Source organism: Microbacterium azadirachtae, from assembly GCF_000956545.1.
GTDB classification, from domain to species: Bacteria; Actinomycetota; Actinomycetes; order Actinomycetales; family Microbacteriaceae; genus Microbacterium; species Microbacterium azadirachtae.
This window is the reverse complement of sequence record NZ_JYIT01000082.1, coordinates 1-56,171: the sequence shown is the minus strand read 5'-3', so window position 1 is coordinate 56,171 and position 56,171 is coordinate 1. Positions and strand designations below refer to the sequence as shown.

Genomic DNA, 56,171 nt, shown 5'->3' with positions numbered 1-56,171 from the left:
CCCTTGCGCGCGAGGATCTTCACGAAGCCGTCGCGGATCCCCTGCATCTTGGCGCGCGGGTTGGCGGCGAGCGGCAGCTTGTAGGCGATGCCGTCGGCCACGCCGTCCTCGATGTCCTTCTCCGAGAAGCCGATCGTGGCGATCTCGGGGGCGGTGAAGATGTTCGCGGTGATCTTGAGCTTCTCGAGCGGGATCACGATGTCGCCGAGGGCGTGGAACACGGCCGTGCGGCCCTGCATCGAGGCGACGGAGGCGAGCGGGAAGAAGTTCGTGCAGTCGCCAACCGCGTAGATGTTCGAGACCGAGGTGCGCGCGACCCGGTTGACGCGCACGTGGCCGGAGTCGGTGAGCTCGACCCCCACGTCCTCCAGGCCGATGCCCGCGGTGTTGGGGATGGATCCGACCGCCATCAGGCAGTGGCTGCCCTCGACCGTGCGCCCGTCCGACAGCGTCACGGTGACGCCGTCCGCGGTGCGCTCGACCTTGTCGGCGCGGGACTTGGAGAGCACCGTCATGCCGCCGCGCTTGAAGACCTTCTCCAGCACGTGCGCGGCATCCTGGTCCTCGCCCGGGAGCACCTGGTCGCGGCTGGAGATCAGGGTGACCTTGGCGCCGAGGTTCATGTACGCGGAGGCGAACTCGGCACCGGTGACGCCCGAGCCGACCACGATGAGGTGCTCCGGCAGCGTCTTCATGTCGTAGAGCTGGGTCCAGGTGAGGATCCGCTCGCCGTCGGGCTTGGCGGAGTCGAGCTCGCGCGGGGACGCGCCCACGGCGACGATGAGGGTGTCGGCCTCGACGCGGTCGAAGTCGGTGCCGTCCTCCGAAGTCGACACGACGATCGCGTTGGGACCGTCCAGGCGGCCGTGACCGGAGAGGATCGTGACCCCGGCGTCGAGCAGCGTGGTGCGCATGTCCTCCGACTGCTGGCCGGCGAGGGCCATCAGCCGCTTGTTCACCGCGGCGAGGTTGATCGCGATCTGCGGCTTGAGCGGCTTGCCCTCTGCGCCCTTCGCGTAGAACTGCACGCCGAGGTCGGTGGCCTCGCTGATCGCCACCGCGGCGTCGGCCGTGGCGATGAGGCTCTTGGAGGGAACCACGTCGGTGAGCACGGCGGAGCCGCCGACCCCCACCCTCTCGACGAGCGTCACCTCCGCACCCAGCTGGGCTGCGGCGAGCGCCGCCTCGTATCCGCCGGGGCCGCCGCCGAGCACGGCGACACGCTGAGAGCGCTCGAACATCAAGGTCATGGGATCCATTCTTCCGCATCCGCGCGAGGTCGACGATCCGCGCCCTCGCTGCTCTTCCGAGCCCGCCTCCCCGGCGGCGAGCGCGGGGCCGTATCCTCGATCTCATGGCTGATCAGATCCACCCCCTCGACGACCCGGGCGCCGACCCCTTCGCGATCGCCGCGGAGGCGGCCGCCGACATCCACCGGCTGACCGGCGTCGACCACCACGACATCGCGGTCACCCTCGGCTCGGGCTGGAGCAAGGCCGCCGAGCTCATCGGCGAGACGATCGCGACCATCCCCGCCACGGAGGTCACCGGATTCTCGAAGCCCGCGCTCGAGGGCCACGTGGGCACGCTGCGCAGCATCGTCACCCCCGGCGGGAAGAACGTGCTCGTGATCGGCGCGCGCACGCACTACTACGAGGGCCACGGCGTGCGCCGGGTCGTGCACAGCGTGCGCACCGCGGCGGCGACGGGCGCCAGGACCATGGTGCTCACCAACGGCGCCGGCGGGATCCGCGAGACCTGGAAGCCGGGGCAGCCCGTGCTGATCAGCGACCACATCAACCTCACCGCGGACTCCCCGCTCGAGGGCGCGACCTTCATCGATCTCACCGACCTGTACAGCACGCGGCTGCGCGAGCTCGCCCGCACGATCGACCCGACGCTCGACGAGGGCGTCTACACGCAGTTCCGGGGGCCGCACTACGAGACCCCGGCCGAAGTGCAGATGGCGAAGGCCATCGGCGGCCACATCGTCGGCATGTCGACCGCGCTCGAGGCGATCGCGGCCCGGGAGGCCGGCATGGAGGTGCTCGGGTTCTCGCTCATCACGAACCTGGCCGCGGGGATCCAGAAGACCCCCCTCAGCCACGCCGAGGTCATCGAGGCGGGCAGGGAGGCCGAGCCGGTGATCTCGGGCCTGCTGGCCCGCGTGATCGGGGCGCTGTGAGCGGCCAGGAGGCGGCCCTGCTCACGCAGGCGCGCGCCTGGCTGCGGCAGGATCCGGATCCGGAGACCCGCGACGAGCTCGCCGGTCTCATCACGCGCGCCGGATCGGGCGACGAGGCGGCGCTCACCGACCTCGCCGACCGCTTCCGCACCCGCCTCGCGTTCGGCACCGCCGGCCTCCGCGGGGAGCTCGCCGCCGGATCGAACCGCATGAACCGGGTGCTCGTGGCTCAGGCCGCCGCCGGGTTCGCCGCATACCTCTCGGAGAAGGCCGCCCCCGGCACGGTGCCGACCGTGGTGATCGGCTACGACGGCCGCAAGAACTCGCGCGTCTTCGCGAAGGACTCCGCGGAGATCTTCGCCGGCGCGGGGCTCCGCGCGGTCCTCCTGCCGCGCCTGCTTCCGACGCCGGTGCTCGCCTTCGCCGTGCGGCACCTGGGCGCCGACGCGGGGGTCATGGTGACCGCGAGCCACAACCCGCCGAACGACAACGGCTACAAGGTGTACCTCGGCGGTGCCGATCAGGGCTCGCAGATCGTCTCCCCCGCCGACGCGGAGATCGCCGCGCACATCCAGCGCGTGGCCGACCGCGGCGACGCCGGGTCGATCCCGCGCTCCGACGCGTACGAGACGGCCGGCGAGGACGTCGTCGACGCCTACGTCGCCGCGACCGCGGCGGTCGCTCCGGCGCCGGTGGGCACCGCAGGCCTCCGCTGGGTCTACACGGCCATGCACGGGGTGGGCTGGGAGACCTTCTCCCGCATCATCGGCGAGGCCGGCTACCCCGCGCCGTGGACGGTCGGCGAGCAGCGCGACCCGGATCCCACGTTCCGCACCGTCTCCTTCCCCAACCCGGAGGAGCCGGGGGCGATGGATCTGGCCTTCGCGAAGGCGCGCACCCTGGGCGCCGAGCTCGTGATCGCGAACGACCCGGACGCCGACCGGCTCGCCGTCGGCATCCCCGACGAGAGCGTCGAGGGCGGCTGGCGCCGGCTGACCGGCAACGAGGTCGGACTGCTCCTGGGCTGGCGCGCGGCGCGCGCAGCCACCGCGGACGGCCCCGCAGCCCCGGGCACGTCGCTGGCGTGCTCGCTGGTCTCCTCCCCCGCGCTCGGCGCGGTGGCCCGGCACTACGGGCTGGACTTCCACGAGACCCTGACCGGGTTCAAGTGGATCTCCCGCGCCCCCGGCATCGCGTTCGGCTACGAGGAGGCGCTGGGCTACCTGGTGAATCCCGACACGGTGCGCGACAAGGACGGCATCTCCGCCGCGGTGGCGCTGCTCGGCCTGGCCGCGGAGGCCCGCAGCCGCGAGGCGACGCTCGCCGACCTGCTCGAGGAGGTCGCCGCCGAGGTGGGCCACTTCGCCAGCGGGCAGGTCTCGATCCGCGTCGAGGACGTCTCGGTGATCGGCCGCATCATGGCGGCGCTGCGCCAGGATCCGCCCGCCGCCTTCGGCGCGACGGCGATCTCGGCGACGGAGGACCTCCTCGTCGCCGGCGGCGACGCGCCCGCGGGCGACGTGCTGCGCTACCGCCTCGCCGACGGGTCCCGGGTGATCGTGCGCCCCAGCGGCACCGAGCCCAAGCTCAAGGTGTACATCGACGCCAGGGCGGACTCGGCCGATGCCGCCCGCGCCGCGGTCGCCGGCCTCGACGCCGCGATCCGCGAGCTGCTGGCGCGACGGGGCTGACCGTGCCGGCCCGATCCGTCGTCATCCGCGCCGAGGGCGGGGCGCACGCGCGCCCCGTCGCGGAGCTGGTGCGCCTGGCGCTGGCGCACGAGGGAGCCGTCGCGCTCACGACCGCCGAGGGGCGGACCGTCGATCTCGGCAGCGTCCTGGCGGTGATGGATCTCGCCCTCGCCCCCGGGGACGAGGTCGTGCTCAGCGCGGACGGGCCGGGCGCCGAACGGCTCCTGGCGGCGATGGCGCACGTGCTCGACGGCTGAGCGCCGGTTCAGCCGTCGATCACCGCGACGAGCTCGTCCAGGAAGCCCGCGAAGGCGGCCCCGCGTCGCACGATGCGCTGGACGCTCTCGCCCTCGCCGAACACCTCCACCAGCTGCTCGAACACGGTCTGGAACGCGTCCCGGTCCTGCTCGCTGAACGCGGCGAGCGCCACGACCTGCACGCGCCCGCTCCCCCACGCGACCGAGCCCGCGGCGACGCCCACCGCGATCGCGGTGCGCTGCGCCGTCATCTGCAGGGCGTGGGGCACGGCGAGGGCGTCGCTGAACGCGGTGGACGAGAGCCGCTCCCGCTGGATCGTGTTCTCGATGTAGTCCTCGCCGATGAGGCCCGCCTCGACGAGCCGACCGCCCAGCAGCCGGATGATCGCCTCCTCCCCGATGTCGGGCAGCGGGTGCACGTACGCGTCCTCCGAGAGGTAGCGGGACAGCTCCTCGCGCAGCCGGGCCAGTCGGCGCGCACGCCGCAGCCGGGCGGCGGCCTGCTGCACGCGCTCGACGTCGGCCTCGGTGAGGAACGGCTGGATCAGCACCACGCGCTCGGCCGCCGCCGGAAGCGGGACCGTGCTGAGCACCAGATCGCTGTCGATCTCGGATTCGCGCGGATCCATCGCGGTGATCACCCGCACCACCTCGATGCCCTGCCCGAGCGAGTGGTCGACGCGCGAGCGCAGGACCTCGTGCAGCTCGTAGTAGCCGGGGCAGACGATCGTCGCCGTCAGCAGGGACTCCGCCCGGCGGCTGCGCTCCAGCCGGCCGCCGATGTGCATCGCCACGTACGCGATCTCGTCGTCGTCGGCGCGCAGGCCGAGTCGCTCCTGCAGCCCGCTGACCACCGAGACGGCCACCTCGAAGATCATCGGGTAGGCCGCCTTCAGCGAGCGCGTCAGCGGGTTCCGCGCGCGCGACTCCTCCTGCGCGCGGCGGAGCAGGTTCTGCACGTGCAGGGCCAGGCGCAGGATGAAGGCCTCGTCGACGAGATCCACCTGATAGTCCGATGACGCCTGCACCACCTCCGCGCGCACCGCCGCCTCCACCTCGGCGTCGAGGCCCGCACGGGCGAGATCGGCCGGATCCGCGCCTCCGGGCGTCACGATCCGGGTGAGGACGAGGCGGGCGAGATGTGCGAGATCGCCGGCGCCCAGCTCGACGCCGAGCTGCTCGCGGGCCAGCCGGCCGATGGCCTCCGCCACCGGATCCGCCCCCGGGGCGGAGTCGTCGCCGGGGCGGTCGGCGCCCTCCAGCTCGCGTCCCGAGGCGACCCGGTCCGCGGCGATGGCGATGTGCAGAAGCACGTCGGCGATCGCGAGCTCGTTCACGTAGTAGCCGAGTCCGCCGAGGGCCGCCACCAGCGCGTCCTTGAACGGCGACACCGCCTCCGGGGGGATCGCGCCCCCGGCGAGCGCGAAGCGGAACGGGTCCACGGGGAAGTCCGCCGCGTCCATCTCGTCGTGCGCGAGCCGGCTGAGCAGCCGGCGCTGATCGCGCTCCGCACCGCGCAGCCGCACGACGTCCCTGTCACGCTCGAGCGTCAGGCGCGTCCCCTCCAGCAGCGAGCGGATCCGGACGAGGTCGGCCTCGAGGGTCGCCTCGCTGACGTGCAGCCGCTCTGCCGTGTCGAAGACGTCGATGCCCGCCTCGTCGTCGAGCAGCGCGCGGACCAGCCCGTGCAGCCGCGCGCGCGGCGTCGATCCGGCACCCGCCCTGGCGGCGAGCGCGGCCCGGGCCGCGGGGCCGGCGCGGTATCCCGCCGCGCCCGAGACGACGGCGTCGCCGTCGGGCACGCGCGCGTTGAGGGCGGTGACGTAGGCCCGGACGCTGCGGGGCGTGACGCCCAGGAGGTCGGCGAGGCGGGGACCGGTCATCCACGCGTCCTCGCGCAGCAGCACGCTCAGCAGCCGATCCTGCCGTCGAGTAGACACCCCGTCGTCCCTTCACCCGTCCCCGCGCACCGCACGGTCACCCTCATGATGCCAGCATCGGGGGCACCGGGCTCCGGAACGGGCGTTCCGCCCAGGCGGAAGCGTTCCTGGTGGCCGAGGCCGCGCCCTCCGTCGAACAATGACGGAAGGAGGAACGAATCGATGAGGATCCAGGTCATCTGCGGCGCGGGTGCTTCCAGCACCTTCGTCGCGGCACGACTCCGCCGCGCCGCACTCGCCGCGGGCTCCGACTGGGAGGTCGCCGCCGCGCCGGCCGACGACGTGGATCCGTTCGCCGACGTCATCCTGCTGGGTCCGCACATCGCCGCGCTCCGTGAGGAGATCGGCCGCCAGGCGCCCCGCGCCCGGGTCGCCGTGCTTCCCGAGGACGCCTTCACCGACCTGGACGGCAGGCGCATCCACGCGTTCGTGGTCGCCGCCGACTCCGCACCGAAAGGAACGCCATGACCGCCCTGACCCGCACCGTCCGCATCGGCTCGTCGCACGGACTCCACGCCCGTCCGGCGAAGATCTTCGCCCAGGCCGCGAAGGAGACCGGGATCCCCGTCACCATCGCCAAGGACTCCGGAAAGGCGGTGAACGCCGCGAGCATCCTCGGCGTCATCGCGCTCGGTCTCGAGCAGGGCGACTACGCGACCCTCACCGCCGACGGCGAGTCGGCCGAGTCCGCGCTCGATCGGCTCACCGAGCTGCTGGCCACCGACCACGACGAGGGCGTCGCCTGATGGCCGTGCTGCGAGGAGTGGGCATCGGCCAGGGGGTCGCGACGGGCCCCGTGCTGCACATGGCGGAGGCGGCCCCCGCCCCCGAGGACGTGCCGAGCACCGTCGGCGCCGACGCCGAGCGCACCCGCGTGCAGGAGGCGATCGCGGCAGTCACCGCCGAGCTGAACCGTCGCGCAGAAGCCGCGGGCGGCGCCGCCCGGGACGTGCTCGAGGCGCAGGCGATGATCGCAGAGGATCCGACCCTGGCCGACGAGGTCGAGGAGCGGATCTCCGCCGGATCGACCGCGGAGTGGGCGGTGCACGACGCGTTCGCCGGCTTCCGGGCCTCGCTCGAGGCGGTCGGCGGCTACCTCGGCGAGCGCGCGGCGGATCTGGACGACATCGCTCAGCGCGTGATCGCCCGGCTCCGCGGGGTCGCCGCGCCCGGGGTCCCCGATCCGGATCACCCGTTCGTGCTCGTCGCCCGCGACCTGGCTCCTGCCGACACGGCCCTGCTCGACCTGGACAAGGTCCTCGCACTGGTCACCACCGACGGCGGGCCGACCTCGCACACCGCGATCCTCGCCCGCGAGAAGGGCATCGTCGCCGTCGTCGGCGCCGCAGAGGCGGCCGGGGTGCCGGACGGCGGGACCGTGATCGTGGACGCGGCCTCCGGCACCGTCACCACCGAGCCCGCGCCGGAAGAGATCGCGCGCGCCGCCGCCCGCGCCGCGGATCGACGAGCGGCCGACACGGCGCCGCCGACACCGGGCGCCCTCGCCGACGGCACCCCGATCGCCCTGCTCGCGAACCTCGGCAAGCCCGGCGACGCCGTGGACGCCGTCGCGCGCGGCGCCGAGGGCGTCGGTCTGTTCCGCACGGAGTTCCTGTTCCTGTCCGCGAGCCAGGCGCCCACGGTGACCGCGCAGCGCGACGCCTATCGCGAGCTCCTCTCCGCGTTCCCCGGCCGCAAGGTGGTCGTGCGCGTGCTCGACGCCGGTGCCGACAAGCCGCTGCCGTTCCTCAACGACGCGCACGAGGAGAACCCGGCCCTCGGCCTGCGGGGCCTGCGCGCCCTCCGCGCCAGCGAGGACATCCTCCGCGAGCAGCTCACCGCGCTCGCCGAGGCGGACGCCGAGACCGAGGCCGACCTCTGGGTCATGGCGCCGATGGTCGCCACGGTCGAGGAGACCGCGTACTTCACGGCGCTCGCCCGGGAGTACGGCCTCCGCACAGCGGGGATCATGGTCGAGGTCCCGTCGTCCGCGCTCCTCGCCGACCGGCTGCTCGCCCACGCGGACTTCGCCTCGATCGGAACGAACGACCTCACCCAGTACACGATGGCCGCCGACCGGCTGCTCGGGTCGGTCGCCTCGTTCCAGGACCCCTGGCATCCCGCCGTGCTGCGGCTGGTCGCCGAGGTCGGCCGCGCCGGCGCCGCCCTCGGCAAGCCGGTGGGCGTCTGCGGCGAGGCCGCTGCCGATCCGCTGCTGGCCGTCGTGCTCGTCGGCCTCGGCGTCGGCTCGCTCTCCATGGCCCCCGCGGCGCTCTCGGACGTGCGCCGCACCCTCTCGCTGCACACGCTCGACCAGGCCCGGCGCATCGCCGAGGCCGCCCTGGCCGCCGATGACGCGGCCTCCGCCCGTGCAGCCGCTCAGGCGGCCGGCTGAATCCCGCTTCCCACCGCAATCCCCCACACACAGAAAGTCACATCATGACGACGACGTCAGCACCCATCTCCGGAGCGAACCGGGCCCGCGTCGGGGTCCAGCGCTTCGGCACGTTCCTCTCAGGCATGATCATGCCCAACATCGCCGCTTTCATCGCCTGGGGCTTCATCACGATGCTCTTCATCTCGGTGGGCTGGCTCGGCCACTGGTACCCGGTCGCGGATCTGCTCGGCGGCTTCGGCAACGCCGACGCGGTCGGCTGGAAGGGAGCGCTCACCGCGCTCGCCGCCGCGAAGGACGGCACCACCTTCCCGCAGTACGTGGGCCTGGTCGGCCCGATGGTCACGTACCTGCTCCCCCTGCTCATCGCCAACACCGGCGGCCGCATGGTCTACGGCGAGCGCGGCGGCGTGGTGGCGAGCATCGCGACGATGGGCGTCATCGTGGGCACGGACATCCCGATGTTCCTCGGCGCGATGATCATGGGCCCGCTGGCGGGTCTGATCACGAAGTGGATGGACCGGATCTGGGACGGCAAGATCCGCCCCGGCTTCGAGATGCTCGTGAACAACTTCTCCGCCGGCATCCTCGGCATGCTGCTCGCCATCGTCGGCTTCTTCGGGTTCGGCCCCGTGATGCTGGGCATCAGCGCCGTGCTCGGCACCGTGGTCGCCTGGCTGGTGTCGATCCACCTCCTGCCGATCGTGTCGATCATCGTCGAGCCCGCCAAGGTGCTCTTCCTGAACAACGCGATCAACCACGGCGTCTTCACCCCGCTCGGCATCGAGCAGGCCACCAACGCGGGCAAGTCGATCCTGTTCCTGATCGAGGCCAACCCCGGCCCCGGGCTCGGCCTGCTCCTCGCCTTCACCTTCTTCGGCCTGGGCCAGGCCAAGGCGTCGGCACCCGGCGCGATCATCATCCAGTTCTTCGGAGGCATCCACGAGATCTACTTCCCGTACGCGCTGAGCAAGCCGATGACGGTCCTCGCGCTGATCGCGGGCGGCGCCACGGGCGTCACGACCAACATGATCCTCGGCGGCGGTCTCGCGTTCCCGTCGGCGCCGGGCAGCATCATCGCGGTCACGGCCGCGGCGCTGAGCCCGGCCGCGGGAGGCGTCGGCAACCTGTTCATCGTGTACCTGTCGGTGCTGCTCGCGGCGACGGTCACGTTCCTGATCTCGGGCGTCATCCTGCGGGCCTCCCGCAAGCGCGACCTGGCCGCCGAGGACACGTTCGGCGCCGCGATCGCGCAGACCGAGGCGAACAAGGGCAAGTCCTCCGCCGCGATGGACGCTCTGCGCGCCTCGACGACCGCGGGCGCGGCTGCCGGAGCGGGAGCGACCACGAACGCCGAGGCGCCCGCCCCGACCGCGACCGAGCGGCGGATCTCCACCATCGTGTTCGCATGCGACGCCGGCATGGGCTCGTCGGCGATGGGCGCCAGCGTGCTGCGCAACAAGTTCAAGAAGGCCGGCATCGACGGCGTCGACGTCACCAACAAGGCCATCGCGAACCTGGACGGCACGGAGGACCTAATCGTCACCCAGCAGCAGCTGACCGACCGCGCCCGGGCGCGCAACGGCGAGGCGATGCACGTCTCCGTGGACAACTTCATGAACTCGCCCCGCTACGACGAGGTCGTCGAGATCGTCCGCAAGCAGCACGACGGCGACGCCTGATCGCGCCCGCGAGAACCGAAGGAAGGAACACGACATGAGCATCCTCACCCCCGACCGCGTCCGGATCCATCCGGGCTCCGCCACCCAGGAGGAGGCCCTGCAGGAAGCAGCGGCACTCCTGGTCGGCGCGGGCGCGGTGACCCCCGCCTACCTCGACGCCATGCGGCAGCGCGAGCAGACCGTCTCGACGTTCATGGGCAACGGACTCGCCATCCCGCACGGCACGAACGAGGCGAAGGACGAGATCCTCTCCTCCGCGCTGTGCGTGATCCGCTACGACGGCGGCGTGGACTGGGCAGGGGATCCGGTCACCTTCGTGATCGGCATCGCCGGCCGCGGCGACGAGCACCTGGAGATCCTGTCGCAGATCGCGATCCTGTTCTCCGAGGAGGACGACGTCGCCCGTCTCGCCGCCGCAGGATCCGAGGAGGACCTGTTCGCCATGCTGGCGGAGGTGAACGGCTGATGCCCGTCGCGGTGCACTTCGGCGCGGGCAACATCGGCCGCGGCTTCGTCGGCCTGCTGCTGCACGAGGGCGGCTACGAGCTGGTGTTCTCGGACGTGGCCGCCGATCTCGTGAACGCGATCAACGCCGCGCCGGAGTACACCGTGCACGAGGCGGGCCCCGGCGGCGTCGACCGCGTGGTCACCGGCTATCGCGCCGTGGACAGCCGCACCGACCCCGCCGCAGCGGCTGAGGCGGTCGCCACGGCCGACGTCGTCACGACCGCGGTCGGCCCGACCGTGCTGCGGTTCGTGGCGCCGACGATCGTCGCGGGCCTGCGGCTGCGCGGCGCGGATCGTCGGCCGCTGCAGATCATGGCGTGCGAGAACGCGATCGGCGCGACCGACCTGCTGCGCGCCGAGATCGCGGGCGCGGCGGGCGAGGACGCGCCCGCGCTCCTCGCCCTCGCGGTGTTCGCGAACACCGCCGTCGACCGGATCGTTCCGGCCCAGGCCCCCGGTCAGGGCGTGGACGTCACCGTCGAGCCCTACTTCGAATGGGCGATCGAGAGCGGGCCGTTCGGCGACGACCCGCCGCACATCCCCGGCGCGCACTTCGTCGCGGATCTCGCGCCCTACATCGAGCGCAAGCTGTTCACCGTCAACACGGGGCACGCCGCGACCGCCTACTTCGGCGAGCGCGCCGGCGCGATCACGATCGCAGAGGCGCTGCAGGATCCGGCGACCGCCGCGGCCGTCGAAGCCGCGCTCGAGGAGACCTCGAACGTCCTCTCCGCCGTGCACGGCCTGGATCCGGCGGAGCTCGCCGCGTACCGTGCGAAGATCCTGGACCGGTTCCGCAACCCCCTCCTCCCCGACACGGTGCGGCGGGTCGGGCGCCAGCCGCTGCGCAAGCTCTCGCGGCACGAGCGGTTCATCGGCCCGGCGGCGCAGGCGGCGGAGCGCGGCCTCGGCACGACGGCGCTCGTCGCCGCCGTCGGCGCCGCCCTCTCCTTCGACGCGCCGGAGGACGAGGAGGCCGTGCAGCTGCAGGAGCTGCTGCACACCCTGGACGCCGACGCCTTCACCGCCGAGGTGACCGGCCTCGACGCCGCGCATCCGCTGTTCGCCGCGGTGCGCGACGAGGTCGCCCGTCACCAGGACCGGTAGCAGCGCCTGCGCGGTCCGGGACGGAGCCCGCCGCCGGATACGCTCGGAGCATGGACTTCGCCGCACCCGTGACCCTCGAGAACGACTTCGTGCGGCTGGAGCCGCTCGCCGACACGCACGCCGCAGACCTCGCCGCGGCGACGGCGGGTCTCGAGGACCGGTGGTACACGTCGGTGCCCTCCGCGGCGGGTGTGCCGGCCGAGATCGAGCGGCGCCGAGGGATGAACGCGGAGGGTTCGATGAACCCGTTCGCGATCATCCGCACGGACACCGGGCGCGCCGTCGGGATGACCACGTACTGCGACATCGACCAGCCCAACCGCACGGTCGAGATCGGCTACACGTGGCTGTCGCCGGAGGTGCACGGCACGGCGGTGAACCCTTCGGCCAAGCGCCTGCTGCTCGCCCACGCCTTCGAGACGTGCGGCGCGAACCGCGTTCAGTTCTGCACCCACTTCCACAACCGCCAGTCGCGCGCGGCGATCGAGCGGCTCGGCGCGAAGCTCGACGGGATCCTGCGCAACCACCGGGTCGGCGCCGACGGAGCCCTGCGCGACACCGTGGTCTACTCGATCCTCCCGCACGAGTGGCCCGCGGTCCGCAACGGCCTGGACGCCCGGCTCGACCGGCGTCGCTGAGGACTTCTCCCGTCGTTCTCAGCACCCCGATAGGATCGGGGCACTGCGCGCGGCGACCCGGGTCCGCGCCGACGAGGAGAGCATGACGAGGTCATATGCCGTGATCGGCGCCGGGCCCTCCGGCCTCGCGGTCATGCGCGCCCTTCAGAAGGCGGGCATCGAGGCGACGGGCTTCGAGGCCTCGCACGACGTCGGCGGCCTGTGGGACATCACGAACCCGCGCAGCACGATGTACGCCTCCGCGCACCTCATCTCCTCCCGCACCACGACGGAGTTCGCCGAATTCCCGATGGACAGCGACGTGGACTATCCGGGCCACCGCGTGCTCAAGCGCTACTTCGACGACTACGCGGACGCGTTCGGGCTGCGCGACCGGTTCCGCTTCGACACCCGCGTGGACCGCCTGGAGCGGGACGGAGAGGGCTGGATCCTGCGCGCCACCGCCCGCGATGCGGAGGGAGTCGAGACGGCCGTCCAGGAGCGCTACGACGGCGTCGTCCTCGCGAACGGCACGCTCGCGGAGCCGAACGTCCCCGCCTTCGCGGGTGCGTTCTCGGGCGAGCTCATGCACACCAGCGCATACAAGGATCCGTCCCCGCTCACCGGGCGCCGCGTGCTGATCATCGGAGCCGGGAACTCGGGCTGCGACATCGCCGTCGACGCCGTGCACCACGCCGCGAGCGTGGAGATGAGCGTGCGCCGCGGCTACTACTTCGTGCCCCGCTACCTGTTCGGCCGCCCCAGCGACACCCTCAACCAGGGACGGCCGCTCCCGGCGCGTCTCAAGCAGGCGGTCGACTCCCGGGTGCTCCGGGCGTTCACCGGAGATCCGGTGCGGTTCGGATTCCCGAAGCCCGACTACCGGATCTACGAATCGCATCCGATCGTGAACACCCTGGTGCTGAACCATCTGGGGCAGGGCGATCTGCGCATCCGCGCCGACGTCGAGTGCTTCGACGGTTCGACCGTCCGCTTCCGCGACGGCACGAGCGGCGACTACGACCTCGTGCTGCTGGCCACCGGGTACACGCTGGACTATCCGTTCGTCGACCGCGAGCACCTGAACTGGACGGGCGCCTCGCCGCGGCTGTTCCTCAACGTGTTCCCGCCCTCGTTCAACGGCCTCTTCGTCTGCGGGATGATCGAGGCCAGCGGCATCGGCTGGCAAGGACGGTACGAGCAGGCCGAGCTGATCGCCGCCTATCTGGCCGCGGTGGAGCAGGATCCGGCGCGCGCCGCACGGTTCCGCGCGCGGGTCGGCGCCCGGGCCTGGCCGGACCTCACCGGCGGCTACCGCTACCTCGGCCTCGCCCGGATGTCCTACTACGTGAACAAGGACGCGTACCGGAACGCCGTGCGCCGCGAGAAGGCGGAGCTCGCCGCTCCCGTCCGGGAGGCGTCATGAACCTCGGTGCCGCGGGCCGCCGGGTGCTGGTCACCGGTGGCGCCGGATTCCTGGGCAGCAGGGTCACCGCCCTGCTCGCGGACCATCCCGACGTCGACGTCGTCCTGTGCGGCGATCTCCGCGAGTCCGACGTGCCGGGAGTGGTGTCGGTGCACGTCGACGTGACGGATCCGCTTGCGCTGCCCGATCTGCTGCGGCTGCACCGCATCGACTCGGTCGTGCACTTGGCCGCGATCGTCAACCCGGGGCGCGATGTGCAGGGCGAGTTCCGGGTCGACGTGCAGGGCTCGTCGAACGTGCTCGCCGCATGCGTCGACGCCGGTGTGCGCCGGCTCGTGGTGTCGAGCTCCGGAGCCGCCTACGGCTACCATCCGGACAACCCGCCGTGGATCGGCGAGGACGACGCCCTGCGCGGCAACGACCAGTTCCCCTACTCGCGGCACAAGCGCATGATCGAGGAGCTGCTCGCCGCGGCGCGGAGCACGCACCCCGCCCTCGAGCAGGTGATCTTCCGGATCGGCACCATCCTCGGTCCCACCGTGCGCAACCAGATCACGGCGCTCTGGGACGCGAAGCGCATCCTGCACATCGCCGGATCCGAATCCCCGTTCGTGTTCGTCTGGGTCGACGATGTCGCCGCCGCCATGGTGCGCGCCGCCGTGGGCGACGGTCCGGCGGGCATCTACAACGTCGCGGGGGACGGCGCGCTGACCGTGCCCGAGATCGCGCGACGGCTGCGCAAGCCGCTCCTCACGGTCCCGGCGCCGCTGCTCGCGATCGCCCTCGCGATCGGGAGCGCCCTGCGGCTGACGGAGCACGGGCCGGAGAAGATCCGCTTCCTGCGCTACCGCCCCGTGCTGCGCAACGACCGCCTCAAGGAGGAGTTCGGCTACGTGCCCCGGCTGACCTCGTCGGAGGCGTTCGAGGAGTACCTGCGGACGCATCCGGGCGTCGTGCGCGCCGACTGATCGGGCCGCGCTCGTCGGTCGGCCGGCGGGCGTCCCGGCGTCAGGGGAGACGCCGCAGCGGAAGGCGCCCGTGCCGCGCTCCCGCGCCGACGGTCAGTGCGATCCTGCTTCGACGAGGATCACGCCGCCGACGATGACGGCCAGGCCGATCGCGGTCATGACCGAGATCCGGTCGTGGAAGAGCACGCGCCCGAGCACCGCGGTGGCGGCGACGCCGAGCGCCGCCCAGACCGCGTACGCGATGCCCACGGGCATGCCGAGCGCGAGCGTCGCCCCCAGCAGGACGTACGACACGAGGTATCCGATGACGATCGCGGGGATGTGGCGCCGTCGCCGGAAGCCCTCCGACGCGCGCAGGCTCAGGGTCGCCGTGACCTCCGCGGCGATCGCGCCCAGGAGCAGCAGCACGGTCATCCGGCACTCCCCTGCTCGCCCCGGCCGTGCCGGGTGCCGAGCTCGGCCAGCAGCACGCCCGCGATGATCACGCCGAGGCCGGCGAGCGAGAGCGGGCTCAGCGCCTCGGCGAAGAGCGCCGCTGCGGCGAGGGCGGTGAGCGCCACTCCGATCGCCGACCAGATCCCGTACGCCACGCCCACCGGCATGCCGCGCGTGAGCACCACTCCGAGCAGCCAGAACGAGCCGCCGTAGCCGATCACGACCACGCAGAGCCACCACCAGGATCCGCCGGTCGACACCGCGCGCAGGCTCAGCGTCGCGCTGACCTCCAGCACGATCGCGAGCAGGAGCGGCGGCCAGGCGCTGGGACGGCGCGCACCCGCCCCCGCCGCATCGTCGACCGGGACGGGAGGCTCAGCGGAGGACATCGTCGAGCACCGGGTGCAGGTGTCGGGTGCGCAGCACGATCGCCGCCGTCGCGGCGCCTGCGGCGAGGGCGGCGTCGAGCGTGAGCCCCGACAGCGTCGCATCGAGCACCCCGGCGAAGAAGGCGTCCCCCGCGCCGTTCGTGTCGACGACGTCGACCGGCACGGCGGCCACGCGATGCAGCACGCCGTCGCGATCCACGGCGATCGCGCCTTCGGCGCCGAGCGTGCAGACCGCGAGCACGGCTCCCGCCGCGATGCAGCCGCGCAGGAAGTCCTCCGGATCGTCGAGACGATCCGCGCTGCAGAACACGGTGTCGGCGGCCTCGAGGAACGGCCTGTGGAACGCGGAGGATCCGTCGTAGTCGTGCAGGTCGACCCAGATCGGCGCACCGGTCGCACGCGACTCCTCGATGGCGGCGAGGCCCTCGGCGGAGAGATCCAGCACGATCGCCGCGGCGTCGGACAGGACGGACTCGCCTGCGGCGGGCCCGTCCGGCTCGTCGACGGCCTCGGGGGACGACAGGTACAGCGAGACGCGCTCCCCCGCCCCGGTCATGAGGTTCAGATGCCGCTCGGAGACGTCCGCCGCCCGGAGCCCCTCCAGCGGGAGACCCGCACGCCCGAGCGCATCGCGGATGCGGTGGCCTGCGGCATCGTCGCCGACGCGGGCGCGCAGCGAGACGGCGCGGCCGAGCCCGGCGAGGGCCAGGGCCTTCCCGGCACTTGTGCCCCCGACGGTCTGCCAGTCGGCCTCGGCGAACTGCATGTGCGGGGCTGGATCGGGAAGCCGATCCAGGAGCACGATCGTGTTCCAGGACACCGCCCCGACGACCGCGACCCGCCCCGCCCCGGGGGCTTCACTCATCGAACCCCTCGGCGATCAGCTCCACGAGCTCCTCGCGCTCCTCGACCGGGAGGAAGGCGCCGGCCGCGGCGTTGAACTGGAACGACTCCAGGTCCTCCAGGTCGTACCCGAAGGAATCGACCAGGAGAGCCATCTCGCGGGTCAGCGACGTCGCGCTCATCGTGCGGTTGTCGACGTTCACCGTGACCGCGAACCCGAGCTGGTACAGCAGGTCGAACGGGTGGTCGGCGAACTCGCTCCCCCACGCCGCGATCGCGCCGGTCTGCAGGTTCGAGGACGGCGACAGCTCGAGCGGGATCTCCCGGTCCCGCACCCAGCGGGCGAGATCGCCGAAGCGCACCTGCACCTCCTCCCCGTCGCGGTTCACGATCTCCAGGTCCTCGGCGATGCGCACGCCATGACCCAGCCGGAGAGCGCGCCCGTCGACGAGCGCGGAGCGGATGGAGTCCGGCCCCGCCGCCTCGCCCGCGTGGACGGTGATCGGGAACATCTGCTGCGCGAGGTACTCGAACGTCTCCCGGTAACGCGACGACGGATAGCCCGCCTCCGGACCGGCCGTGTCGAAGCCCACGACGCCCCGGTCGCGGTTCGCGACGGCGAGCTCGGCGATCTCCCGCACCCGGTCCGTCTGCCGCATCGCCGAGAGCAGCTGGCCGACGCGGATGCTCTTGCCGCGGCTCTCCGCCGCGTCCTCCGCCTCGTCGATGCCGTCCTGCACGGCGTCGACCGCCTGCTGCAGCGTGAGCCCGGACGTGAGGTGCAGCTCGGGCGCCCAGCGCACCTCGCCGTAGACGACGCCGTCGCGCACCAGGTCCTCGACGAACTCGCGGGAGATCCGGCGCAGGTTCTCCGCCGTCTGCATCACCGAGAGCGACACGTCGAAGGTCTTCAGATAGTCGACCAGCGATCCGGCCGAGGCCTGCGTGCGGAACCACATCCCGAGCGCCGTGGCGTCGGTGTGCGGCAGCTCGATCCCGGCCGCGTCGGCGAGCTCGATGATCGTGGCGGGACGCACGCCGCCGTCGAGATGATCGTGCAGCGAGACCTTGGGAAGGCTCCGGAGGGACAGGCCCTCGACCTCCAGGTCGCCGTTCGCGTCGATGGGCATGACAGATCCTTCCTCAGCGGTCGATCGATGGGAATCGTCAGGGATGTTCCGAGAGGAACCGGGCGCGGGCGCCGCGCGGACGCCGCGCCCGGAATCAGCCTAGGCGGTGATGCGCTCGCGCACGAGGGGCCCGCGCTCGATCGGCGCGGCGCCGATCTCCCACGCGCCCTCGACCGCCTCGAGCGCGCGTTCGAACCGCGCCGCGTCGTCGGCGGACAGCGTGAACACGGGATCCCCCGCGCGCACGGCGTCGCCGGGCTTCACGTGCAGGTCGATGCCGGCGGCGAACACCACCGCGTCCTCGGCGCGGGCGCGTCCGGCGCCCAGACGCCAGGCGCCGATGCCGAAGGGCAGCGCATCCATGCGCGTGATGAAGCCGTCCGCTCCGGCGGTGACGGTGTGCGTCTCCCGCGCGACGGGGAGCGCGGCATCGGGGTCGCCGTCCTGCGCACGGATCATGGCCTTCCAGGAGTCCATGGCACGACCGTCGTCGAGCGCCTTCTCGACGTCCGCGTCCGGCTGACCGCTGAGCGCGAGCATCTCCCGGGCGAGCGCGAGCGTGAGCTCCCGCACATCCGCAGGCCCGCCGCCGGCGAGCACCTCGACCGACTCGCGCACCTCGTTCGCGTTGCCGATCGCGAGACCCAGCGGCACGTTCATGTCGGTGAGCAGCGCCGTCGTGGACACGCCGGAGTCGGTGCCGAGCGCGACCATGGTGCGGGCGAGCTCACGCGCGCGGTCGATGTCCTGCATGAAGGCACCGGATCCGAACTTCACGTCCAGCACGAGGGCGTCGGTGCCCTCGGCGATCTTCTTGGACATGATGCTCGACGCGATCAGCGGGATCGCCTCGACCGTGCCGGTGACGTCGCGCAGGGCGTAGAGCTTCTTGTCGGCCGGGGCGAGACCGGATCCGGCCGCGCAGATCACTGCTCCGACATCGCCCTTCAGCTGGGCGAACATCTCCTCGTTGCTCAGGGCGGCGCGCCAGCCGGGGATCGACTCGAGCTTGTCGAGCGTGCCTCCGGTGTGGCCGAGGCCGCGACCGCTCAGCTGCGGAACCGCGACGCCGAAGCTCGCGACCAGCGGCGCCAGGGGCAGCGTGATCTTGTCTCCCACGCCGCCGGTGGAGTGCTTGTCGACGGTGCGCTTGCCGAGGGCGGCGAAGCTCATCCGCTCCCCCGACGAGATCATCGCATCGGTGAGGACGCGGATCTCGTCCCGCTCCATGCCGCGCTGGAACACGGCCATCGCGAACGACGCCATCTGCGGGTCGGTGACGTAGCCGCGCGTGTACGCGTCGACCATCCAGCGCAGCGCCGGCTCCGGCACCGCACCGCCGTCGCGCTTGGCGCGGATCACATCGACGGCGTCAAAGGGCTCAACACTCAACGGACGTTCTCCAGATCTCTCGGCCCGAACGCATCGGGCAGCACTTCGTCGATGGTCCTGATGCCGGAGACGGTCTCCAGCAGCATCCCGGGCGCGGAGTGCTCGTAGAGCAGCTGCCGGCACCGCCCGCACGGCATGATCGTCTCGCCCTCGCCGTTCACGCACAGGAAGGCGACCAGGCGCCCTCCGCCCGACATGAACAGGTCGCCCACCATCGCGCACTCGGCGCACAGGGTCACGCCGTACGAGGCGTTCTCGACATTGCAGCCGGCGACGATCCGCCCGTCGTCGACGAGCGCGGCGGCGCCCACCCGGTAGTGCGAGTACGGCGCGTAGGCCTTGCGCTGAGCCTCGTCTGCGACGCGGCGCAGCTCATCCCAGTCGATGTCCACGAGAACCTCCTAGGACTTGATGTACGGCTTGCCGTCGGCGGCGGGCGCCTTGATCTGGCCGACGAAGCCGACGACCGCGAGGATCGTCACCACATACGGCAGCATCAGCATGAACTCGCCGGGGATCGGCGTGCGCAGCACGGCGAGCAGGTTCTGCAGGTTGGTCGCGAAGCCGAACAGCAGCGCGGCGAGCGCGGCGCGCACCGGATCCCAGCGACCGAAGATCACGGCCGCGAGCGCGATGAAGCCGAGCCCCGCGGTCATGTCCTTCGTGAACTGCGGCACCGAGACGAGCGTGAAGTACGCGCCGCCGATGCCGGCGATCGCGCCCGCGAGCTGGAGGTTCCAGAACCGCGTCGGGTTCACCTTGATGCCCACGGTGTCGGCGGCGTGCGGGTGCTCGCCGACGGCGCGCACGCGCAGGCCCCAGCGGGTGCGGTACATGCCCCAGGCCACCAGCGCCACCACGACGTACATCAGGTAGACGAGGAACGTCTGATTGAACAGGGCAGGGCCGATCACCGGGATGTCGCCCAGGATCGGGATCTTGATCAGCGAGAACCGGGTGGGGCTGTTCAGGGCCTGCGCGTTCGGAGCGAGGACGCCCTGATACAGGAAGCCGGTCAGACCCGACGCGAAGACGTTCAGCACGACGCCGACGATGACCTGGTCGACGAGGTACTTGATCGCGAAGGCGCCGAGCACGAGCGAGATAAGGATGCCGCCGAACATCGCGCCGATGAGGCCGACGAACGGGTTGTGCGTGAGGGAGCCGAGGATCGTCGCGGTGAAGGCGCCGAGGAGGAACTGCCCCTCGATCGCCACGTTCACGACGCCCGCGCGCTCGCCGATCACTCCGGCCAGGGCGCCGAAGACGAGCGGCACGGCGAGGGAGATGGATCCGCCGAGCAGCCCGGCGAGCGTGATCGCGCCGGCGGCGCCCGCGCCCGCCCAGGTCAGGAACGCCGTCATCGCCAGCACCGCGTACACGATCGGCACCCACAGGGGGATCTTCCGGTACTGCAGCGCGGCGATCAGGGCCAGCACGCCGAGCGCGACCGCGATCGCCCAGGTGATCCAGAGCACCGGGCCCGCGGGCACCGCGATGTCGCCCAGGCGGATCACCGCGCTCGCCTCGGAAAGCCGGAACGTGGTGGTGCCGTAGCGCGGCACGAACAGGAACAGCAGGCCGAGCAGCGCCACGATCGCGAGCAGCGTGATCGGGACCTTCAGCGAGCGGACCTTGACGACGGTCGGCGCGTCGAGCACGGGTGCCGAGGAGAGGGAGGTGCTCATGCTGCCGCCGCCTTCGTGTCGGAGGAATCGGAGTTCTTGGCCGCCCTGCGCGCGATCCGCGCCTTGGAGCGCTGCGAGCGCTCCGAGTCGTCCTTGGGCAGGAAGAAGATGGTCCGGATCAGCGGGGGCGCCGCGATGAACAGCACGATGAGCGACTGCACCACGAGCACGATATCGACCGGGATCGACTGCAGCGCCTGCATCGGGAAGGAACCGGCCTTGAGCGCGCCGAACAGCAGACCCGCCCAGAACGTGCCCCATGCGCGGCTGCGTCCGAGCAGGGCGACGGTGATGGCCGTGAACCCGATGCCCGCATCGATGCCGCCGTCGAAGCCGCTCGTGATCGTGCTCTGGATCTGGAACATGCCGGCCAGGCCCGCCAGGCCGCCGGAGAACAGCATCGCGTAGATGTACACGCGCGGGACGCTGATGCCCGCGGCGCGGGCTGCGCTGGGGTTCTCGCCCACGGCGCGCATCCGGAAGCCGAGTCCGGAGCGCTCGACGAGCCACCACACGAACAGCGTCGCGAGGATCACGATCGGGAAGCCCCAGTCGATCAGGTCGAGGCCGGGCAGCTTCGGCAGCACCGCGCTCGGCGGCGTGGGCCGGGTGATCGGCTGGATCTGGCCGGGACGCTGCAGCAGCTGCGGCACCTGCACCATCCACGTCACGAAGTAGAACGCGACGTAGTTGAGCATGATCGTGAGGATGACCTCGTGAGCGCCGGTGCGGGCCTTGAGCAGGCCCACGAGCCCGCCCCAGAGCGCACCGGCCGCGATGCCGACGATGAGCGTGAGCGGGATCTGGATGAGCGCGGGCAGGTTCAGCTGGAACGTCACGAGAGCCGCGGCCGCGCAGGCGATCAGCATCTGGCCGCGGGCGCCGATGTTGAACAGGCCGACGCGGAACGCCACCGCGATGCCGAGACCGGCGGCGATGAGCGGCGCGGCGAACCCGATCGTGTTGCCCAGCGGCTTCACGGCCGACCAGAAGTCGGAGGCGCCGAAGTCGATGATCGATCCGTTGAACAGCGCGGAGTACGCGCCGATCACGGCGCTCCATGCGGCACCCAGCGTGTCGGTGGGCCGGGCGAAGAAGTAGCCCGCCGCGGTCTGCACATCGGGGTTGGTGACGGCGATCAGCACGCCGCCGACGATCAGCGCGAGGAGGATGGCCAGCACCGTGGTGACCGCGCTGCCGCGCAGGATCTCCCGGAGCACGCGGTTCGAGACCGGGATCTCCTGGATGTTGCGCGTCATCGGGGGCTGCGGTGCGGGCGCCGCGGGTCCGCCGTCCGCGCTGGGCGCGGGCTCGGGTGCGGGCGTGCCGGAGGTCGGCGCGGACTCGGTGCTCATGCGGGTGCCTCCGTGGGGTTCTCGCCGGCCATCATCAGGCCGAGCACGTCGCGCGGGGTGTCCCCCGGGACGATGCCGACGATGCGGCCGCGGTACATGACCGCGATGCGGTCGGCGAGGGCGGTGACCTCGTCCAGTTCGGTCGACACCACGATCACCGGGATCCCGGAGTCGCGGGTCTCGACGATGCGCTTGTGGATGAACTCGATGGATCCGACGTCCACGCCGCGGGTGGGCTGCGAGGCGAGCAGCAGCTTGAGGTCGCGGTTGAGCTCGCGCGCGATCACGACCTTCTGCTGGTTGCCGCCCGAGAGGGATCCCGCGGCCTGGCCCGGTCCCTGCGTGCGGATGTCGAACTCCGCGATGCGCTCCTTCGCGAACGTGTCGAGCACGCCGCGCATGATGGTCCCGAAACGGGTGAAGGCGGGGTCGTCCGAGCGGTCGAGGATGAGGTTCTCCGCGACGGAGAAGGCGCCCACGAGTCCGTCCTCGTTGCGGTCCTCCGGGACGAACCCGACACCGGCGTCGAGCACCTGGTGCACGTTGCGGCCGATCAGCTCGACGCCGTCCAGCGAGATGGACCCGGTCGAGCGCGCACCCAGGCCCATGATCGCCTCGGCCAGCTCGGTCTGCCCGTTGCCCTGCACGCCGGCGACCGCGAGCACCTCGCCCGGGCGCACCTCGAAGCTGATGTCGTCGACCACGACGACGCCGTCCGGCGCGATCACGCGCAGGTCCTTCACGCGCAGGCCGCCCTCGCCGATCCTGGGCGGGTCCTTGTGCACCGTCAGCTCGACCGCGCGTCCGACCATCATCGACGCGAGCTCGGTGTTCGAGGACTTCGGGTCGGCCTCGCCGACCACCCGGCCCAGGCGGATCACGGTGATCTTGTCCGCGATCGCGCGCACCTCGCGCAGCTTGTGCGTGATGAACACGATCGCCGTGCCCTCGTCGCGCAGCTGCTTCATGATCTCCATGAGCTCGTCGGTCTCCTGCGGCGTGAGCACCGCGGTCGGCTCGTCGAACACGAGCACCTTGGCGTCACGGCTCAGGGCCTTGATGATCTCCACGCGCTGCTGCACGCCGACCGGCAGATCCCCCACGATCGCGTCGGGGTCGACCTCGAAGCCGAACCGCGAGGCGACCTCGCGGACGTGCTCGCGCGCGGCGGCGATGTCGAGCACGCCGAAGGCCTTGGACTGCTCGTGCCCGAGCATCACGTTCTCGGCGACCGTGAACACCGGGATGAGCATGAAGTGCTGGTGCACCATGCCGATGCCGGCGGCCATCGCGTCGCCGGGGCCGCGGAAGTGCTGCGGAACGCCGTCGAGCAGGATCTCGCCCTCGTCGGCCTGGTAGAGGCCGTAGAGCACGTTCATCAGCGTCGACTTGCCGGCGCCGTTCTCGCCCAGGAGTGCGTGGATCTCGCCGGGTTCGACGACCACGTCGATGTGGTCGTTGGCGACCAGGGATCCGAAGCGCTTGGTGATGCCGCGGAGCTCGAGCTTCATAACTGTGACCCTATCCGGGAAGGGGGGACTCAAGAAGAGCGCGGGGCGCCGGATCCCGCCGTCGCGCCGGTCGGCGACGACGGCGGGATCGGAGCGCCCCGCGTCAGAGGGGGATTACTTCGGGGAGGCGGCCGATTCGACCTTGATGTCACCCTTGATGATCTTGTCCTGCAGAGCCTTCAGCTCGTCGGTCAGACCCTTGGGGAGCTTGCTCTCGAAGTCGTGGAACGAGGACAGACCCACGCCGTTGTTCTCCAGCGTGCCGACGTACGGGGTCGGGTCGAAGCTGCCCTTGGCGGCGTCGAGGACGGTGGTGTTGACCGCGTCGTCGATGCGCTTCATGACCGAGACCAGGATCTGGTCGGCGACGGAGGGGTCGGCCACGGCGAGGTCGGAGTCGACGCCGAGCATGACCGTCTTCTTGCCGCTGTCCTTGATCGCGGCGCTGGCCGACAGGTAGATCGGACCGCCGACGGGGAAGATCACGTCGACGCCCTGACCCAGGATCGAGTTCGCGGTCTGCTTGGCGGTGTCGTTCGCGGCGAAGGCGCCGGTGAACGAGCCGTCCTGCGCGGCCTTGTCCCAGCCGACCGAGGCCACGGAGGTGCCCTTGTCCTCGTCGTACTTCTTGACGCCGTCGACGAAGCCGTCCATGAAGATCGTCACCGGCGGGATCTTCATGCCGCCGAAGGTGCCGACCTTGTTGCCGCCCTCCTGAGCGGACCATGCCGCCGCGGCGTAGCCGCCGAGGTAGGCCGCCTGAGCGGTGTCGAAGAGGATCGGCTTGATGTTCGGCGCGTCGGGCTTGCCGTCGCCGTTCTTGTCGGCCAGCGAGTCGATGATGCCGAAGTTGACCTTCGGGTTCGCGATCGCGGCATCCGCGATCGCCGCATCGAGCTTGAAGCCGACGCCGACGATCATCGTGCACTTGCCGGCGATGAGCGAGTCGATGTTGCTCTTGTAGTCGTTGTCCGACTTCGACTCGACCTCGAGGGCCTTGACGCCGAGCGTCTTGGCCGCCTTGTCCATGCCGATCTTGGCCGACTCGTTGAAGGACTTGTCGTTGAAGCCTCCGCTGTCGGAGACGAGGCAGGGCTTGAAGTTCGCGTCGGCCGGCTTCGCGCCGCCGGTCGAGCTGGCCGGAGCAGGAGCGGAGCCGCAGCCTGCGAGGGCGACGATGACACCGGCAGCGACGGTCGCGCCGATCAGCTTCTTGGTGAGGGAGATGGTCACTCGGGCCTCCAGAAAACGAGCCCGCGGCCATCGCGGGTCACTTGAAAGTTACCGACTGTGACGAAGATCGGGCATCCTCGTCCGTGTCGCTGGAGTCAATGGTTACAAACATGAGATCACGTGCGCTCGTCTTTGCTCACATGAGCAGACGGGTAGGGCGTCCCCCGCTTTCGTGCACTGCCGTGCGCATCTGCAGGTGACCGTGGCGGCGTCAGAGCACGTCGCCACGTCCGTTGAGCTTGAGCGACTCGACCACGCCCTTCACCCGCTGCGCATGCTCGGTCGTGGTCACGAGAAGTGCGTCGGGGGTGTCCACGACGACGATGTCCTGCACGCCCACGAGGCTGATCACCCGGGACGTCTGGCTCACCAGGATCCCGCTGGCCGCATCCGAGAGCACGCGCGCGGACGGGCCCAGCACGGCGAGGTCGTTCTTGCGCCCGTTGAGGATGAGCTTGGTGAGCGAGGCGAAGTCGCCCACGTCGTCCCAGTCGAAGTGACCGGGCACCACGGCCAGGCGTCCGTGCTCCGCGGCCGGCTCGGCGACCGCGTAGTCGATCGCGATCTTCGGCAGCGCGGGCCACACCCGATCCACGACCGGGCCGCGGCGCTCCCGGTCGTCCCATGCCTCGGCCAGCTCGAGCAGGCCGGCGTGCAGGGCGGGCTGGTGCTGCGCGAGCTCCGCGAGGAGCACGTCGGCCCGGCTGATGAACATGCCGGCGTTCCAGAGGTAGTTCCGGTCCTCGTAGTAGGTCTTGGCGGTCGCCAGGTCCGGCTTCTCCACGAAGCGCTCCACGAGCGACGCCTCGCGCACCCCGTCGACCTCCAGCTCCTCCCCCTGCTGGATGTATCCGAAGCCCACCGCGGGCTCGGTCGGCGTGATGCCGATCGTCACGATGTAGCCCTGCCGCGCGACCTCGACCGCGTCGCGCACGGCGAACTCGAACTTGCGCGTGCTGCGGATGACGTGATCGGCGCTGAAGGAGCCGATGATCACGTCGGGATCGCGGCGGTGCAGGATCGCGGCGGCCAGCCCGATCGCCGCCGCGGACTCCCGCGGCTCCGATTCGAGGAACACGTTCTTGTCGGGGATGCCGGGCAGCTGCGCCTCGACCGCGGCGCGATGCGCGCGCCCGGTGACGACCGCGATGCGGTCGTGCCCGGCGAGCGGCTCGATCCGGTCCCACGTGTCGCGCAGCAGCGACTGCCCGGAGCCGGTCAGGTCGTGCAGGAACTTGGGCGCATCGGCGCGCGACAGCGGCCACAGCCGGCTTCCGATGCCCCCGGCGGGGATGACGGCGTAGAAGTCGGGGATCGGCTCGCGCATGGATTCAGGGTATCGGTGCCCCCCATCGGCGCGTCGGAGGATGCGGGGAACGATCGCGGATGTGCATCGTCACGATCGCAGAACCGCATCGCGCTAAGGGTCCCCTTCGTCGCTCCCAGCGAGCTGACAGGAATAGGATGTGGGAGATCGGACGCCTGCGCGCCTCGATCCGCCGCTTAGATCAGGGAGGACGACTGTGTCCGCAAGCACGCGCTTGACACCTTCGATTGCGGAAACCACGTCCAAGACGCCGCGCGGCACCCTCTACCGAGGGCGCGAAGGCATGTGGTCGTGGGTTCTGCATCGCATCACCGGAATCGCCATCTTCTTCTTCCTCCTGGTGCACGTGCTCGACACGTCGCTCATCCGGGTGTCGCCGGAGGCCTACAACGCGGTCCTCGGCACGTACAAGAACCCGATCATGGGGCTGGGCGAGACGGTCCTCGTCGCCGCGATCGTGTTCCACGCGCTGAACGGGCTGCGGATCATCCTGGTCGACGTCTGGTCCAAGGGCGCCCGGTACCAGAGGCAGATGTTCTGGTGCGTGATCGGGGTGTGGGCCGTGCTCATGCTCGGCTTCGCACCGCGCCACCTGATCAACGTGTTCTCGAACGTGGGAGGTGGGCACTGATGGCCGCCGACGTCTTCACCACCCAGCACCTCGCCGCTCCGCGCCGCAACAAGGGCGTGAACCTCGAGAAGTGGGGCTGGATCTACATGCGCGTCTCGGGCGTCGTGCTCGTCGTGCTGATCTTCGGCCACCTCTTCGTGAACCTCATGCTGGGCGAGGGCATCCACGCCCTCGACTTCGCCTTCGTCGCCGGAAAGTACGCCACGCCGTTCTGGCAGTGGTGGGACGTGCTGATGCTGTGGCTCGCGCTGATCCACGGCGCGAACGGCATGCGCACGGTCGTCAACGACTACGTCGGCCACGCCGGCGTGCGCAAGACCCTCCTCGTCGTGCTGGGGCTCGCGGCCGCGCTGCTGATCCTCCTCGGCACCTTGGTCGTCTTCACGTTCGACCCGTGCAACGGCGTGTTCGAGAACGGCGCCATGTGGGACACCTGCAAGGCGCTGGGCAAGTAGCCCCGCGACACCGGCGACACACGCTCCCCCGCCGCAGCGGCGACAAAGCTCAGAGAATAGGCAGAACCAGTGACCACTGAGACCCAGGATTCCGTCGTCAAGAACGGCGTGCACCACCACCAGTTCGACATCGTGATCGTCGGCGCCGGCGGCGCCGGCATGCGCGCGGCGATCGAGGCCGGCCCCGGCGCGAAGACCGCGGTGATCTCGAAGCTCTACCCGACGCGCTCCCACACGGGTGCGGCGCAGGGCGGCATGGCCGCCGCGCTCGCCAACGTCGAGGAGGACAGCTGGGAGTGGCACACCTTCGACACCGTCAAGGGCGGCGACTACCTCGTCGACCAGGACGCGGCGGAGATCCTCGCCAAGGAGGCCATCGACGCGGTCATCGACCTCGAGAACATGGGCCTGCCGTTCAACCGCACGCCCGAGGGCAAGATCGACCAGCGCCGCTTCGGCGGCCACACCGCCGAGCACGGCAAGACCCCGGTCCGCCGCGCCTGCTACGCCGCCGACCGCACCGGCCACATGATCCTGCAGACGCTGTTCCAGAACTGCGTCAAGCTCGGCATCAACTTCTTCAACGAGTTCTACGTGCTCGACCTCATCACGGTGAAGGACGAGGCGGGCAAGACCGGCATCGCCGGCGTCGTGGCCTACGACCTCTCCACCGGCGAGCTGCACGTCTTCCACGCCAAGGCCGTGATCTTCGCGACCGGCGGTTTCGGCAAGATCTTCAAGACCACCTCCAACGCGCACACCCTCACCGGTGACGGCGTCGGCATCGTGTGGCGCAAGGGCCTGCCGCTGGAGGACCTCGAGTTCTTCCAGTTCCACCCGACCGGGCTCGCCGGTCTCGGCATCCTGCTGACCGAGGGCGCCCGCGGTGAGGGTGCGATCCTGCGCAACGCCTCCGGCGAGCGGTTCATGGAGCGCTACGCCCCCACCATCAAGGACCTCGCACCGCGCGACATCGTGGCGCGCTGCATGGTGCAGGAGGTCGCGGAGGGCCGCGGCGCCGGGCCGCACAAGGACTACGTGCTGCTGGACTGCACCCACCTGGGTGCCGAGGTGCTGGAGACCAAGCTCCCGGACATCACCGAGTTCGCGCGCACCTACCTGGGCGTCGACCCGGTCGTCGAGCCGGTTCCCGTGATGCCGACCGCGCACTACGCGATGGGCGGCATCCCCACCAACAACAACGGCGAGGTGCTCGCCGACAACGACACGATCGTGCCCGGGCTGTACGCGGCCGGCGAGTGCGCGTGCGTCTCGGTGCACGGCGCCAACCGCCTCGGCACCAACTCGCTGCTGGACATCAACGTGTTCGGCAAGCGCTCGGGCCGCAACGCGGTCGAGTACGTCAAGACCGCCGACTTCCTCCCCCTCCCCGAGGCTCCGGAGACCGCGGTCAAGGAGATGCTCGAGGGCCTGCGCAACAACACCGGCACGGAGCGCATCGCCGTGCTGCGCAAGAAGCTGCAGGAGGAGATGGACAAGGGCGCGCAGGTGTTCCGCACGCACGACTCCCTCCAGCACGTGCTCGGCGTGATCGCGGAGCTGCGCGAGCGCTACAAGAACGTGCACGTCGACGACAAGGGGCACCGGTTCAACACCGACCTGCTCGAGGCCGTGGAGCTGGGCTTCCTCCTCGACATCGCCGAGGTCGTCGTCTACGCCGCGCAGAACCGCGAGGAGAGCCGCGGCGGCCACATGCGCGACGACTTCCCGAAGCGCGACGACGAGAACTACATGCAGCACACGATGGCCTACCTGACCGGCGACCCCCACTCGTCCACGCCGAGCGATCACATCAAGCTCGACTGGAAGCCGGTCGTGTTCACGAAGAACGAGCAGGGCGAGTTGAACTACCCGCCGATGGAGAGGAAGTACTGATGTCCGCCCAGGTCGTGGAGGAAGTCGTCACCGAGACCGTCGTCGAGGACACCGGCGTGCAGTCCTTCCTGGTCACGTTCAACATCCGCCGCTTCGACCCCGAGGTCGACAGCGAGCCGCACTGGGTCGATTACGACGTGGAGCTCTACTCCACGGACCGCGTGCTCGACGCGCTGCACAAGATCAAGTGGGAGGTCGACGGGTCGCTCACCTTCCGCCGCTCCTGTGCGCACGGCATCTGCGGATCCGACGCGATGCGCATCAACGGCCGCAACCGCCTCGCCTGCAAGACGCTGATCAAGGACCTGGACATCTCCAAGCCGATCTACGTCGAGGCGATCAAGGGCCTGCCGCTCGAGAAGGATCTCGTGGTCGACATGGATCCGTTCTTCGCCGCCTACCGCGATATCAAGCCGTTCCTCCTCGCCAAGAGCGAGCCGGAGAAGGGCAAGGAGCGCGTGCAGTCGATCGCCGACCGCGCCGTCTTCGACGACACCACCAAGTGCATCCTCTGCGCCGCGTGCACCTCGTCGTGCCCCGTGTTCTGGACCGACGGGCAGTACTTCGGTCCCGCCGCGATCGTGAACGCGCACCGCTTCATCTTCGACTCCCGCGACGACGGCGCCGACGTGCGCCTGGACATCCTCAACGACAAGGAGGGCGTCTGGCGCTGCCGCACGACCTTCAACTGCACCGAGGCGTGCCCGCGCGGCATCGAGGTCACCAAGGCGATCGCCGAGGTCAAGCAGGCGGTCCTTCGCGGTCGCCCCTGAGACCAGGTCCTGAGACCGTCGAACGGTCCGAGAGGCGCCATCCCCGCAGCGGGGTGGCGCCTCTTCCCGTTCGCGGGCGAGCGCGGCAGGACGAGGGCCGGCGGTCGCTAGGGTGAAGGCGTGGCGGAATCCGATTCTGAGCTGAGAGCGCGGCTCGAGGCGCCGATCGAGCGCGCCGCCGCGCTCACCCGCCGCACGATGCAGGCGTTCCCGATCAGGGTCTGGCGCCGGTTCCTGCAGCGCAACGGCTTCCTGCTCTCGGCGGGCATGAGCTACCAGGGGCTCTTCGCCGTGTTCGGCCTGCTCTACATCGGCTTCGCCTCGGCCGGGCTCTGGCTCGGCGGAAGCGCGCGGGCGATCGCCCTGCTCACCGCGATCGCCAACAGCTACATCCCCGGCATCATCAGCGATCACGGCCTCGTCCATCCCGAGGACGTGCAGGCGCTCGCCTCCGAGGCCAGCGGCGTGCTCAGCGTCACGGGCATCGTGGCCGCCGCGGTCGTCGCCTGGACCGGCATCACGGCGGTCACCTTCACCCGGCGGGCCGTGCGCGACATCTTCGGCCTGCCCTACGACAGCCGCAGCTTCGTGCTGCTGAAGCTGCGCGACGGCGTGGCCGGGATCCTGTTCGGTCTGGCCCTGCTGGTCGGATCCGTCCTCGGCTTCGTCGGGGTGTGGGCGCTGCGCCAGATGCTCGACCTGCTGGGGTGGCAGCTCGGCGCCGCAGTGTTCGACTTGCTGACGCGCGCGGCATCGGTCGTGGTCATGTTCGCGCTCGACTCTGCGGCGATCGCGCTGCTGGTCCGCTTCCTCACGGGCACGCGGCTCGCCTGGCGCACGATCCTGCCCGGCTCGATGCTCGGCGGCGGCGCGGTGGTGGTGCTGCAGCTCGGCGCGGGCCTGCTGCTCGCGCACACGCCCGGCAACCCGCTGCTCGCGACGTTCGCCGTGGTCGTGGCCATGCTGCTGTGGTGCCGCTGGGTGGCGGTCGTGATCCTGGTCGCCGCCGCATGGATCGCGCTGACCGCGGAAGACCGCGACCAGCCGCTGCAGGAGGTCGACGAGGACGCCGCTCGGCGCGCCGAGCTCGCCGCCCTCTCGCTCGCGGCCGAGGTGCGCCTGCGACGCGCGGAGCAGGAGTACGACGCCGCACCCTGGTGGCGCCGTCGATCGGCCGCCAGGGCCGTGCGCGCGGCGCGCGAGGAGTGGGGCGACGCGCTCGCCGACGAGGCCGCTGCCGCTCCTCCCCCGGCGGACGAAGAAGGCCTGCTCCGCCTGCTGCTCGAGGGTCCGCGACGCGGCGACGCCGGCCCTGCGGCTGCGGACGGCGATGTCGGAGGCGCTCGTTAGGCTGGATCCATGCCCCACCTGCGTATCGCCACGGTCAACGTCAACGGGATCCGCGCCGCGGTCCGCAACGGAATGCACGGCTGGCTCGACGAGGCAGAGGTCGATGTGCTGACCCTGCAGGAGGTGCGCGCCCAGGACGAGCACCTCGAGGCCGCGTTCCCCGGCTGGTCGATCCTGCACGACGAGGCCACCGCGAAGGGCCGCGCCGGCGTCGCCGTGCTGAGCCGCGAGCCCGCGCTCGCCTCGCGGACCGCGTTCGGGCCCGACGAGTTCGACTCCAAGGGGCGCTGGCTCGAGGCCGACTTCGCGCTCGGCGGCACTCCCCTCACGGTGGTCAGCGCCTACGTGCACAGCGGGGAGGCAGACAGCCCGAAGCAGGACGAGAAGTGGAAGTTCCTCGACGCGATGACCGTCCGCATGGGCGAGCTCGGCGCCGACGGAGCCCTGGCGCTGGTGACGGGCGACCTGAACGTCGCTCATCGCCCCCTCGACATCCTGAACTGGAAGGGGAACGTCAAGAAGGCCGGCTTCCTCGCCCGTGAACGGGCTTATTTCGACCGATTCCTCGGAGCCGCGGGCGAACCGGCGATCGGTCAGGAGGGCGTCGGCCGCGGAATGGTGGGCCAGCTCAGCGACACGCGCCCCTTCGTCACGGAGGGTGATGGCAAGGGGCTCGGCTGGGTCGACGTCGGGCGCGCTGCAGCCGGCGAGGTCCCCGGTCCGTACACCTGGTGGACGATGCGCGGCCAGGCCTTCGACAACGACTCCGGCTGGCGGATCGACTACCACCTCGCCACGGCGCCCCTCGCGGCACGGGCGACGAACTATCGCGTCGCCCGGGCCGCCACGTACGCCGAGCGGTGGAGCGACCACACGCCGGTCATCGTCGACTACACGTACTGACCGAGGCTGCGGTCGGGGGGCTGTGTGCCGTCCCCGTAGGATTGGTTCGTGACCAAGCCCCGCCTCTACTCCGGAATGCAGCCCTCCGCCGACTCCCTCCAGGCCGGCAACTACATCGGGGCGCTCCTGCAGTGGCGGGAACTGCAGAACTCCTACGACGCGTTCTTCTCCGTCGTCGACCTGCATGCGATCACCGTGCCGCAGGATCCCGCCGAGCTGCGCGAGAAGACCCGTCGCACCGCGGCGCAGTACATCGCCGCCGGCATCGAGCCCTCGCAGTCCACGCTGTACGTGCAGTCGCATGTGCGTGCCCACGCCGAGCTGGCCTGGATCCTCAGCACCATCACCGGCTTCGGCGAGGCCGGCCGGATGACGCAGTTCAAGGACAAATCCTCGCGCTTCGGCGCCGACGCGACCTCGGTCGGGCTCTTCACCTACCCGGTGCTGATGGCCGCGGACATCCTGCTGTATCAGACCGACGTCGTGCCGGTGGGCGACGACCAGAAGCAGCACGTCGAGCTGACGCGCGACCTCGCGGAGCGCTTCAACTCGCGCTTCGGAGAGACGTTCGTGGTGCCGATCCCCGTGATCCAGAAGGACACGGCGCGTATCTACGACCTGCAGAACCCGACGTCGAAGATGTCGAAGTCGGCCGAGTCCGACGCCGGCGTGCTGTGGCTGCTGGACGATCCGGCGAAGTCGGCGAAGAAGGTCATGCGCGCCGTGACCGACAACGAGGGCTCGGTGCGCTACGACCGCGAGAACAAGCCCGGCGTCTCCAACCTGCTCACGATCTACGCGGCCCTCACCGGCCGCCAGATCGCGTCGATCGAGGACGAGTACGCGGGACGCGGCTACGGCGACTTCAAGAAGGGCCTCGCCGAGGTCGTCGTGAACGAGTTCGGCCCGGTGCGTGAGCGCGCGAACGAGCTGCTCGCCGATCCGGCGGAACTGGACCGGATCCTCGCGGCCAACGCCGCCCGTGCCGACGAGGTCGCCGACAAGACCCTCGCCGACGTGTACGACCGGGTCGGACTGCTCCGCCGCGTCTGAGCCCGGTGCCGTGGGTTGCACGCCCGCGCACCGACGCAACGCAGGAGATTCGACTCCCCTCCGGCGATCCGGGGCCCTTCGGCGCCGATTCTCCTGCGTTCTGTCTCTCCGCCTCAGCGGCGAAGGGCCAGAAGAGCCCGGACGGCATCCGTGAGCACGCGGGGCGTGGTGAGGACCATGCTGGCGGTGGGCCGGATGCAGACATGCCCTCGTGCAGCGAGCGCGAGGTCGCGCCATCGATCCCGCTCCTGCGGGGCCCACCCGGAGAGGGAGCGGTCCAGCGGAATCCCGAACGCGTCGACGTCAGCCATACGGCGATCGTTCCCGTGCGCGCACCGACATGGAGGCGCCCTCACGTGATCGGTGGACAACTGCTCCGTGGCCTGATCTGTGCAGGAGGTCCTGGTCAGCGGCCCCGCGCGAACACAACGCAGGAGATCAGGTCCCTGCCCGGACTCATCCGGGAGTTGGACCCCTTTTCTCCTGCGTTGTGTACGCGGGTGGTCGGGACAGCCACCAGGGGAGCCGGCGGCGGGGCCTAGGCTGGGCCGATGGAACCGGTCGAGCTGCGCACACCCCGCCTGATCCTGCACGCCCCGACGTCCGCCGATGTCGACGCGATCACGACGGCGTGCCAGGATCCGGAGATCCCGCGGTGGACCACAGTGCCGAGCCCCTACGTCCGCGCCGACGCCGAGGACTTCGTCCGCCTCATCGGCGAGTGGTGGGAGGACGGATCCGAGACCGTGTGGGCGGCATACGCCGACGGCGAGCTCGTCGCATCCATCGGCCTGCACCACATCGTCGATCACCCGACCGGCGGCGATGCCGAGCTCGGCTACTGGGTCGCCGCGCCGGCGCGCGGCCGCGGGTACCTCACCGAGGCGGCCCGTGCCGTCATCGACTGGGGGTTCGCCGAGCTGGGCCTGGCCCGCATCCGGTGGCGCGCGGTGGTCGGCAACGTCCCCTCGGCGCGGAGCGCCCGGGCGCTCGGGTTCCGCTATGAGGGTCTCCTGCGCCAGGGACTGGCCGGTCCGCGCGGGCGGGACGACGGATGGAGCGGCGGGCTGCTGCGCACCGACGACCGCACGCCGGTGGACTGGCCGATCGACCTCGGCTGACCGGCCGCGGTCCCGGTCGGCGGCCCCGATGTCGTCCTCCGGTGGCAGGATGTTCCCATGCCGGAGATGCCAGAGGTGCAAGGGCTGGTCGACTTCCTCGCCGAGCGCGCGGTCGGGCTGAAGGTCACGCGCGCGTCCGTGTCGGCGATCTCCGCGCTCAAGACCTACGACCCGCCGGTGACGGCGCTGCCCGGGTCCACTGTCCGCGCGGCGACGCGGCATGGCAAGTACCTGGATCTGACGCTGGAGAGCGCCGCGGAGCCGGGGCTGCACCTCGTGTTCCACCTCGCCAAGGCCGGCTGGCTGCGCTGGTACGACGCCCTGCCGACCACGCTGATCCGGCCCGGGAAGTCTCCGATCGCGCTGCGCGTGGCGTTCGACGACGGCAGCGGGTTCGACCTCACCGAGGCCGGCACGAAGAAGTCCCTCGCCGTGTACGTCGTGCGGGATCCGGCCGAGGTCCCCGGAATCGCCCGGCTCGGGCCGGATCCGCTGGACCCGGCGTTCACCCGTGACGCGTTCGCCGCGCTGCTCGAGGGCAGGCGCACGCAGATCAAGGGGCTGCTGCGCGACCAGGGCGTGATCGGCGGCATCGGCAACGCCTACTCCGACGAGATCCTGCACGCCGCCCGGATGTCGCCGTACGCGCCCGCCGGAGGCCTCGGCGACGACGACGTGACGCGGCTGTACGACGCGATGCAGACCACGCTGCGCGAGGCCGTCGCCGCCGCGAGCGGCAAGCCGCCGGCCGACCTCAAGGACGCGAAGAGGCGCGGCATGCAGGTGCACGCCCGCCGGGGCGAGGCCTGTCCCGTCTGCGGCGACACGGTGCGCAGCGTGTTCTTCGCCGACCGCTCGCTCGAGTACTGCCCCACCTGTCAGACCGGCGGCAAGGTGCTCGCGGACCGGCGACTGTCCCGGCTGCTGAAGTAGCCGACCGCGACATGGGACGTCATAGATGCATCCGCCGGAATGAAACCGGAACCGGCGCGTTGACTAAGCTGAGAGCAACACAACGTGCTCCGGGGTCGGTGAGAATCCGAACCGGCGGTGACAGTCCGCGAACCGAGGATCCGACCGGGATCCGAGGCCGATCCGGTGGAATTCCGGGACCGACGGTGATGCGAGCGAGAGCTTGCGAGTCCGGATGAGAGGAAGCACGCACGATCGTCGTGCGCCCGACCCCGACTCCCTGAACAAGGACGAAGAAGGCGACATGACGGCGACAGCGGCAGAGCGCGCAGCGATGGCGCACGCTCTCGAGGTCGCGCGCCGCGGACCCCGTGGCCTGAATCCGCAGGTCGGCGCCGTGATCCTCTCCCCGAGCGGCGAGATGCTCGCCGACGGGTGGCATCGCGGATCCGGCACGCCGCACGCCGAGGTCGACGCGCTCTCGAAGCTCGCCCCGGAACAGCTCCGCGGCGCCACCGCCGTGGTCACGCTCGAGCCCTGCAACCACACGGGCCGCACCGGACCCTGCGCACAGGCGCTCATCGACGCCGGCGTCGCCCGCGTCGTGTACGCGCTGGACGATCCGGGAGTCGTGTCCGGCGGCGGCGCAGAGCGGATGCGCGCGGCCGGCATCGATGTCGAGTCCGGGGAGCAGGCCGATGCGGCGGAGGCGCTCATCGGCGACTGGCTGACGGTGCAGCGCCTGGGGCGCCCGCACGTCACCGTGAAGTGGGCGCAGAGCCTGGACGGCCGCGCCGCCGCGGCGGACGGATCCAGCCAGTGGATCACCGGCCCCGAGGCACGGGCCGACGTGCACCGCCGCCGCGCCGCCGCGGACGCCATCGTGGTGGGCACCGGCACGGTGCTCGCCGACGACCCCGCGCTCACCGCGCGCGACGGCGACGCACTGCTCCCCCATCAGCCGATCCCCGTCGTGATCGGCTCGCGGACGACACCGGCCGACGCGGCCGTGCGCCGGCACCCGCACGCCCCCCTGTTCTACTCCGGTCACGAGCTCGACGCGGTGCTCGCGGAGCTGCGGGAACGCGGCGTCCAGCGCGTGTTCGTCGAGGGGGGTCCGACCCTGGCGAGCGCCTTCGTCGCGGCCGGCCTCGCCGACCAGGTCCTCGCGTATGTCGCCCCGGTCCTGCTCGGCGGCCCGCGGCTCGCGCTCACCGACATCGGCGTGACCTCGATCGACGAGGCGCACCGGCTCGTCGTCGACGAGTGGCTGCCGCTGGGCCCGGATCTGCTGGCGATCGCCCGCCCGCTGACGTCGGGCGAGAACACATCCCGGAACGAAGGAGACGCCTGATGTTCACCGGAATCATCGAGGAGATCGGCGAGATCACGGCGATCACGCCCGAGGGAGACGGCTGGCGCCTGACCGTGCGCGCCCCCCGGGCCGCGTCCGACGCGGTGCACGGCGAGTCGATCGCCGTGAGCGGGGTGTGCCTGACCGTGGTCGCGTCGACCGCCGAGACGTTCGACGCGGACGTCATGAAGCAGACGCTCGACGTGGCCGCGATCGGCGGCGCGACGGTGGGCACCCGCGTCAACATCGAGAAGGCCATGCCGGTCGGCGCCCGGCTGGGCGGGCACATCGTGCAGGGCCACGTCGACGGCGTCGGCGAGGTGCTCGAGGTGCGACCCGGCGCCCAGTGGAGCGTGCTGCGGATCTCGCTGCCCGGCGACCTCGCACCGCTCGTCGTGGACAAGGGATCCATCTCCGTCGACGGCACCTCGCTGACCGTCAGCGCCGTAAGCGCGCCGGCCGCGGACGCCGCGTGGTTCGAGGTGTCCCTGATCCCCGAGACCCTCGCCGCCACCACGCTCGGAACCCGCGCCGTCGGCGACCGCGTGAACCTCGAGACCGACATCCTCGCCCGGCACGTGGAGCGCCTGCTCGCCTTCCGTGCCGCGGGCGACCCCGCAGTCCCCGGCGCCGACCGCGCCGTCACAACGGAAGGAGGCTCGCGATGAGCCTTTCCACCATCGAGGAGGCGCTGGAGTCGCTCCGCGCCGGACGCCCCGTGCTCGTCGCGGACGACGAGAACCGCGAGAACGAGGGCGACGTGATCCTCTCCGCCGAGCTCGCGACCCCCGAATGGGTCGCGTGGACGGTGCGCTGGACCTCCGGCTACCTGTGCGCGCCCATGCCCGCCGACATCGCCGATGCGCTGAACCTCCCGCCCATGGTCGAGGCCAACGAGGACGCCCGCAGCACCGCGTACACGATCAGCGTCGACGCGGCGAGCGGCGTCACGACCGGCATCAGCGCCGCCGACCGCGCCCGCACCCTGAACGTGCTCGCGGACGCGGCGTCGACGCCGTCCGATCTCATCCGCCCCGGTCACGTGCTGCCGTTGCGCGCCGTGGACGGCGGCGTGCGTCAGCGCGGCGGGCACACCGAGGCCGCGGTCGAGCTGATGCGTCTCGCGGGGCTGCGCCCCATCGGCGCGATCGCCGAGGTCGTCGCCGAGGACGGGAGCATGATGCGCCTGCCCGGTCTGCTGGAGCTCGGCGAGCGCGACGGGATCCCGGTGATCACGATCGAGCAGCTCGTCGCGCACCTCAACGAGGTCGACCCGCGGGACGAGGCCGACTGCGTCGCGAGCAACACGCGCCGCCGGGTCAGCCTGCGCGCGGACGCGACCGTTCCCACCACGCACGGGGTGTTCCGTTTCCTCGCCTACAAGGACCGCATCACCGGCACCGACCACATCGCGGTCGTCTCCGGCGAGCCCACCGAGACCGCGCTCGTACGCGTGCACTCGGAGTGCCTGACCGGCGAGGCGTTCGGCTCGCTGAAGTGCGAGTGCGGCCCCCAGCTGGACGCCGCCCTCGACGCCATCGAGCAGGACGGCGGCATCGTCATCTACATGCGCGGCCACGAGGGACGCGGCATCGGCCTCATCAACAAGCTGCGCGCGTATGCGCTGCAGGAGGAGGGGCTCGACACGGTCGACGCGAACCTCGCCCTGGGTCTGCCCGCGGACGCCCGCGACTATGCGGCGGCGGCCGGGATCCTCAGCGACCTCGGGGTCAAGAAGGTGCGGCTGCTGACCAACAACACCGACAAGGTCGCGCAGCTGCGCCAGCTGGGACTGGACGTGATCGAGCAGGTTCCCCTGATCGTCGGCGTCGGCCCCAACAACCACCAGTACCTCGAGACCAAGCGCGACCGCATGGGCCACATCATCGGCGAGTCCGAGCTCGCCGCCGCCCTGGCCGCCAACACGGCCGACAACGCAGAGGAGCACGCATGAGCGGCGCGGGAGCACCGACCACCGGAGGATTCGACGCGAGCGGCCTGAACGTCGTCATCGTCGCCGGCACCTGGCACGAGACGATCACGAACGGCCTGATCGCCGGCGCCCAGCGGGTGCTCGAGGAGACCGGGGCGAACCACCGTCTGGTGCGCGTCCCGGGATCGTTCGAGCTCGCCGTGGCGGCGCAGGCGGCGTTCGCCGGCGGCGCCGACGCCGTGGTCGCGCTCGGCGTGATCATCCGCGGCGGCACCCCGCACTTCGAGTACGTCTCGGCGGCGACCACCGACGGCCTCACCCGGGTCTCGCTGGACGCGGGCAAGCCCGTCGGCTTCGGCGTGCTCACGCTGGACGACGAGCAGCAGGGTCTCGACCGCGCCGGGCTCGAGGGCTCCAAGGAGGACAAGGGTGCCGAGGCGGCGGACGCCGCGCTGCGCACCGCCCAGGTGATCCGGTCGCTGCGCGGCTGAGCGCCCGCGGCTGAGGCGAGCCTGCCTGGCGAGGGGGGCGGACGCGGGCATAGCCTGTGCTCATGCAGACCCTCCGCGAGATCGTCGTCTTCATCCACCTGATCGGCTTCGCCACGCTGTTCGGCGCCTGGCTGGCCCAGGCGTTCGGGGGCAAGCGCCAGTTCACGCAGCTCATGAACATCGGCCTCGCGATCGCCGGTGTCGCGGGCCTCGCGCTCGCCGCCCCCTGGGGCATCGACTGGACGCCCGGGATGAGCTTCTACATCAAGATCACGGTGAAGCTCGTGGTCCTGATCATCATCGGCGCCCTGCTCGGCATCGGCATGGGTCGCCAGAAGCGCGGCGAGACCGTTCCTGGCGGCATGTTCTGGACGGTCGGGATCCTGGCCCTGCTGAACGCCGGGCTGGGGTTCTTCTGGCACTGAGCACCGCGCACCACCTCGTCGAACGCGGGATCCGGTCATCCGGGTCCCGCGTTCGTCGTTCATCCGACAAGGCGCATACGTCCTCGTCGTCATACTCCGCGGTGGTCGCGTGTCCGCCTGTGGATCGGCTGAACGCCGGGCGTAGACTCCCCCGTGCTGCCGCGCTGCTGGGGGGCCCGGCGAGCGTGATCGACGTACCGACCGGAGGACTGCATGAGCACCGCCACGACCGCACCCGCCAATCCTCGATCGCGGGTGATCCTCGCGAGCCTCATCGGCACGACGATCGAGTTCTACGACTTCTACGTCTACGCGACGGCGGCGGTGCTGGTCTTCCCCATCCTGTTCTTCCCGACCGGGAACGACACCACGGCGCTGCTCGCGTCGTTCGGCGTGTTCGGCGCGGCGATGATCGCCCGCCCGATCGGCGCGATGGTGTTCGGCCACTTCGGCGACCGTTACGGCCGCAAGGCCACCCTCGTCGCCTCGCTGCTCACGATGGGCATCGCGACCTTCCTGATCGGCGTGCTGCCCACGTTCCAGCAGATCAACTGGTGGGCGGCGCTGCTGCTGCTCATCCTGCGTCTCGCGCAGGGATTCGCGCTCGGAGGCGAGTGGTCGGGCGCCGCGCTCGTCGCCACGGAGAACGCCCCGGAGGGCAAGCGCGCCTGGTACGGCTCGTTCCCGCAGCTGGGGGCGCCGCTCGGCTTCATCATCGCGAACGGCCTGTTCCTGATCATCAACGCCCTGCTGCCGCACGCCTCGGATCCGACGCAGAAGTCGGAGGCGTTCCTCGGCTGGGGCTGGCGGGTGCCGTTCCTGTTCTCGGCCGTGATGGTGATCATCGGGCTGTGGGTGCGGCTGAAGCTCGTCGAGTCGGACACCTTCAAGCGCGCCGAGGTCAAGGGCACGATCCGCAAGCTGCCGCTTGCGACCGTCTTCCGCCATCACTGGAAGCACCTGATCCTCGGCACGTTCGTGATGCTGGCGACCTATGTGCTGTTCTACCTGATGACGAACTTCACGCTGTCGTTCGGCACGAAGCCGTGGTCGGTCGAGATCGCGTCCGCCGCGGCGCAGAAGGCGGCCGAGGCGAAGGGCGCCCCGTTCGACCCGGCCGCGTTCGCGGCGCAGTTCTACCCGGGTCAGGGGTTCGGCTACACCGACTTCGTGGTGATGCAGATCATCGGCGTCGTGTTCTTCGGGATCTTCACGCTGCTGTCCGGTCCGTGGGCGGATCGGATCGGGCGGCGCACGCTGCTGATCTGGACGACGGTCGCGATCATCCTCTTCGGCTTCACCTTCCCGCTCTTCCTCGGGCGGCACGCCGGTGAGCCGTTCGCCGCGGTGCTGACCCAGTCGTTCCTGATCCTCGGCTTCCTGCTCATGGGCACGACGTTCGGGCCGATGGGCGCGCTGCTGCCCGAGCTGTTCCCCACGAATGTGCGGTACACCGGCTCCGCGGTCGCGTACAACGTCTCGTCGATCCTCGGCGCCGCCGTGGCGCCGCTGATCGCGGTGTGGCTGTGGCAGCTCGCCGACGGCTCGCCCGTGCTCGTGGGCATCTACCTCTCGGCCATGGCCGTGCTGACGCTCATCGCCCTGATCCTCATCCCCGAGACCAAGGACCACGACTACGAGGACGACCTGGGCGTGCCCACGCTGCCCTGATCGGGGCCGCCCTCGCTGCGCGGCGCTCGGGATCCGCCGACGGATCCTGTCCGCCGCAGGCGAAAGGGAAACCGTCAACATCGATTGACAGATCTCGCGGCGTCAACAAGCATTGACACCAGGAGGTCATCATGATGAGGACGGCGAACGATCTGGATCCCCAGGGCGAGCCGCTCGCCGAGCTGCACCGACTGGTCGCGGTGCGTCGCGACATCGCCCGCGCCGAGGAGGTGCAGGTGCGCCGCGCCCGTGCGGCAGGCTACTCGTGGCAGGCGATCGCGAGCGCGCTGGGCACCACCCGGCAGGCCGCGCATCGCCGATTCGGCCGGCGCTGAGGCGGCTCACGCGTAGTCGGCCACGACACGGCGCGCGGCGCCGTCCAGCGCGACAGCGCCGCCGTACGGAACGATCCACTGCGGCCGGGTGTGCCCGAACGGCACGCCGATGCACACCACGGCATCGGGGTTGTAGCGCTCCATCGCGGCGAGCACGGCATCGCGCTGCTCAGCGCGGATCCTGCGCCGCTCGCCCGCCTCCGGGATGACCTCGTGCGTGCTCGCCGGCGGCCGCGCGACCACGACGCCCGCGACGCGCTCCAGAAGCCCCCGCTCCCCGTAGGCGCGGAGCTGCTCCGCCACCGCCGATGCGGGTGTCAGCCGCTCGCTCGTCTCCAGGAGCAGGATCGTGTCATCCAGCAGCTCCGTCCGCGGGAACCGATCGGCGAGGGCGAGCTGGCAAAGGACCTCCACGCAGCCTCCCCACGTCGGACCCGCCCGGTGGACCGCAGGCCCCGCCCAGGTCCACGGGTCGGCGGGCTCGCGGTCGCCGAACCGGACGAGCGCGGCCGGATCCTCCCAGCGCACGCCGAAGTCCTCGGACGCCCCCGGCTCGTCGAGCTCGAGCCGCCCGCCGTCGAGCAGTGCTGCGCGCAGCGAGCGGGCATGGATCGGGTCCACCGCGGGCCCAGGACCGAGGTGCACCTGGGTCGAGCCGCCGTAGAAGCCCGCGATCCCGTTGCGCCACAGCCAGTTGAGGATGTTGGTGTTGTCGCTGTAGCCCAGGAACGGCTTGGGATCCGCCTGCGCGGCGCCCGCATCGAGGTGCGGGGTCACGAGGATCTGGTCGTCGCCGCCGATCGTGGCGATGATCGCCCGGATCGAGGGGTCGGCGAAGGCCGCGTTCACGTCGGCCGCGCGCGCCTCCGCCGACGCCCCGAGCATCCTCGTCGTGGGGAACTCGACCGGAATCAGCCCGGTGAGCTCCTCCAGCCGGCGCAGGGCCTGTTCGTGGACGGGGACCGAGACCGCCGGCGCCGCGAACGCGGGCGAGAGGACGGCGACCCGATCGCCAGGGCGGGCCTTGGGCGGGAGGAGCATCGCCCCAGCCTAGGCGGGCGGCGTGCTCGCACCCGACCGGGACACCCTCACCCGATCGGGTCGCCGGCCCAGCGCAGGATGCGGAGGGCACGCAGGGTGACCCAACGGCTGGGGAGGCCCTCCTCCTCGCCCTCCATGGCGAAGGACGTGGGACCGGAGTGCTCGTTCGCCAGCGTCCAGCGCCCGTCCGCACGGCGAGCGGAGCGCAGCAGCGCGAGCGCCTCCTCGCAGCGGGGGTCGGGCTCCGGGTACGTACGTCGCAGGTACTCCAGCCCGCGCACGACCTCGTAGTACCACCGCACCGGGTAGGACGCCATGGTGAACCGGGGGTCGATGACCGCCCCGGTGCGCCGGCTCAGGAACAGGCGTCGCTCGAGCAGGTACTCCTCGCCGGCCAGACGCGCGGCCCGCGACCTGACCGTGCCGCCCGTCGCCTGCTCCCAGTCCCGCAGCCCCTCGAGCACGCAGATCGTCGAGTGCAGCGACGAGACCTCCGCCCCGTACTCGGCCCGGCAGTTCCAGCCGCCGTCGGCGAGCTGGCCGTCGAGGAGCGTCCGGACAACGGTGTCGCCCGGCTCGCCGAAGGCGGTGGCGACGGTCAGCACGACCCCGTTGACGCACGGCTCCGTCTCGCCGTCGAAGTACGCAGGCGCCCCGGGCTGATCCCAGCGCACGTGGTCGCGCACGCGGCCGATCGCCCGTCGCACACGCGCATCGGCGGGATCCGCACCGAAGTCCGCCAGCTGCTGGAGGCTGAAGTGCGTCGCCGTCCAGGCGTCGTACATCGGACGCTCCCGATCGACCCAGCCCGGACGGTACACACCGCCGTCCCACAGCCCGTCCTCGGCCTGCAGCGCCAGCAGGCGCGCACCCCAGCCCTCGTCCGCGACCCGTGCGCGCTCCACGGCGACCGCCTCGGGCGCCGCATCGGCCAGATCCCGCATCGCCTGCCAGCGGATCGCGGGATCCCCCTCCATCAGGTACTCGATGACGTCCATGATGCGACGCTACCCGCGGGACCGCGCCCCGCGGGCACTCTCGAGGACCGGCGCACACGAACGCGGCGGCAGGATGCCGGGGACCACTCAGCTTTTCGTCCCTGACATCCCGCCGCCGCGGGTCTTGGTGGACCCGGCTCCTCCCCCGCGTCTCCGAGATCCTCGGGGCGGGGGAGGAGCCGGATCGCGTCTCAGGCGTTCGCGAGACGGTAGCGCAGCGAGGCGAGCTCGCTCGTCAGCGCTGCGGGGAGACGGTCGCCGAAGGTGGCGAAGAACTCCTCGGTCGAGTCTGCCTCACGGCTCCACGACGCGGTGTCGACGCTGAACAGCTCGGCGAGATCCTCGTCGCTCACCTGCGCGCCCTCGAGGTTGAGGTCCTCGATGCGGGGCAGGCGGCCGATCGGGCTGTCGACCGCGTCGACCTGCCCCTCGATGCGGCGGATGATCCAGTCGATGACGCGCGCGTTGTCGCCGAATCCGGGCCACAGGAACCGGCCGTCGGAACCGCGGCGGAACCAGTTCACCTGGAAGATCCGCGGCGCCTTGTCGAACCGGACCGCGCGACCCATCTTCAGCCAGTGCGCGAAGTAGTCGCCCATGTTGTAGCCGCAGAAGGGGAGCATCGCGAACGGGTCGCGGCGCAGCTCGCCGACCGTGCCCTCGGCCGCCGCCGTGCGCTCGGACGAGATGGTCGCGCCGAGGAACACGCCGTGGCTCCAGTCCGTCGCCTCGACGACGAGCGGGACGTTGGTGGCGCGACGTCCGCCGAACAGGATCACGTCGAGCGGCACGCCCTCAGGATCCTCCCAGTCCTCCGCGATCTGCGGGCACTGGGCGGCGGAGACGGTGAACCGGGAGTTCGGGTGCGCCGCGGGGCGACCGCTCTCCGGGGTCCAGGGGTTGCCCTCCCAGTCGATGAGGTTGGCGGGCGCCTCGTCGGTCAAGCCTTCCCACCACACATCGCCGTCCGGACGCAGCGCGACGTTCGTGAAGATCGTGTTGCCCCACAGCGTCTCCACGGCGGTGACGTTGGTGGACTCGCCGGTGCCGGGAGCGACGCCGAAGAAGCCCGCCTCCGGGTTGATCGCACGCATGCGGCCGTCGGCACCCGGACGGATCCAGGTGATGTCGTCACCGAGCGTCTCGACCTTCCAGCCCGGGATCGTCGGGCGGAGCATGGCGAGGTTGGTCTTGCCGCACGCCGACGGGAAGGCCGCGGCCACGTGGTAGGCCTTGCCCTCGGGCGAGATCACGCGGATGAGCAGCATGTGCTCGGCCATCCAGCCCTCGTCGCGGGCGAGCACCGAGGCGATGCGCAGCGCGAAGCACTTCTTGGCGAGGATCGCATTGCCGCCGTAGCCGGAGCCGAACGAGTAGACCTCGAGCGTGTCGGGGAAGTGCACGATCCACTTCTCGTCGTTGCACGGCCACGTGGTGTCCGCCTCACCCGGGGCGAGCGGAGCGCCGACCGAGTGCACGGTGCGCACCCACGGCGCGCCCTCCGCGATCTGGCGGACGACGGCGGTGCCGACGCGGGTCATGATGCCGATGGAGGCGACCGCGTAGGCGCTGTCGGTGATCTGCACGCCGATCTGCGAGATCGGGCCGCCGACGGGACCCATCGAGAACGGCACGACGTACATCGTGCGGCCGCGCATCGAGCCCTCGAAGATCTCGGTCATCTTCGCGTGCATCTCGGCGGGGTCCGCCCAGTTGTTGGTCGGGCCGGCGTCGATCTTCTGGCCGGAGGCGATGAAGGTGCGCGCCTCGGTGCGCGCCACGTCGCTCGGGTGCGAGCGGGCCAGGTAGGACCCGGGACGCCACTCGGGGTTGAGCTTGATGAGCTTGCCCTCGTCGACGAGCTCGTGCAGCAGGGCGTCGTTCTCGGCCGCGGAGCCGTCGACCCAGTGCACGCGGTCGGGCTGGGTCAGCGCGCGGATCTCCTCGACCCAGGCCGACAGCTCGGCGAAGGCCGGGGTGTCGTACTCGGGGGCCGCACCGTACTCGCGCACGAGAGCGAGCGGGGAGGTCCGCGGGGTGGAGGTCTCGGCGATTGCCATGGTCTGCTCCTTAAAGGTCGGGGCGTTGAACCCATCTTGCGCCAGTTATCGCCACTCTTTGAGCCAAAGCCGGCATCAAGAACATGGTTTCTTTCGCTAGTATCAATTCCATGGCCTCAGGACTCGAGCTCACGACCCTCGGACACCGCATCCGTCACCACCGCACGCGCAGCGGCATGACCCTGGACGAGCTGGGCGCCGCGGTCGGCGTCGCCGGATCGCAGCTCAGCCTCATCGAGAACGGGAAGCGCGAGCCGAAGCTCTCCCTGCTCCAGGCGATCGCCGACGCGACCGGCACCGAGGTGAGCGACCTGATCTCGGGCGAGCCGCCGAACCGCCGCGCCGCCCTGGAGATCGAGCTCGACCGGGCGCAGTCCAGCTCGGTGTTCCGCCAGCTCGGCATCGCCCCGGTGCGGGTGAGCAAGGGCATGCCGGACGAGACGATCGAGTCGATCCTCGGACTGCACCGCGAACTGCACCGCCGTGAGCGCGAGGCCATCGCCACCCCCGAGGAGGCCCGTCGCGCCAACACGGAGCTGCGCCTGAAGATGCGCGCCCTGGACAACCACCTGCCCGACATCGAGGCGCTCGCCGAGAAGCAGCTCAGGGCCGCGGGGCACTCCTCCGGAGCGCTCACGCACCGCACGGTCAGCATCATGGCCGAGCAGCTCGGCTTCGAGCTGCTCTACGTCGACGACCTGCCGCACTCCACCCGCTCGGTGACCGACCTGGAGCACGGACGCATCTACCTGCCGCCGGCCTCGATCCCCGGCGGCCACGGACTGCGCTCGATGGCGCTGCAGGCCATGGCGCACCGGCTGCTCGGGCACACCCCGCCCACCGATTACGCGGACTTCCTGCAGCAGCGGCTCGAGATCAACTACTACGCCGCGTGCTGCCTGATCCCCGAGACCGCCGGTGTCGCCTTCCTGCAGCAGGCGAAGAAGGACCGCAACCTCGCCGTGGAGGACTTCCGGGACGCGTTCGGCGTGACCCATGAGGCGGCGGGCATGCGCATGACCAACCTCATGACGACCCACCTCGACATGCGCCTGCACTTCCTGCGCGTGGACGAGTCCGGCGCCCTCACCCGCGTGTACGAGAACGACGACCTCCCGCTGCCGATGGACGTCACCGGATCCGTCGAGGGCCTCACCGTGTGCCGCAAGTTCTCGGCTCGCGCCGCCTTCAGCCAGCGCAACCGCACGACCGAGCACTACCAGTACACGGACACGCCGTCCGGCACGTTCTGGTGCTCGACGCAGACCGGATCCACCGATGGCGGCGGGTTCTCGATCACGGTCGGCGTGCCGTTCGACGACGCGCGCTGGTGGCGCGGCCGGGAGACCACGGATCGCGCGCAGTCGACCTGTCCGGACGAGGCGTGCTGCCGGCGCCCTCCTGCCGGCATCGCGGAGCGCTGGAGCCACAAGGCGTGGCCGAGCGCACGCGTGCACACCCACATGTTCTCGCCGCTCCCCCGCGGCGCGTTCCCGGGCGTCGACGACAACGAGGTGTACTCGTTCCTGGATCGGCACGCGGCGCAGTAGGAGGCACCGCCCTGCCTCAGTGCACCGACACGAAGTCGGCGTAGCGGCGCAGGGCCGCGGCCACGGCGCCGGGATCCGGGGCCTGCTCCTCGTCGAAGAGCTCGGCGACCGGATCCTCCCGGTGCCGGCCGACCGCCGCGGAATGCATCCACGCGCCGGCGATGCGCCCCGCGGTGAGCAGGCTCGCACGCACCATGCCGTTCTTGCCGGGCCCGATCAGCGCCATGCTGTCCGGCGATGCCACGGATGACCGGTCGGCGTAGGAGATGTAGTACTCGTCGAACATCGGCAGCGCGAGCGTCGCGGCATCGTCGGCGCCCGCCGCTCGCCGCGGACGGACCGCGCCGACGAAGACTCCGTCGTCCTGCTCCGTCACGCGTGCGCGACCGCGCTCCGCGGCCTCGCGGGCGACGGTGATCGGCAGCCCCGACCACCAGGCGAAGTCGTCGACGGTGGCGGGGCCGTGCCCGTCGATGAAGCGCACGAAGAACTCCGCGAGCGGATCCGCGGGCGGGACGCTCTCGGGGATCCATTCCTCGGCGAGCATGAAGAGCTGCTCGCGCGAGACCGCGTCGTCGCGATGCACGACCGGCCCCTGCACGAGGACGCCCCGCACGTTGAGGGCGTAGATGAGATGCACGCCGCGCTGACCGGACGGGTCGACGCCGATCTCGACGAGGTCGTCGAACAGCTGCGCCCTGGTGCGCCCTCCCCCGGCCAGCCGCTCCCGGAACGCGGCCTCGACCCGGGCGACCAGCGCGTCGTCGATGCCCAGCTGGCGCTGGCGCGAGGCGTCCTGACGGAGCTGCCGGTCGCCGGTCACGGACAGCACCCAGCGCACGTCCTCGGCGGGGATGACATGCAGCGTGCCCCGCATCGTGTGCGTGCGCACCAGCTCGCCGCGGTCGAACGCGGCGTCGACGGCGGCGAGCGTGGGCGCGCCGGAGGACCGGACGCCGAGCGCCCACCGGCCGGCGAGGAACTCCTGGGCCTGCACCGCGAGCATGTGCCGCGCGGCGGCCACGGGCGTGCGGGCGGGGGCGGTGAGCCGATGCGAGCGCAGCCGTTCGCGCAGGAGTGCCGTCATGCCCCCATGATGCCGCGCCGGACGGACATCCATCGACGGCGGCCCGAAGCACGATCGGTCGCAGGCCCGGTCCCTGCCACGAGACGGATCCCCGGCCGTTCCGATGAGTTCGCTATGACTGCGCTCAAGGACCCCGATTCTTGGACTTCTCTGTCAGCACGGCCTCGACGATGGTGCCATGGCAACCCTCACCACCCTCGCCCCGGCCACCCGGCGGTCTGCACCGCTGCGCCGACCGCAGCCGGAGCGCTGGCGCCTCGCCGCGGTGACGTTGATCTGGGCGACGAGCCTCTTCGTGCTCGCGCTCTGGGTGGCGGGCGCCGGCGTGCAATCGCTGCTCGCGCTCGACGGCGACTCCCTCACCACGCTCGGACGCCTCACGGGACTCGTCTCGGCCAACCTGCTGCTGTACCAGGTGCTCCTCATGGCCCGGATCCCGGTGTTCGAACGCGGCTTCGGGAGGGACGGCATCACGCGTCTGCACCGGCTGGTCGGGTTCTGGTCGTTCTGGCTGCTCATCGCGCACCTGGTGCTGATCACCGCCGGCTACGCGATCACGTCGCACACCGACGTGCTCGTCCAGGCGTGGGACTTCGTGTGGGACTACCCGGGGATGCTCCTCGCCACCGCGGGCACCGGGCTGCTGATCCTGGTGGTGGTCACCTCGATCCGCCGCGCCCGGCGCCGGCTGCGCTACGAGTCCTGGCACCTGCTGCACCTGTACGGCTACCTCGGCGTCGGCCTCGCGATCCCGCACATGCTGTGGACCGGGGCGGACTTCACCGCCTCCCCCGGCGCGACCGTCTACTGGTGGGCGCTGTGGGGCGTCACGGCTGCGGGCGTCCTGTGGTTCCGCGGGGCGGTGCCGCTGATCCGCAGCGCCCGCCACGGGCTCCGCGTCGTCGCCGTCACCGCCGACGGACAGGACGGGGTCTCGGTGCGCGTCGCCGGGCGCGCGGTGCACCGGCTCGGCGCCCGCGCCGGCCAGTTCTTCGTCTGGCGCTTCCTCGACGGCCCGGGCTGGACGCGTGGCCACCCGTTCTCGCTCGCCGCGGATCCGGCCGGCGGAGAACTGGTGATCTCCGCCCGCCGCGTGGGCGATGGGACGGACCGGCTGGCCGAGCTCCGCCCCGGGACCCGCGTCATGGTCGAGGGCCCCTACGGCCACATGACCGGTGAACGGCGCAGCGGATCCCGGCTCCTGATGATCGGCGCGGGAGCCGGCGTCGCCCCGCTGGTCGCCCTGCTGGAATCGGAGGCGTACGCCCCCGGGGAGGCGATCCTGCTGACCCGGGACCACTCGGCCGCGCACGGCCTGCGCCGCGCCGAGATCGACCGGCTCGCCGTCGAGCGCGGGCTCGTGCACTACACGCTGCACGGCCGGCGCGGGGGCACCGGCACGAGCTGGGTGCCCGCGACGCACGCGCAGTGGGACGGTGCGCAGCTGCTGCAGCGCATCGCCGGCGACCTGAGCCGCTACGACGTGTACCTGTGCGGCCCGATCCCCTGGATGGAGAGCATCCGCGCCGATCTGCGCCGGGCGGGCGTCGCACGATCCCGGATCCACAGCGAAGCGTTCGCCGTCTGAGACGCACGAGGAGAACATCATGAAGAAGATCGTCTACGCCGTCCTCGCCACCCTCACCGGGCTCGTGCTGCTGTTCAGCTACCGCACCTCGCTCGAAGCGGTCGCCCCGACCGCTGCAGGCAGCATCGCGCCCAAGACCACGACCGGCACGTCCGGCGGCACGAGCACGAGCGCGCCGTCCGCCTCGGGGACCGGGACCTCCGCATCCGCACCGTCCGGAACCTCTGCGTCCGGATCCTCCACGTCCGGATCCTCGTCCGGCGGATCCACGACGACGAGCGGACTCAAGGACGGCACGTTCACCGGCCAGGCGGCCGACACCCGCTACGGCGCGGTCCAGGTCGCGATCACGGTGTCCGGCGGACAGATCACCGACGTCTCGGTGCCGCAGTACCCGAACACCGAGCGCCGCGACGAGGAGATCAACGCGCAGGCGATCCCGATCCTCATCTCCGAGACCAAGAGCGCCCAGAACGCGCAGATCGACATGGTGTCGGGCGCGACCTTCACGTCGGACGGGTACACGCAGTCGCTGCAGAGCGCGATCGACCAGGCGAAGGCATGAGCGCCGCTCCCGCGTCCGGACGACGCTCCCCTGCGCGCCCGCTCGCGTCCCCGCACCGTCACGTCCGCACCGCCGAGCTCATGGGCACGGTCGCGAGCGCGCACGTGCTGACCGTCGGCTCCCCCGCCGACGGGGCGGCCGAGCGGATCTCCGCGGCCCAGGACGCGGCGCTGGACGAGCTCCGCCGCCTTGACGCGCTGTTCTCGCCGTTCCGCTCCGACTCGGAGATCTCGCGGCTGCGCGACGGCGGCCTGTGTCTCGAGGACGCGGATCCGCTGGTGCGGGAGGTCTTCGACGCGTGCATCCGCCTCGCCGCGGCGAGCGGCGGACGCTTCGACGCCGCACGGCAGGGCTGGTTCGATCCGACCGGCTATGTCAAGGGCTGGGCGGTCGAGCGCGCCGCGGCGCACCTGACGCCGCTGCTCGCGGAAGAGGGGGTGGTCGCCGCGGGGCTCTCCGCGGGCGGCGACATGCAGCTGCACACCGCGCCCGGGGCGGACTGGACCTGGGACGTCGGCATCGTCGACGCGCGGCGTCCCGGCGCGCTGCGCGCGCGCATGCCCCTCCGCGACGGGGCGGTCGCGACCTCCGGCCCCGGGGAGCGCGGCGCCCACATCGTCGATCCGCGCACCGGCGCACCGGTCGCCGACGCCGCCACCGCGACGGTCATGGCGAAGCGGCTGAGCGACGCGGACGCCTGGGCCACGATCGCGGTGGTGGCGGGGTTCGACGACCTGAGCTGGCTGCGGCAGGCACCGGACACGTCCGGGATGATCCAGGCACCGGACGGCCGGATCCGGCGGTGGACGCACGGCGTCGAAGTCGGCCCGTCCGCGGACGCGCTCCTCACCGTCGGCGGCTGACCGCCGCGGGAAGGCGCAGCAGGAACGTCGTGCCCGCCGCCGTCGTGCTCTCCAGGGCGATGGATCCGCCGTAGCGCGTCGCCACGTCGCGCACCAGCGCGAGCCCCAGGCCGAAGCCGCGCCGGCGCCCCGTCTCGGGCCCGCGCGCGAACCGGGTGAAGATGCGATCCCGCTCACCCGCGGGGACGCCGGGTCCCTGGTCCGTCACGCGCACCTCGACGACCGCCGCGCCGACGGCGACCGCGGAGATCGCCACCGCCGTACCGTTCGGGGCATGCTGCACGGCGTTGTCGAGCAGCGCGGTGCACAGGCGTGTGAGCGTCACGGCGGGCACCGCGACGGCGAGCTCGGCAAGGCTCCCGGCCTCCAGGTTCACGCCCGCGCCGTCTGCGATCGGCCGGACCAGCTCCATCGCCTCCCGCGCCGCGTCGGCCGGGTTCGACACCGCCTGCTCGACCGGCTCCTGGTCGGCCTGGGCCGCGAGGAGGAGCTCGGTGAGGATGTCGTCCATCGCGGCGGCGTCCTTGCGCAGCCGGCCGAGGGCGTCGCCGATGTCCTCGCCGCGGGCGACGCGGCGCTGGAGGATCTGCACCCGGCTGGACAGGGCCGTGAGCGGGGTGCGCAGCTCGTGGCTCGCATCGGCCACGAAATCGCGCTGCGCCTGCAGCGCCACCTCCAGCGGGGCCACGGCCCGGCGGGCGGTGAGCCACGCGATGATCCCGAGCACCGCGACGCCCAGGATCCCGAGCACGATCACCCAGGGCAGCACGCGATCCACGTCGACGACGACATGGTCGGGATCCCGCAGCTCGAAGCCGCCCGGCCTCGACCCCGCCGACACCGGATCCCCGCCCTGCGGCCGGGACGTCCCGAGGATCACGGCGACGAGGATGCCGACGCCGGCCGCGATCACGACGGCCGACGCGATGCCGGTCCACAGTCCGATCTGACGCGCCGAGCGCCGCACGCGCGCGCGATCGGCCGAGGCGCTCACGCCGCCCGCCCTTCAGCCATGCCGCGCTCGGTCATGTCGGATCCCCGGCGCGGTAGCCGCGGCCGCGGACCGTGTCGATCATCTCGGGCGTCGTCTTGCGCCGGATGTAGTGCACGTAGGTGTCGACGGTGCCGACCCCGTCCGCCGAGGAGAAGACGCCGCGGAGGATCTCCTCACGGCTGAAGACGCGCTCCGGGCTCGCGGAGAGGAACTCCAGGAACGCCGCCTCCGTGGCCGTCAGCGAGACCCGCAGGCCGGCCGGGGAATGCACCACCCACGAGTCCGGGATGAAGATCCAGTCGCCGATCGTCCTCCGCCGCCCCTCCGCCTGGAACCCCCGGCGAAGCGCCCTCAGCCGGGCCAGCAGCTCGTCGAAGTCGAACGGCTTGGTGAGGTAGTCGTTCGCGCCCGCATCGAGACCCTCGACCCGGTCCGGCACGGCGCCGAGGGCGGTGAGCATGAGGACGGGCGTGGTGATCCTCGCCGTGCGGATCGCGCCGACGAGGCTCGCTCCGTCCATGCCCGGCAGGCGCCGGTCGACCAGCATCACGTCGTAGCGCTCGTCCAGCGCGCGGCGCAGCGCCACCGTCCCGTCGGTCACATGGTCGACGAGGTATGCGTCGCCGAGCACCTCGAGCGTCATCTCGGCGATGGCGGCGTCGTCCTCGACGTAGAGCAGCCGAGGTCGCGGGTCGGTCATGCGGTCCTCCTGTCCTCAGGATCGCACCACACCGCTTCCAAGACGAAGCCCAGAAACGCGCCGCCCCCTGGATCCGTCCGGATCCGTCTATTTCTGCGGAACTGCGGCTCCGGGGCCCCGAAAGCCGCAGTTCGGCAGAAATAGACGGAAGGAGGGGGACGGTTTGCGGCCGGTCAGCCGTGCAGGGTCACCTCGCGGCGCACCGGCAGCACGATCGGGTGGGATCCCGCCATCACCTCGAGGACGCGGATGACCTGGCTGGAGTAGCCGTACTCGTTGTCGTACCAGACGTAGAGGATCACGTCGGTGCCGTTCGCGATCGTCGCGAGGCCGTCGACGATGCCGGCGCGGTGCGAGCCGACGAAGTCGGTGGAGACCACCTCGGGCGACTCGACGTAGTCGATCTGCTGGCGGAGCTTGGAGTGCAGCGACACGCGGCGCAGGTAGTCGTTGATCTCGGCCTTCTCCGCCGGACGCTCGAGCGTGAGGTGCAGCACGGCGAGCGAGACATCGGGCGTGGGCACGCGGATCGCGGATCCGGTGAGCTTGCCGGCGAGCTCCGGGAGCGCGCGGGCCACGGCCTTCGCGGCGCCGGTCTCCGTGATCACCATGTTGAGCACGGCGGAGCGGCCGCGGCGATCGCCCGAGTGGAAGTTGTCGATGAGGTTCTGGTCATTCGTGAACGAGTGCACGGTCTCGACGTGCCCCCGGACGATGCCGTACGCCTCGTCGACGGCCTTGAGCACCGGCGTGATCGCGTTGGTGGTGCAGGACGCGGCGGAGAGGATCCGGTCGGCATCCTCGATCGTGTCGTGGTTGATGCCGTGCACGATGTTCTTCAGCTCGCCCTTGCCCGGGGCCGTGAGCAGCACGCGTGCGACGCCGGTCGACTCCAGGTGGCGGCTGAGGCCGGCCTCGTCGCGCCAGCGGCCGGTGTTGTCGACCACGATCGCGTCGTGGATCCCGTAGGCGGTGTAGTCGATCGCCGCAGGGTCGTCCGAGTAGATGACCTGGATCCGCGTGCCGTTCGCGATGATCTGCGAGTTCTCCTCGTCGACGTCGACGGAGCCCTCGAACCGGCCGTGCACGGAGTCGCGCAGCAGCAGCGAGGCGCGCTTGACGAGGTCGTTCTCGGCCCCCTTGCGCACGACGATCGCGCGCAGGCGCAGTCCGCTGCCGCCGCCGGTGTGCGCGATGAGGATGCGCGCGAGCAGGCGGCCGATGCGCCCGAAGCCGTAGAGCACCACATCGGTCGGCTCGGCCGGGGAGGCCTCGCTCAGCGCCGGGGCGAGCTCGGTGCGGAGCCGGTCGACGAGGCCCGCGACGTCCCCCTGCACGGACTCGGCGAGGCGGCCGACGTCGAGCGAGGCGGCCGAGGGCGACAGCTGCCGAAGCGCCTCGAGCACGGCAAGCGTGTCCTCGAGCGCCAGCTCATCGTGGCCGAGGGCGGCGACCCGCTCGTGGACCTCGAGGATCTCGGTGGTGCCCAGCCCCAGCAGACGGTGACCGTGCAGCGACGTCACCACGTCTCGCTCGCGGTTCAGGCCGCCGATCAGCGGGATCATCCGCTCGGCGAGTTCTTCTCGGGCCTTCCAGTCGTCGCGGCGCGCGGCGAAGTCGTTCATCAGCGTCCTTGCAAGCACATGCGCCAGGGATGAGTGGCGCGGAATCGGGAGGGGCGGATCCGCCCTCTCCCAGGCTAGGCGCCGGCCTCGCGCCGATCCGCCCATTCCGGGTCGCAAGAAATGCGCTTCTTGACGCCAGGCTGAAGCAGAGCCCCGACATGTCCTCGGCGGCCCAGGCAATTGCGCGGGATCCTCCGTGGATCGCGCACGGCGGCGCGCCGGATCCGCTCGTCCTCGATCATCTTCGTTTTCGTCTACACTGGTGGAATAATGAATGGGACACCGCGCGGCGACGAGGCCGATCTCCTCCTCCACGGCGGGCGGATCCGCACCTTCGATGCGCAGGGCTCCGTCGTCGACGCGCTCGCCGTCCGCGCCGGCCGCATCGTCGCCACCGGCAGGGACGCACTCCGGCTCCGGGCGGCGCAGACGCTCGACCTCGACGGTCGCACAGCGATCCCCGGGGTCAACGACGCGCACCTGCATGCCGCCTGGCTCGGCGCGCGCTGGCCGCACCTGTTCTTCTCCGAAACCCCGCCGCACGAGCAGCCGTCCGGGCGGCTCGTCCACACGCAGGAGGAGCGCCGTGACGCCCTTCGCCGCGCCTGGCGCCTGCTCGCCGAGCTGGGCATCACGAGCTACACCGAGCCGGGGATCGGCCCCGGCGAGGACGAGGGCGAGACCGGCTGCTTCGGCACGGCGATGATGGACGCCTACCTCGAGCTGCACCGCGCCGGATCCCAGACCGCCCGCGTGACCCTGCTGCGCCTGTTCGGCGAGCTGGACGGCACGGCGGACCTCGCGGCCTTCGAACGCGGGATCCGCACGCCGAAGCCGGACACGGATCTGCGCTGGCTCGCCGTCACGGGCGTCAAGATCTTCGCCGACGGGATACCGCCCATGAGCACGGCCTGGGTCAGCGCGCCCTACCCCGACGGAACGACGGGCGCGCTGCTGCCGCGGGGCGCCGACGGCGCGCTGCACGCCTATCGGCGGATGATCTCGCTCGCGCTCGAATGCGGCGAGCAGGTCGCGGTGCACGCCACGGGCGACCGCTCGATCGAGGAGTTCCTCCGTGTGCTCGAGGACCGGCCGGCATCCGGATCCGCCCCGCACTACGTCGTGCACGCCGACCTCGCCTCCGCCGAGCAGATCGCGCGCATGCGGGCGGTCGGCGCCGGATTCGCGGTGCAGCCGCTCATCGCCGAGCACACCCGCGCCTGGGCCGGCGCGCAGCTGGGCCCGGCCCGCGCCGCGGCGGCCTGGCCGCTGCACGAGATGATCGCCTCCGGGACGCTCACGACGATCACGAGCGACGCCCCGATCGCGACGCCCGATTGGCGGGTCGGGCTCGACGCCTCGCTCGCCCTGCTCGACCGCGACGACGCCGGCACGCGCGAGCAGCTGCTGCGGCGCGTGACCGTCGACCCGGCCCGCCAGGACGGCGCCGACTCCTGGAAGGGCACGCTCGAGGTGGGCAAGGTCGCCGATGTCGCCGTCCTGGACGAGGACCCCGCCGAGCCCGGTCGCGCGATCGCCGCCATCGGGATCTCCCGCACGATCGTCGACGGCCGCACGGTGTTCGCCGCCGACCGCTGACCCCCGGTCGCCGAGCCCCGGTCGCTGAGGCACTCGAAGCGACCCCCGCGCCCCCTTCGGTCGCTGAGGCACTCGAAGCGACCCCCGTCCCTTCGAGAACCTCACGGACCAACCCACACC

54 protein-coding genes and 1 riboswitch (1 of these 55 running past the window's edge) are annotated in these 56,171 nt (G+C 71.4%); of the genes, 33 read left to right on the top strand and 21 right to left on the bottom strand.

The features are described 5' to 3' along the window. Window positions 1-1,259, bottom strand: the 5' portion of a protein-coding gene (locus tag RL72_RS13325) for an NAD(P)H-quinone dehydrogenase (protein ID WP_045251351.1). Its footprint begins 190 nt before the window's first position; 1,259 of the gene's 1,449 nt are visible here — the first part of the coding sequence; the start codon lies at window positions 1,257-1,259; its stop codon lies beyond the left edge, outside the window. A 95-nt stretch (window positions 1,260-1,354) separates the two neighbouring features. Between RL72_RS13325 and RL72_RS13320 the strand changes: the two genes are divergently transcribed. Genes RL72_RS13320 through RL72_RS13310 form a run of 3 tightly spaced genes read left to right on the top strand, consistent with a single transcriptional unit; the run spans window position 1,355 to window position 4,133 of the window. Continuing rightward, the gene (locus tag RL72_RS13320; protein WP_045251350.1) at window positions 1,355-2,185 is read left to right on the top strand and encodes a purine-nucleoside phosphorylase; all 831 of its coding nucleotides are present in this window, start codon (window positions 1,355-1,357) and stop codon (window positions 2,183-2,185) included. After that, the gene (locus RL72_RS13315) at window positions 2,182-3,876 is read left to right on the top strand and encodes a phospho-sugar mutase (RefSeq protein WP_045251349.1); all 1,695 of its coding nucleotides are present in this window, start codon (window positions 2,182-2,184) and stop codon (window positions 3,874-3,876) included. The genes RL72_RS13320 and RL72_RS13315 overlap by 4 nt, the downstream gene beginning before the upstream one ends. Before the next feature lie 2 nt (window positions 3,877-3,878). After that, window positions 3,879-4,133 (top strand): HPr family phosphocarrier protein, encoded by a 255-nt coding sequence (locus RL72_RS13310; RefSeq protein WP_045251348.1) that lies wholly within the window; start codon window positions 3,879-3,881, stop codon window positions 4,131-4,133. 8 nt (window positions 4,134-4,141) lie between these two features. Here RL72_RS13310 and RL72_RS13305 read toward each other — a convergent pair whose 3' ends face one another. Then, window positions 4,142-6,073, bottom strand: a complete 1,932-nt coding sequence (locus RL72_RS13305) for a BglG family transcription antiterminator (RefSeq protein ID WP_175491316.1) — start codon at window positions 6,071-6,073, stop codon at window positions 4,142-4,144. Between the two features lie 162 nt (window positions 6,074-6,235). On the opposite strand from RL72_RS13305, the gene RL72_RS13300 reads away from it, so the two are divergent. From RL72_RS13300 to RL72_RS13260, 9 genes are all read left to right on the top strand, one after another. Continuing rightward, complete coding sequence (locus RL72_RS13300; RefSeq protein ID WP_045251347.1) at window positions 6,236-6,541, top strand: PTS sugar transporter subunit IIB; 306 nt, start codon at window positions 6,236-6,238, stop codon at window positions 6,539-6,541. After that, complete coding sequence (locus RL72_RS13295; protein WP_045251346.1) at window positions 6,538-6,819, top strand: HPr family phosphocarrier protein; 282 nt, start codon at window positions 6,538-6,540, stop codon at window positions 6,817-6,819. The genes RL72_RS13300 and RL72_RS13295 overlap by 4 nt, the downstream gene beginning before the upstream one ends. Continuing rightward, window positions 6,819-8,468, top strand: a complete 1,650-nt coding sequence (gene ptsP / locus RL72_RS13290) for a phosphoenolpyruvate--protein phosphotransferase (protein WP_045251345.1) — start codon at window positions 6,819-6,821, stop codon at window positions 8,466-8,468. Before RL72_RS13295 ends, ptsP begins: the two co-directional genes overlap by 1 nt. A gap of 44 nt (window positions 8,469-8,512) precedes the next feature. Beyond that, a complete protein-coding gene (locus RL72_RS13285; protein ID WP_045251344.1) occupies window positions 8,513-10,150 on the top strand; it encodes a PTS mannitol transporter subunit IIBC in 1,638 nt (545 codons plus the stop codon). 34 nt (window positions 10,151-10,184) lie between these two features. Continuing rightward, window positions 10,185-10,616 carry a PTS mannitol transporter subunit IIA gene (locus RL72_RS13280; RefSeq protein WP_045251343.1) on the top strand — a complete coding sequence of 144 codons (432 nt, stop codon included), beginning with the start codon at window positions 10,185-10,187 and terminating at the stop codon, window positions 10,614-10,616. Next, complete coding sequence (locus RL72_RS13275; RefSeq protein WP_045251342.1) at window positions 10,616-11,764, top strand: mannitol-1-phosphate 5-dehydrogenase; 1,149 nt, start codon at window positions 10,616-10,618, stop codon at window positions 11,762-11,764. The genes RL72_RS13280 and RL72_RS13275 overlap by 1 nt, the downstream gene beginning before the upstream one ends. 50 nt (window positions 11,765-11,814) lie before the next feature. After that, window positions 11,815-12,402: a GNAT family N-acetyltransferase gene (locus tag RL72_RS13270; protein ID WP_045251341.1), complete on the top strand. Its 588-nt coding sequence runs from the start codon at window positions 11,815-11,817 to the stop codon at window positions 12,400-12,402. 82 nt (window positions 12,403-12,484) lie between these two features. After that, window positions 12,485-13,807, top strand: coding sequence for a flavin-containing monooxygenase (locus tag RL72_RS13265; RefSeq protein ID WP_045251340.1), 1,323 nt, complete (start codon window positions 12,485-12,487; stop codon window positions 13,805-13,807). After that, window positions 13,804-14,775: an NAD-dependent epimerase/dehydratase family protein gene (locus tag RL72_RS13260; protein WP_045251339.1), complete on the top strand. Its 972-nt coding sequence runs from the start codon at window positions 13,804-13,806 to the stop codon at window positions 14,773-14,775. The genes RL72_RS13265 and RL72_RS13260 overlap by 4 nt, the downstream gene beginning before the upstream one ends. Before the next feature lie 93 nt (window positions 14,776-14,868). Here RL72_RS13260 and RL72_RS13255 read toward each other — a convergent pair whose 3' ends face one another. The 11 genes from RL72_RS13255 to RL72_RS13205 all read right to left on the bottom strand — a co-directional run bounded on the left by RL72_RS13255 (window position 14,869) and on the right by RL72_RS13205 (window position 26,078). Continuing rightward, window positions 14,869-15,189, bottom strand: coding sequence for a DMT family transporter (locus RL72_RS13255; protein ID WP_045251338.1), 321 nt, complete (start codon window positions 15,187-15,189; stop codon window positions 14,869-14,871). Beyond that, a complete protein-coding gene (locus tag RL72_RS13250; RefSeq protein WP_082072390.1) occupies window positions 15,186-15,599 on the bottom strand; it encodes a DMT family transporter in 414 nt (137 codons plus the stop codon). Before RL72_RS13250 ends, RL72_RS13255 begins: the two co-directional genes overlap by 4 nt. Then, on the bottom strand, window positions 15,586-16,464 hold the full coding sequence (locus RL72_RS13245) for a carbohydrate kinase family protein (protein ID WP_045251337.1): 879 nt from the start codon (window positions 16,462-16,464) through the stop codon (window positions 15,586-15,588). Before RL72_RS13245 ends, RL72_RS13250 begins: the two co-directional genes overlap by 14 nt. Beyond that, entirely contained in the window at window positions 16,457-17,572 is a 1,116-nt protein-coding gene (locus RL72_RS13240; protein WP_045251336.1) for an adenosine deaminase, read from the bottom strand. Before RL72_RS13240 ends, RL72_RS13245 begins: the two co-directional genes overlap by 8 nt. A gap of 99 nt (window positions 17,573-17,671) precedes the next feature. Next, window positions 17,672-18,964, bottom strand: coding sequence for a thymidine phosphorylase (locus tag RL72_RS13235; protein WP_045251335.1), 1,293 nt, complete (start codon window positions 18,962-18,964; stop codon window positions 17,672-17,674). After that, the gene (locus RL72_RS13230; RefSeq protein ID WP_045251334.1) at window positions 18,961-19,356 is read right to left on the bottom strand and encodes a cytidine deaminase; all 396 of its coding nucleotides are present in this window, start codon (window positions 19,354-19,356) and stop codon (window positions 18,961-18,963) included. The genes RL72_RS13235 and RL72_RS13230 overlap by 4 nt, the downstream gene beginning before the upstream one ends. A gap of 9 nt (window positions 19,357-19,365) precedes the next feature. Further along, entirely contained in the window at window positions 19,366-20,652 is a 1,287-nt protein-coding gene (locus tag RL72_RS13225) for an ABC transporter permease (protein ID WP_045251333.1), read from the bottom strand. Then, window positions 20,649-22,007 (bottom strand): ABC transporter permease, encoded by a 1,359-nt coding sequence (locus tag RL72_RS13220; protein ID WP_045251332.1) that lies wholly within the window; start codon window positions 22,005-22,007, stop codon window positions 20,649-20,651. Before RL72_RS13220 ends, RL72_RS13225 begins: the two co-directional genes overlap by 4 nt. Continuing rightward, a complete protein-coding gene (locus tag RL72_RS13215) occupies window positions 22,004-23,518 on the bottom strand; it encodes an ABC transporter ATP-binding protein (RefSeq protein ID WP_045251331.1) in 1,515 nt (504 codons plus the stop codon). Before RL72_RS13215 ends, RL72_RS13220 begins: the two co-directional genes overlap by 4 nt. 114 nt (window positions 23,519-23,632) lie before the next feature. Further along, entirely contained in the window at window positions 23,633-24,751 is a 1,119-nt protein-coding gene (locus RL72_RS13210; protein ID WP_045251330.1) for a BMP family lipoprotein, read from the bottom strand. A gap of 211 nt (window positions 24,752-24,962) precedes the next feature. Then, the gene (locus RL72_RS13205) at window positions 24,963-26,078 is read right to left on the bottom strand and encodes a mannose-1-phosphate guanylyltransferase (protein ID WP_045251329.1); all 1,116 of its coding nucleotides are present in this window, start codon (window positions 26,076-26,078) and stop codon (window positions 24,963-24,965) included. Between the two features lie 196 nt (window positions 26,079-26,274). On the opposite strand from RL72_RS13205, the gene sdhC reads away from it, so the two are divergent. The 7 genes from sdhC to trpS all read left to right on the top strand — a co-directional run bounded on the left by sdhC (window position 26,275) and on the right by trpS (window position 33,139). Then, window positions 26,275-26,709, top strand: coding sequence for a succinate dehydrogenase, cytochrome b556 subunit (gene sdhC, locus RL72_RS13200; protein WP_082072389.1), 435 nt, complete (start codon window positions 26,275-26,277; stop codon window positions 26,707-26,709). Beyond that, window positions 26,709-27,164, top strand: coding sequence for a succinate dehydrogenase hydrophobic membrane anchor subunit (locus tag RL72_RS13195; protein ID WP_045251327.1), 456 nt, complete (start codon window positions 26,709-26,711; stop codon window positions 27,162-27,164). The genes sdhC and RL72_RS13195 overlap by 1 nt, the downstream gene beginning before the upstream one ends. Window positions 27,165-27,233: 69 nt before the next feature. Beyond that, entirely contained in the window at window positions 27,234-29,060 is a 1,827-nt protein-coding gene (gene sdhA / locus RL72_RS13190; protein WP_045251326.1) for a succinate dehydrogenase flavoprotein subunit, read from the top strand. Next, the gene (locus RL72_RS13185; RefSeq protein WP_045251325.1) at window positions 29,060-29,833 is read left to right on the top strand and encodes a succinate dehydrogenase iron-sulfur subunit; all 774 of its coding nucleotides are present in this window, start codon (window positions 29,060-29,062) and stop codon (window positions 29,831-29,833) included. The genes sdhA and RL72_RS13185 overlap by 1 nt, the downstream gene beginning before the upstream one ends. Before the next feature lie 120 nt (window positions 29,834-29,953). Then, complete coding sequence (locus RL72_RS13180) at window positions 29,954-31,183, top strand: YihY/virulence factor BrkB family protein (RefSeq protein WP_045251324.1); 1,230 nt, start codon at window positions 29,954-29,956, stop codon at window positions 31,181-31,183. A gap of 9 nt (window positions 31,184-31,192) precedes the next feature. Beyond that, complete coding sequence (locus RL72_RS13175) at window positions 31,193-32,086, top strand: exodeoxyribonuclease III (protein ID WP_045251323.1); 894 nt, start codon at window positions 31,193-31,195, stop codon at window positions 32,084-32,086. 48 nt (window positions 32,087-32,134) lie between these two features. Further along, window positions 32,135-33,139, top strand: a complete 1,005-nt coding sequence (trpS, locus tag RL72_RS13170; protein WP_082072388.1) for a tryptophan--tRNA ligase — start codon at window positions 32,135-32,137, stop codon at window positions 33,137-33,139. Window positions 33,140-33,252: 113 nt separating this feature from the next. On the opposite strand, the gene RL72_RS13165 is transcribed toward trpS, so the two are convergent. Then, window positions 33,253-33,450, bottom strand: a complete 198-nt coding sequence (locus RL72_RS13165; protein ID WP_045251322.1) for a hypothetical protein — start codon at window positions 33,448-33,450, stop codon at window positions 33,253-33,255. Between the two features lie 240 nt (window positions 33,451-33,690). Here RL72_RS13165 and RL72_RS13160 point away from each other — a divergent pair, with 240 nt between their 5' ends. The 9 genes from RL72_RS13160 to RL72_RS13120 all read left to right on the top strand — a co-directional run bounded on the left by RL72_RS13160 (window position 33,691) and on the right by RL72_RS13120 (window position 41,381). Next, entirely contained in the window at window positions 33,691-34,260 is a 570-nt protein-coding gene (locus RL72_RS13160) for a GNAT family N-acetyltransferase (protein ID WP_045251321.1), read from the top strand. 57 nt (window positions 34,261-34,317) lie between these two features. Continuing rightward, a complete protein-coding gene (locus tag RL72_RS13155) occupies window positions 34,318-35,193 on the top strand; it encodes an Fpg/Nei family DNA glycosylase (protein ID WP_045251320.1) in 876 nt (291 codons plus the stop codon). Between the two features lie 81 nt (window positions 35,194-35,274). Continuing rightward, a riboswitch (FMN riboswitch) is annotated at window positions 35,275-35,424 on the top strand. Between the two features lie 52 nt (window positions 35,425-35,476). After that, complete coding sequence (gene ribD / locus RL72_RS13150; RefSeq protein ID WP_045251465.1) at window positions 35,477-36,526, top strand: bifunctional diaminohydroxyphosphoribosylaminopyrimidine deaminase/5-amino-6-(5-phosphoribosylamino)uracil reductase RibD; 1,050 nt, start codon at window positions 35,477-35,479, stop codon at window positions 36,524-36,526. Further along, the gene (locus RL72_RS13145; protein WP_045251319.1) at window positions 36,526-37,194 is read left to right on the top strand and encodes a riboflavin synthase; all 669 of its coding nucleotides are present in this window, start codon (window positions 36,526-36,528) and stop codon (window positions 37,192-37,194) included. The genes ribD and RL72_RS13145 overlap by 1 nt, the downstream gene beginning before the upstream one ends. Continuing rightward, the gene (gene ribA / locus RL72_RS13140; RefSeq protein WP_045251318.1) at window positions 37,191-38,480 is read left to right on the top strand and encodes a GTP cyclohydrolase II; all 1,290 of its coding nucleotides are present in this window, start codon (window positions 37,191-37,193) and stop codon (window positions 38,478-38,480) included. The genes RL72_RS13145 and ribA overlap by 4 nt, the downstream gene beginning before the upstream one ends. Next, a complete protein-coding gene (ribH, locus tag RL72_RS13135) occupies window positions 38,477-38,950 on the top strand; it encodes a 6,7-dimethyl-8-ribityllumazine synthase (RefSeq protein ID WP_045251317.1) in 474 nt (157 codons plus the stop codon). The genes ribA and ribH overlap by 4 nt, the downstream gene beginning before the upstream one ends. 62 nt (window positions 38,951-39,012) lie before the next feature. Then, complete coding sequence (locus RL72_RS13130; protein WP_045251316.1) at window positions 39,013-39,375, top strand: hypothetical protein; 363 nt, start codon at window positions 39,013-39,015, stop codon at window positions 39,373-39,375. 213 nt (window positions 39,376-39,588) lie between these two features. Further along, on the top strand, window positions 39,589-41,046 hold the full coding sequence (locus tag RL72_RS13125) for an MFS transporter (protein ID WP_045251315.1): 1,458 nt from the start codon (window positions 39,589-39,591) through the stop codon (window positions 41,044-41,046). 131 nt (window positions 41,047-41,177) lie between these two features. Beyond that, window positions 41,178-41,381, top strand: coding sequence for a transcriptional regulator (locus tag RL72_RS13120; RefSeq protein ID WP_082072387.1), 204 nt, complete (start codon window positions 41,178-41,180; stop codon window positions 41,379-41,381). 6 nt (window positions 41,382-41,387) lie between these two features. Here the strand turns inward: RL72_RS13120 and RL72_RS13115 are convergent, their stop codons facing one another. The 3 genes from RL72_RS13115 to RL72_RS13105 form a co-directional block, all read right to left on the bottom strand. After that, window positions 41,388-42,422: a S66 family peptidase gene (locus tag RL72_RS13115; protein WP_045251314.1), complete on the bottom strand. Its 1,035-nt coding sequence runs from the start codon at window positions 42,420-42,422 to the stop codon at window positions 41,388-41,390. A 47-nt stretch (window positions 42,423-42,469) separates the two neighbouring features. Continuing rightward, window positions 42,470-43,420 carry a hypothetical protein gene (locus tag RL72_RS13110; RefSeq protein ID WP_045251313.1) on the bottom strand — a complete coding sequence of 317 codons (951 nt, stop codon included), beginning with the start codon at window positions 43,418-43,420 and terminating at the stop codon, window positions 42,470-42,472. A 191-nt stretch (window positions 43,421-43,611) separates the two neighbouring features. Next, on the bottom strand, window positions 43,612-45,480 hold the full coding sequence (locus RL72_RS13105; protein WP_045251312.1) for a phosphoenolpyruvate carboxykinase (GTP): 1,869 nt from the start codon (window positions 45,478-45,480) through the stop codon (window positions 43,612-43,614). A 110-nt stretch (window positions 45,481-45,590) separates the two neighbouring features. On the opposite strand from RL72_RS13105, the gene RL72_RS13100 reads away from it, so the two are divergent. After that, window positions 45,591-47,030: a helix-turn-helix domain-containing protein gene (locus RL72_RS13100; protein WP_045251311.1), complete on the top strand. Its 1,440-nt coding sequence runs from the start codon at window positions 45,591-45,593 to the stop codon at window positions 47,028-47,030. Between the two features lie 16 nt (window positions 47,031-47,046). Here RL72_RS13100 and RL72_RS13095 read toward each other — a convergent pair whose 3' ends face one another. Then, window positions 47,047-48,117, bottom strand: coding sequence for a winged helix DNA-binding domain-containing protein (locus tag RL72_RS13095; RefSeq protein ID WP_045251310.1), 1,071 nt, complete (start codon window positions 48,115-48,117; stop codon window positions 47,047-47,049). Window positions 48,118-48,295: 178 nt separating this feature from the next. Here RL72_RS13095 and RL72_RS13090 point away from each other — a divergent pair, with 178 nt between their 5' ends. Genes RL72_RS13090 through RL72_RS13080 form a run of 3 tightly spaced genes read left to right on the top strand, consistent with a single transcriptional unit; the run spans window position 48,296 to window position 51,133 of the window. Further along, entirely contained in the window at window positions 48,296-49,705 is a 1,410-nt protein-coding gene (locus RL72_RS13090) for a ferredoxin reductase family protein (RefSeq protein ID WP_045251309.1), read from the top strand. Window positions 49,706-49,724: 19 nt separating this feature from the next. Continuing rightward, the gene (locus RL72_RS13085; protein ID WP_045251308.1) at window positions 49,725-50,270 is read left to right on the top strand and encodes an FMN-binding protein; all 546 of its coding nucleotides are present in this window, start codon (window positions 49,725-49,727) and stop codon (window positions 50,268-50,270) included. Next, window positions 50,267-51,133: an FAD:protein FMN transferase gene (locus RL72_RS13080; protein WP_052674412.1), complete on the top strand. Its 867-nt coding sequence runs from the start codon at window positions 50,267-50,269 to the stop codon at window positions 51,131-51,133. Before RL72_RS13085 ends, RL72_RS13080 begins: the two co-directional genes overlap by 4 nt. Here RL72_RS13080 and RL72_RS13075 read toward each other — a convergent pair. From RL72_RS13075 to RL72_RS13065, 3 genes are all read right to left on the bottom strand, one after another. Continuing rightward, the gene (locus tag RL72_RS13075; protein ID WP_045251307.1) at window positions 51,117-52,127 is read right to left on the bottom strand and encodes a sensor histidine kinase; all 1,011 of its coding nucleotides are present in this window, start codon (window positions 52,125-52,127) and stop codon (window positions 51,117-51,119) included. The genes RL72_RS13080 and RL72_RS13075 overlap by 17 nt on opposite strands. Window positions 52,128-52,158: 31 nt before the next feature. Continuing rightward, complete coding sequence (locus RL72_RS13070; protein WP_045251306.1) at window positions 52,159-52,827, bottom strand: response regulator transcription factor; 669 nt, start codon at window positions 52,825-52,827, stop codon at window positions 52,159-52,161. Window positions 52,828-53,000: 173 nt separating this feature from the next. Further along, window positions 53,001-54,452: a glyceraldehyde-3-phosphate dehydrogenase gene (locus RL72_RS13065; RefSeq protein ID WP_045251305.1), complete on the bottom strand. Its 1,452-nt coding sequence runs from the start codon at window positions 54,450-54,452 to the stop codon at window positions 53,001-53,003. A 270-nt stretch (window positions 54,453-54,722) separates the two neighbouring features. Here RL72_RS13065 and RL72_RS13060 point away from each other — a divergent pair, with 270 nt between their 5' ends. Beyond that, window positions 54,723-56,051 (top strand): amidohydrolase, encoded by a 1,329-nt coding sequence (locus tag RL72_RS13060; RefSeq protein WP_052674410.1) that lies wholly within the window; start codon window positions 54,723-54,725, stop codon window positions 56,049-56,051. Window positions 56,052-56,171 lie beyond the last annotated feature (120 nt).

Bases quoted from the DNA above. Each gene is read 5' to 3' on its own strand.
- RL72_RS13205 (WP_045251329.1), bottom strand. From the start codon at position 26,078: ATGCGCGAGCCGATCCCCGACTTCTACGCCGTCATCCCCGCCGGGGGC.
- RL72_RS13125 (WP_045251315.1), top strand. From the start codon at position 39,589: ATGAGCACCGCCACGACCGCACCCGCCAATCCTCGATCGCGGGTGATC.
- RL72_RS13120 (WP_082072387.1), top strand. From the start codon at position 41,178: ATGATGAGGACGGCGAACGATCTGGATCCCCAGGGCGAGCCGCTCGCC.
- RL72_RS13320 (WP_045251350.1), top strand. From the start codon at position 1,355: ATGGCTGATCAGATCCACCCCCTCGACGACCCGGGCGCCGACCCCTTC.
- RL72_RS13270 (WP_045251341.1), top strand. From the start codon at position 11,815: ATGGACTTCGCCGCACCCGTGACCCTCGAGAACGACTTCGTGCGGCTG.
- RL72_RS13105 (WP_045251312.1), bottom strand. From the start codon at position 45,480: ATGGCAATCGCCGAGACCTCCACCCCGCGGACCTCCCCGCTCGCTCTC.
- RL72_RS13070 (WP_045251306.1), bottom strand. From the start codon at position 52,827: ATGACCGACCCGCGACCTCGGCTGCTCTACGTCGAGGACGACGCCGCC.
- RL72_RS13265 (WP_045251340.1), top strand. From the start codon at position 12,485: ATGACGAGGTCATATGCCGTGATCGGCGCCGGGCCCTCCGGCCTCGCG.
- RL72_RS13080 (WP_052674412.1), top strand. From the start codon at position 50,267: ATGAGCGCCGCTCCCGCGTCCGGACGACGCTCCCCTGCGCGCCCGCTC.
- ptsP (WP_045251345.1), top strand. From the start codon at position 6,819: ATGGCCGTGCTGCGAGGAGTGGGCATCGGCCAGGGGGTCGCGACGGGC.
- RL72_RS13240 (WP_045251336.1), bottom strand. From the start codon at position 17,572: ATGCCCATCGACGCGAACGGCGACCTGGAGGTCGAGGGCCTGTCCCTC.
- RL72_RS13220 (WP_045251332.1), bottom strand. From the start codon at position 22,007: ATGAGCACCGAGTCCGCGCCGACCTCCGGCACGCCCGCACCCGAGCCC.
- RL72_RS13255 (WP_045251338.1), bottom strand. From the start codon at position 15,189: ATGACCGTGCTGCTGCTCCTGGGCGCGATCGCCGCGGAGGTCACGGCG.
- RL72_RS13275 (WP_045251342.1), top strand. From the start codon at position 10,616: ATGCCCGTCGCGGTGCACTTCGGCGCGGGCAACATCGGCCGCGGCTTC.
- ribA (WP_045251318.1), top strand. From the start codon at position 37,191: ATGAGCCTTTCCACCATCGAGGAGGCGCTGGAGTCGCTCCGCGCCGGA.
- RL72_RS13300 (WP_045251347.1), top strand. From the start codon at position 6,236: ATGAGGATCCAGGTCATCTGCGGCGCGGGTGCTTCCAGCACCTTCGTC.
- RL72_RS13280 (WP_045251343.1), top strand. From the start codon at position 10,185: ATGAGCATCCTCACCCCCGACCGCGTCCGGATCCATCCGGGCTCCGCC.
- RL72_RS13090 (WP_045251309.1), top strand. From the start codon at position 48,296: ATGGCAACCCTCACCACCCTCGCCCCGGCCACCCGGCGGTCTGCACCG.
- RL72_RS13115 (WP_045251314.1), bottom strand. From the start codon at position 42,422: ATGCTCCTCCCGCCCAAGGCCCGCCCTGGCGATCGGGTCGCCGTCCTC.
- RL72_RS13130 (WP_045251316.1), top strand. From the start codon at position 39,013: ATGCAGACCCTCCGCGAGATCGTCGTCTTCATCCACCTGATCGGCTTC.
- RL72_RS13110 (WP_045251313.1), bottom strand. From the start codon at position 43,420: ATGGACGTCATCGAGTACCTGATGGAGGGGGATCCCGCGATCCGCTGG.
- RL72_RS13100 (WP_045251311.1), top strand. From the start codon at position 45,591: ATGGCCTCAGGACTCGAGCTCACGACCCTCGGACACCGCATCCGTCAC.
- RL72_RS13295 (WP_045251346.1), top strand. From the start codon at position 6,538: ATGACCGCCCTGACCCGCACCGTCCGCATCGGCTCGTCGCACGGACTC.
- RL72_RS13145 (WP_045251319.1), top strand. From the start codon at position 36,526: ATGTTCACCGGAATCATCGAGGAGATCGGCGAGATCACGGCGATCACG.
- RL72_RS13165 (WP_045251322.1), bottom strand. From the start codon at position 33,450: ATGGCTGACGTCGACGCGTTCGGGATTCCGCTGGACCGCTCCCTCTCC.
- RL72_RS13185 (WP_045251325.1), top strand. From the start codon at position 29,060: ATGTCCGCCCAGGTCGTGGAGGAAGTCGTCACCGAGACCGTCGTCGAG.
- RL72_RS13175 (WP_045251323.1), top strand. From the start codon at position 31,193: ATGCCCCACCTGCGTATCGCCACGGTCAACGTCAACGGGATCCGCGCC.
- RL72_RS13085 (WP_045251308.1), top strand. From the start codon at position 49,725: ATGAAGAAGATCGTCTACGCCGTCCTCGCCACCCTCACCGGGCTCGTG.
- RL72_RS13245 (WP_045251337.1), bottom strand. From the start codon at position 16,464: ATGAGTGAAGCCCCCGGGGCGGGGCGGGTCGCGGTCGTCGGGGCGGTG.
- RL72_RS13285 (WP_045251344.1), top strand. From the start codon at position 8,513: ATGACGACGACGTCAGCACCCATCTCCGGAGCGAACCGGGCCCGCGTC.
- RL72_RS13225 (WP_045251333.1), bottom strand. From the start codon at position 20,652: ATGAGCACCTCCCTCTCCTCGGCACCCGTGCTCGACGCGCCGACCGTC.
- RL72_RS13065 (WP_045251305.1), bottom strand. From the start codon at position 54,452: ATGAACGACTTCGCCGCGCGCCGCGACGACTGGAAGGCCCGAGAAGAA.
- RL72_RS13195 (WP_045251327.1), top strand. From the start codon at position 26,709: ATGGCCGCCGACGTCTTCACCACCCAGCACCTCGCCGCTCCGCGCCGC.
- ribH (WP_045251317.1), top strand. From the start codon at position 38,477: ATGAGCGGCGCGGGAGCACCGACCACCGGAGGATTCGACGCGAGCGGC.
- ribD (WP_045251465.1), top strand. From the start codon at position 35,477: ATGACGGCGACAGCGGCAGAGCGCGCAGCGATGGCGCACGCTCTCGAG.
- RL72_RS13160 (WP_045251321.1), top strand. From the start codon at position 33,691: ATGGAACCGGTCGAGCTGCGCACACCCCGCCTGATCCTGCACGCCCCG.
- RL72_RS13215 (WP_045251331.1), bottom strand. From the start codon at position 23,518: ATGAAGCTCGAGCTCCGCGGCATCACCAAGCGCTTCGGATCCCTGGTC.
- RL72_RS13250 (WP_082072390.1), bottom strand. From the start codon at position 15,599: ATGTCCTCCGCTGAGCCTCCCGTCCCGGTCGACGATGCGGCGGGGGCG.
- RL72_RS13260 (WP_045251339.1), top strand. From the start codon at position 13,804: ATGAACCTCGGTGCCGCGGGCCGCCGGGTGCTGGTCACCGGTGGCGCC.
- RL72_RS13095 (WP_045251310.1), bottom strand. From the start codon at position 48,117: ATGACGGCACTCCTGCGCGAACGGCTGCGCTCGCATCGGCTCACCGCC.
- RL72_RS13155 (WP_045251320.1), top strand. From the start codon at position 34,318: ATGCCGGAGATGCCAGAGGTGCAAGGGCTGGTCGACTTCCTCGCCGAG.
- RL72_RS13060 (WP_052674410.1), top strand. From the start codon at position 54,723: ATGAATGGGACACCGCGCGGCGACGAGGCCGATCTCCTCCTCCACGGC.